At 60.1% G+C, this 49,375-nt stretch carries 45 protein-coding genes and 5 pseudogenes; 19 read left to right on the top strand and 31 right to left on the bottom strand.

Features of this window, described 5'->3' with window-relative positions:
• The 6 genes and pseudogenes from WM94_RS30625 to WM94_RS18180 form a co-directional block, all read left to right on the top strand.
• Positions 1 to 190: pseudogene (locus WM94_RS30625) on the top strand (hypothetical protein); the annotation flags it as partial.
• Between the two features lie 129 nt (positions 191 to 319).
• Positions 320 to 649 carry a hypothetical protein gene (locus WM94_RS18200; protein ID WP_009681987.1) on the top strand — a complete coding sequence of 110 codons (330 nt, stop codon included), beginning with the start codon at positions 320 to 322 and terminating at the stop codon, positions 647 to 649.
• Positions 650 to 743: 94 nt separating this feature from the next.
• Positions 744 to 1,712 carry a DUF932 domain-containing protein gene (locus tag WM94_RS18195; RefSeq protein ID WP_033959465.1) on the top strand — a complete coding sequence of 323 codons (969 nt, stop codon included), beginning with the start codon at positions 744 to 746 and terminating at the stop codon, positions 1,710 to 1,712.
• Positions 1,713 to 1,787: 75 nt separating this feature from the next.
• Positions 1,788 to 2,792, top strand: coding sequence for a YqaJ viral recombinase family protein (locus tag WM94_RS18190; RefSeq protein ID WP_034023887.1), 1,005 nt, complete (start codon positions 1,788 to 1,790; stop codon positions 2,790 to 2,792).
• Positions 2,793 to 2,879: 87 nt separating this feature from the next.
• Positions 2,880 to 3,773, top strand: a complete 894-nt coding sequence (locus tag WM94_RS18185) for a hypothetical protein (RefSeq protein WP_009683520.1) — start codon at positions 2,880 to 2,882, stop codon at positions 3,771 to 3,773.
• Between the two features lie 56 nt (positions 3,774 to 3,829).
• Positions 3,830 to 4,018, top strand: coding sequence for a hypothetical protein (locus tag WM94_RS18180; RefSeq protein WP_009683519.1), 189 nt, complete (start codon positions 3,830 to 3,832; stop codon positions 4,016 to 4,018).
• A 329-nt stretch (positions 4,019 to 4,347) separates the two neighbouring features.
• Here WM94_RS18180 and WM94_RS31165 read toward each other — a convergent pair.
• Both WM94_RS31165 and WM94_RS18170 read right to left on the bottom strand, forming a co-directional pair.
• A pseudogene (locus WM94_RS31165) lies at positions 4,348 to 4,532 on the bottom strand (transcriptional regulator); the annotation flags it as partial.
• Positions 4,533 to 4,683: 151 nt separating this feature from the next.
• Complete coding sequence (locus tag WM94_RS18170) at positions 4,684 to 5,373, bottom strand: isochorismatase family protein (RefSeq protein ID WP_009683518.1); 690 nt, start codon at positions 5,371 to 5,373, stop codon at positions 4,684 to 4,686.
• Between the two features lie 124 nt (positions 5,374 to 5,497).
• Between WM94_RS18170 and WM94_RS18165 the strand changes: the two genes are divergently transcribed.
• Positions 5,498 to 6,409 carry a LysR family transcriptional regulator gene (locus tag WM94_RS18165; protein ID WP_009683517.1) on the top strand — a complete coding sequence of 304 codons (912 nt, stop codon included), beginning with the start codon at positions 5,498 to 5,500 and terminating at the stop codon, positions 6,407 to 6,409.
• On the opposite strand, the gene WM94_RS18160 is transcribed toward WM94_RS18165, so the two are convergent.
• The 12 genes and pseudogenes from WM94_RS18160 to WM94_RS18105 form a co-directional block, all read right to left on the bottom strand.
• Positions 6,400 to 7,881, bottom strand: a complete 1,482-nt coding sequence (locus WM94_RS18160; RefSeq protein WP_023101486.1) for an NCS1 family transporter — start codon at positions 7,879 to 7,881, stop codon at positions 6,400 to 6,402. The genes WM94_RS18165 and WM94_RS18160 overlap by 10 nt on opposite strands.
• A 142-nt stretch (positions 7,882 to 8,023) precedes the next feature.
• Complete coding sequence (locus tag WM94_RS18155) at positions 8,024 to 9,784, bottom strand: hydantoinase B/oxoprolinase family protein (protein WP_009683515.1); 1,761 nt, start codon at positions 9,782 to 9,784, stop codon at positions 8,024 to 8,026.
• A 17-nt stretch (positions 9,785 to 9,801) separates the two neighbouring features.
• Positions 9,802 to 11,892 (bottom strand): hydantoinase/oxoprolinase family protein, encoded by a 2,091-nt coding sequence (locus tag WM94_RS18150; protein ID WP_023101487.1) that lies wholly within the window; start codon positions 11,890 to 11,892, stop codon positions 9,802 to 9,804.
• Positions 11,893 to 12,008: 116 nt separating this feature from the next.
• On the bottom strand, positions 12,009 to 13,334 hold the full coding sequence (locus WM94_RS18145; RefSeq protein ID WP_061551856.1) for an MFS transporter: 1,326 nt from the start codon (positions 13,332 to 13,334) through the stop codon (positions 12,009 to 12,011).
• A gap of 120 nt (positions 13,335 to 13,454) precedes the next feature.
• Complete coding sequence (locus tag WM94_RS18140; RefSeq protein ID WP_009683511.1) at positions 13,455 to 14,711, bottom strand: beta-ketoacyl synthase N-terminal-like domain-containing protein; 1,257 nt, start codon at positions 14,709 to 14,711, stop codon at positions 13,455 to 13,457.
• A 210-nt stretch (positions 14,712 to 14,921) separates the two neighbouring features.
• Positions 14,922 to 16,163, bottom strand: coding sequence for a cytosine deaminase (gene codA / locus WM94_RS18135; protein WP_023101488.1), 1,242 nt, complete (start codon positions 16,161 to 16,163; stop codon positions 14,922 to 14,924).
• 4 nt (positions 16,164 to 16,167) lie between these two features.
• The gene (locus tag WM94_RS18130) at positions 16,168 to 17,385 is read right to left on the bottom strand and encodes a PucR family transcriptional regulator (protein ID WP_023101489.1); all 1,218 of its coding nucleotides are present in this window, start codon (positions 17,383 to 17,385) and stop codon (positions 16,168 to 16,170) included.
• Positions 17,382 to 18,648: pseudogene (gene codB, locus WM94_RS18125) on the bottom strand (cytosine permease). Before codB ends, WM94_RS18130 begins: the two are co-directional and overlap by 4 nt.
• A gap of 141 nt (positions 18,649 to 18,789) precedes the next feature.
• A complete protein-coding gene (locus WM94_RS18120; RefSeq protein ID WP_079279884.1) occupies positions 18,790 to 19,629 on the bottom strand; it encodes a DUF2950 family protein in 840 nt (279 codons plus the stop codon).
• Positions 19,630 to 19,696: 67 nt separating this feature from the next.
• Entirely contained in the window at positions 19,697 to 20,704 is a 1,008-nt protein-coding gene (locus WM94_RS18115; protein ID WP_009683505.1) for an inovirus-type Gp2 protein, read from the bottom strand.
• Positions 20,705 to 21,041: 337 nt separating this feature from the next.
• On the bottom strand, positions 21,042 to 21,272 hold the full coding sequence (locus WM94_RS18110) for an AlpA family transcriptional regulator (protein ID WP_009683504.1): 231 nt from the start codon (positions 21,270 to 21,272) through the stop codon (positions 21,042 to 21,044).
• Between the two features lie 69 nt (positions 21,273 to 21,341).
• A complete protein-coding gene (locus tag WM94_RS18105; protein WP_177342411.1) occupies positions 21,342 to 21,638 on the bottom strand; it encodes a hypothetical protein in 297 nt (98 codons plus the stop codon).
• Between WM94_RS18105 and WM94_RS18100 the strand changes: the two genes are divergently transcribed.
• The 4 genes from WM94_RS18100 to WM94_RS18090 all read left to right on the top strand — a co-directional run bounded on the left by WM94_RS18100 (position 21,594) and on the right by WM94_RS18090 (position 23,956).
• Positions 21,594 to 22,196 (top strand): site-specific integrase, encoded by a 603-nt coding sequence (locus WM94_RS18100; protein WP_256207027.1) that lies wholly within the window; start codon positions 21,594 to 21,596, stop codon positions 22,194 to 22,196. The two genes, WM94_RS18105 and WM94_RS18100, sit on opposite strands and share 45 nt — an antisense overlap.
• Before the next feature lie 460 nt (positions 22,197 to 22,656).
• Positions 22,657 to 22,896, top strand: coding sequence for an AlpA family transcriptional regulator (locus tag WM94_RS29320; RefSeq protein WP_082810596.1), 240 nt, complete (start codon positions 22,657 to 22,659; stop codon positions 22,894 to 22,896).
• Positions 22,889 to 23,368: a helix-turn-helix domain-containing protein gene (locus tag WM94_RS18095; RefSeq protein WP_256207026.1), complete on the top strand. Its 480-nt coding sequence runs from the start codon at positions 22,889 to 22,891 to the stop codon at positions 23,366 to 23,368. The genes WM94_RS29320 and WM94_RS18095 overlap by 8 nt, the downstream gene beginning before the upstream one ends.
• A gap of 222 nt (positions 23,369 to 23,590) precedes the next feature.
• Positions 23,591 to 23,956, top strand: a complete 366-nt coding sequence (locus WM94_RS18090) for a hypothetical protein (RefSeq protein WP_017735521.1) — start codon at positions 23,591 to 23,593, stop codon at positions 23,954 to 23,956.
• Between the two features lie 369 nt (positions 23,957 to 24,325).
• On the opposite strand, the gene mobI is transcribed toward WM94_RS18090, so the two are convergent.
• From mobI to WM94_RS31160, 6 genes and pseudogenes are all read right to left on the bottom strand, one after another.
• On the bottom strand, positions 24,326 to 24,787 hold the full coding sequence (gene mobI, locus WM94_RS18085; RefSeq protein WP_014754508.1) for a conjugative transfer protein MobI(A/C): 462 nt from the start codon (positions 24,785 to 24,787) through the stop codon (positions 24,326 to 24,328).
• 410 nt (positions 24,788 to 25,197) lie between these two features.
• Positions 25,198 to 25,779 (bottom strand): hypothetical protein, encoded by a 582-nt coding sequence (locus WM94_RS18080; protein ID WP_061551853.1) that lies wholly within the window; start codon positions 25,777 to 25,779, stop codon positions 25,198 to 25,200.
• Between the two features lie 182 nt (positions 25,780 to 25,961).
• On the bottom strand, positions 25,962 to 26,231 hold the full coding sequence (locus WM94_RS18075; RefSeq protein ID WP_003253606.1) for a hypothetical protein: 270 nt from the start codon (positions 26,229 to 26,231) through the stop codon (positions 25,962 to 25,964).
• 249 nt (positions 26,232 to 26,480) lie between these two features.
• Complete coding sequence (locus tag WM94_RS18070; protein ID WP_061551852.1) at positions 26,481 to 28,172, bottom strand: bifunctional diguanylate cyclase/phosphodiesterase; 1,692 nt, start codon at positions 28,170 to 28,172, stop codon at positions 26,481 to 26,483.
• Positions 28,173 to 28,208: 36 nt separating this feature from the next.
• Positions 28,209 to 29,318 carry a methyl-accepting chemotaxis protein gene (locus WM94_RS18065; RefSeq protein ID WP_371264028.1) on the bottom strand — a complete coding sequence of 370 codons (1,110 nt, stop codon included), beginning with the start codon at positions 29,316 to 29,318 and terminating at the stop codon, positions 28,209 to 28,211.
• A 177-nt stretch (positions 29,319 to 29,495) separates the two neighbouring features.
• Positions 29,496 to 29,663, bottom strand: a pseudogene (locus WM94_RS31160) (PAS domain-containing protein); the annotation flags it as partial.
• A gap of 346 nt (positions 29,664 to 30,009) precedes the next feature.
• Here WM94_RS31160 and WM94_RS29315 point away from each other — a divergent pair.
• From WM94_RS29315 to WM94_RS18045, 3 genes are all read left to right on the top strand, one after another.
• Positions 30,010 to 30,863 (top strand): IS5 family transposase gene (locus tag WM94_RS29315; protein WP_156485984.1). Its coding sequence is split into 2 segments (ribosomal slippage): positions 30,010 to 30,363 and positions 30,366 to 30,863, totalling 852 coding nucleotides; the frame shifts between segments, so codons are not numbered across the junction.
• Positions 30,864 to 31,910: 1,047 nt separating this feature from the next.
• Positions 31,911 to 32,153, top strand: coding sequence for a hypothetical protein (locus WM94_RS30820; RefSeq protein ID WP_054573620.1), 243 nt, complete (start codon positions 31,911 to 31,913; stop codon positions 32,151 to 32,153).
• 23 nt (positions 32,154 to 32,176) lie between these two features.
• Entirely contained in the window at positions 32,177 to 32,440 is a 264-nt protein-coding gene (locus WM94_RS18045) for a DUF3077 domain-containing protein (RefSeq protein WP_054573619.1), read from the top strand.
• A gap of 450 nt (positions 32,441 to 32,890) precedes the next feature.
• Here the strand turns inward: WM94_RS18045 and WM94_RS18040 are convergent, their stop codons facing one another.
• The 3 genes from WM94_RS18040 to WM94_RS18030 form a co-directional block, all read right to left on the bottom strand.
• A complete protein-coding gene (locus WM94_RS18040) occupies positions 32,891 to 34,255 on the bottom strand; it encodes a hypothetical protein (RefSeq protein ID WP_061551849.1) in 1,365 nt (454 codons plus the stop codon).
• On the bottom strand, positions 34,252 to 34,719 hold the full coding sequence (locus tag WM94_RS18035; protein WP_054573617.1) for a hypothetical protein: 468 nt from the start codon (positions 34,717 to 34,719) through the stop codon (positions 34,252 to 34,254). Before WM94_RS18035 ends, WM94_RS18040 begins: the two co-directional genes overlap by 4 nt.
• A 127-nt stretch (positions 34,720 to 34,846) precedes the next feature.
• Positions 34,847 to 35,107 (bottom strand): hypothetical protein, encoded by a 261-nt coding sequence (locus tag WM94_RS18030; RefSeq protein ID WP_054573616.1) that lies wholly within the window; start codon positions 35,105 to 35,107, stop codon positions 34,847 to 34,849.
• A gap of 120 nt (positions 35,108 to 35,227) precedes the next feature.
• Here WM94_RS18030 and WM94_RS18025 point away from each other — a divergent pair, with 120 nt between their 5' ends.
• Complete coding sequence (locus WM94_RS18025; protein ID WP_054573615.1) at positions 35,228 to 36,103, top strand: WYL domain-containing protein; 876 nt, start codon at positions 35,228 to 35,230, stop codon at positions 36,101 to 36,103.
• 66 nt (positions 36,104 to 36,169) lie between these two features.
• Here WM94_RS18025 and WM94_RS18020 read toward each other — a convergent pair whose 3' ends face one another.
• Complete coding sequence (locus tag WM94_RS18020) at positions 36,170 to 37,708, bottom strand: MFS transporter (protein ID WP_061551848.1); 1,539 nt, start codon at positions 37,706 to 37,708, stop codon at positions 36,170 to 36,172.
• A 271-nt stretch (positions 37,709 to 37,979) separates the two neighbouring features.
• Between WM94_RS18020 and WM94_RS18015 the strand changes: the two genes are divergently transcribed.
• A complete protein-coding gene (locus WM94_RS18015; RefSeq protein ID WP_061551847.1) occupies positions 37,980 to 38,843 on the top strand; it encodes a LysR family transcriptional regulator in 864 nt (287 codons plus the stop codon).
• Positions 38,844 to 38,900: 57 nt separating this feature from the next.
• Here WM94_RS18015 and gabP read toward each other — a convergent pair whose 3' ends face one another.
• The 3 genes from gabP to WM94_RS18000 all read right to left on the bottom strand — a co-directional run bounded on the left by gabP (position 38,901) and on the right by WM94_RS18000 (position 43,428).
• Positions 38,901 to 40,292 (bottom strand): GABA permease, encoded by a 1,392-nt coding sequence (gene gabP / locus WM94_RS18010; protein WP_003258117.1) that lies wholly within the window; start codon positions 40,290 to 40,292, stop codon positions 38,901 to 38,903.
• 417 nt (positions 40,293 to 40,709) lie between these two features.
• Entirely contained in the window at positions 40,710 to 42,056 is a 1,347-nt protein-coding gene (gene gudD / locus WM94_RS18005; protein ID WP_061551846.1) for a glucarate dehydratase, read from the bottom strand.
• A gap of 19 nt (positions 42,057 to 42,075) precedes the next feature.
• The gene (locus tag WM94_RS18000; RefSeq protein ID WP_061551845.1) at positions 42,076 to 43,428 is read right to left on the bottom strand and encodes an MFS transporter; all 1,353 of its coding nucleotides are present in this window, start codon (positions 43,426 to 43,428) and stop codon (positions 42,076 to 42,078) included.
• Between the two features lie 261 nt (positions 43,429 to 43,689).
• Between WM94_RS18000 and WM94_RS17995 the strand changes: the two genes are divergently transcribed.
• On the top strand, positions 43,690 to 44,391 hold the full coding sequence (locus tag WM94_RS17995) for a FadR/GntR family transcriptional regulator (protein ID WP_061551844.1): 702 nt from the start codon (positions 43,690 to 43,692) through the stop codon (positions 44,389 to 44,391).
• A 64-nt stretch (positions 44,392 to 44,455) separates the two neighbouring features.
• On the opposite strand, the gene WM94_RS17990 is transcribed toward WM94_RS17995, so the two are convergent.
• The 4 genes from WM94_RS17990 to WM94_RS17975 all read right to left on the bottom strand — a co-directional run bounded on the left by WM94_RS17990 (position 44,456) and on the right by WM94_RS17975 (position 47,804).
• Positions 44,456 to 45,466 carry an NAD(P)-dependent alcohol dehydrogenase gene (locus WM94_RS17990; protein WP_061551843.1) on the bottom strand — a complete coding sequence of 337 codons (1,011 nt, stop codon included), beginning with the start codon at positions 45,464 to 45,466 and terminating at the stop codon, positions 44,456 to 44,458.
• 164 nt (positions 45,467 to 45,630) lie between these two features.
• Positions 45,631 to 46,221 (bottom strand): HAD family hydrolase, encoded by a 591-nt coding sequence (locus tag WM94_RS17985; protein ID WP_013974314.1) that lies wholly within the window; start codon positions 46,219 to 46,221, stop codon positions 45,631 to 45,633.
• Positions 46,218 to 47,087 (bottom strand): acyl-CoA thioesterase II, encoded by an 870-nt coding sequence (tesB, locus tag WM94_RS17980; RefSeq protein ID WP_015271912.1) that lies wholly within the window; start codon positions 47,085 to 47,087, stop codon positions 46,218 to 46,220. The genes WM94_RS17985 and tesB overlap by 4 nt, the downstream gene beginning before the upstream one ends.
• A 147-nt stretch (positions 47,088 to 47,234) precedes the next feature.
• Positions 47,235 to 47,804 (bottom strand): GNAT family N-acetyltransferase, encoded by a 570-nt coding sequence (locus WM94_RS17975; RefSeq protein ID WP_013974316.1) that lies wholly within the window; start codon positions 47,802 to 47,804, stop codon positions 47,235 to 47,237.
• A 179-nt stretch (positions 47,805 to 47,983) separates the two neighbouring features.
• On the opposite strand from WM94_RS17975, the gene WM94_RS17970 reads away from it, so the two are divergent.
• Entirely contained in the window at positions 47,984 to 48,670 is a 687-nt protein-coding gene (locus tag WM94_RS17970; protein ID WP_039613574.1) for a histidine phosphatase family protein, read from the top strand.
• Between the two features lie 183 nt (positions 48,671 to 48,853).
• A pseudogene (locus WM94_RS17965) lies at positions 48,854 to 49,258 on the top strand (histone deacetylase); the annotation flags it as partial.
• Positions 49,259 to 49,375 lie beyond the last annotated feature (117 nt).

Below are 49,375 nucleotides of genomic sequence, written 5' to 3'. Positions count from 1 at the left end.
CTTTCTCGGTCACTTGCTTGACCGCTTCGATCTTGAACTCTTCGGGGTAACGCTGACGACTCATGGCACCTCCTATTTGGGCCTCATTATGAGGCTTGGAGGTGTCTACGAAACCAGGGGCGATTCAAAGGGCTATCTCTGCACGATGGAGTTTGAGCGACGCTACGCGAGCAGTAGCTATCAGCACTAATCCCGGCCTGTCTCTGCCGATTGTGGCTCGTTACGTCATTGGTTTCGCTTCTGAAATGCGACCATTCGACTCGAAAAAATCTCAACCACACATTATCGCGATGACATAAGCACCAAGGAGGTTAGCCCCATGTCATTGCAGTGCCCTCGCTGTCACTCCCCAAAAATCGCTTCCTTCCATCACGCCATGAGAGTCGGCGCCGCCGTCGGCACCCTTGGCGGTATTGCACGTAGCGTCAGCGCAGCCCTGGGAGGTGGCCAAGCTGGCGCAGCTATCGGCGCGTTCGCCGGACCTGTCGGTATCACCCTAGGTTCCGTGTCTGGTGCCATTCTCGCCGGCCTGGCCGGCGGCGTAGGCGGGTGTGCGCTAGGCGCCCAGCTTGGCGAGTCGCTCGACCGCCACGTCCTGGCCCACAATCTCTGTCTGCTCTGCGGTCATCGCTTCAACCTGCCAGTCTGATCCGGCCCTTTCTCTCCTCTCATTTCAATCGTCCGGTCGGTGCTGCGCCTGGCGCGGCGCTTTATGCCGGCCTGCACCCAAAGGAATCGCTCACATGGCACATCTCGTCGAAACCATGGCCTACGCTGGCGCTACTCCGTGGCATGGCCTGGGCAATCAGCTCACTCAGAAACAACCCATCGAAGTCTGGCAGCGTGAAGCCGGGATGGACTGGCAGATCCTCGAAAGTCCCGTGCATTTCAAATCAGAGGTCACGGGCCATCTGGGCGCAATTCACTCCTTCCCCGAACAGAAGGTGCTGTTCCGTTCGGACACCAAAACCCCGCTGTCGGTGGTCTCGCAGCGCTACCACACCGTGCAGCCTCGGGAAGTGCTCGAGTTTTACCGGGACCTCACCGAGGTATCCGGCTACGAGCTGGAAACCGCTGGCGTGCTCAAGGGCGGTCGCAAGTTCTGGGCGCTGGCGCGTACCGGGCAAGGCGCTGCGATCAAGGGTAATGATCAGGTCAACGGCTATCTGCTGCTCGCGACATCCTGCGACGGCACCCTGGCCACCACTGCCACACCCACCACTGTGCGCGTGGTGTGCAACAACACCCTGACCATCGCCCTGGACGGCACCAGCCGCGCGATCAAGGTGCCGCACAACACCCGCTTCGATCCGCAAGCAGTGAAGAAACAGCTCGGTATTGCCGTATCCCAGTGGGACGACTTCATGTACCGCATGCGCGCGCTGGCCGAACGCAAGGTGCAGTGGCATGAGGCTTTGGGATTCTTTATGGGCGTGCTGTGCGAGACCAGCCCGACCGGCGCCCTACCGGAGGTACTGCCCAACGAGCGTGCGCTACGCAAAGCCCAGGAGCTGTACGAAGGCCGTGGTCGCGGTAGCCAGCTGGACTCTGCACGTGGCACAGCTTGGGGCCTACTCAACGCCGTGACCGAGTACGTCGACCACGAACGTCGTGCCCGCAGCAACGAGTACCGCATGGACTCGGCCTGGTTCGGCCAGGGGGCACAGATCAAGCAACGCGCTCTGGATGCCGCGCTACAGCTCGCCGCTTAGCCCTCACTTACTTCAACCCTCGCGCCCGGTCAGCCTTGTGCTGGTCGGGCGTTTTCATGTCTGCAGGTGAATACCATGAAAGCAACGTCATTGAACGGCAGCTCCCGCAAAGCCCGCCCGGCCCTGCGCCTGGTCAGCACCAAGGAGCTTCCGCGCGAGGACTGGCTGCAGATCCGTAAACAAGGCATCGGCAGTTCGGATGCCGCGGCTGCCGTGGGACTGAATCCCTACAAATCGCAGCTCGAACTGTGGCTGGAGAAGACCGGCCGCGACACTGCGCTGCCTAAGGGCGATACCCAGGATGAGGAAAGCCCGATGTATTGGGGCAACGTCCTGGAACCCATCGTGGCCTGGCACTACAGCAAGCGCACCAAGAACAAGGTCCGCCGCATTAACGCCGTGCTACAGCATCCGGATCCGGAGCTGCCCTGGATGCTGGCCAACATCGACCGTGAGGTAATCGGTGCCGACGATGTGCAGATCCTCGAATGCAAGACCGCCGGCATAAACGGGGCACGTCTCTGGAAGGAAGGCATCCCCGAGTATGTCGAGCTTCAGGTGATGCACCAGCTCGCCGTCACTGGCAAGCAGGCTGCGGATGTAGCCGTGCTGCTTGGTGGCCAGACGCTGGAGATCCACCGCATTGAGCGGGACGAGCAGATGATTGCTCGCCTGATCGAGCTGGAGTGCAAGTTCTGGCGCTACGTGGAGACCGACACACCACCGCCAGCCGACGGGACGGCATCCGCGGAGGCAGCGCTACGCTGCCTGTATCCGGAGGACAACGGTCAGGTAGTCAACTTCAGCAGCCATGCTGGGCTGACTGCCGCCTATATCGAACTGAAGGCCCTGCGGCAGTCGATGGCCGACAAGGAAAAGCGCGAGGCCGAGCTCAAGCAGATGCTGCAGCAGGCCATGGGCGACGCCAGTCGCGCGGAGTTCTCCAGCGGCTACGTCAGTTGGCGCAAGGCCAAGGACAACATCGGTTTCGATGTCGCGCAACTGCTCAAGGACAAGCCGTACCTGCAGGCCAAGTATCCGTTGCTGAAGCCCGGTGCGCGGCGCTTCCTGGTCGGCTGATTTCCTCCTCCATCACCCCTTCCCCCTTGGCCAGTCCATGCAGTTCGCGCTGCGTGGCTGGCCTTTTTCATTTCCAGGAGCACCACCATGTTGAAAGGTCTCGCACTCATCCCTCCCGCACTCGGTCGCATCTCCATTGGCAAGGTCGTCGAGAAAAACGGTAAGCGTCTTCCGGAGAAGGATGACCAGTTCACCATCACGTCCCAAGTGCAGGGCCGGGATGGCTGGCTGTTGCACCCGCTCAACGATGAACTGCGTCAGGGCAAGGACGACAAGCTGCGTAGCATCCCGGTACGTCTGCTGTTCAACGAACCGGAATTGAACTTTCGCGCCGACTACACCCTGTTCGACCGGCAGTCGGGACGGCCACTGTGCGTCGGTAATGGCGAAACTTGCAAGCGCGTCACTCAGGACGGTATGCAATCGCTGCCCTGCCCTTCGCCGGATGCCTGCCCGCTGGCCAAGGGTAATGCCTGCAGGCCCTATGGCCGGCTGAACGTGGTCATTGGCGAGGAGGATCCGCTGGGCACCTTCGTGTTCCGCACCACCGGCTTCAACAGCATCCGCACCCTGGCAGCCCGGCTACATTACTTCCAGGCCATTTCCGGCAATCGCTTGGCCTGCCTGCCGCTGGAGCTGCGCCTACGCGGCAAGTCGACGCGCCAGAGCCACGGCACCCCGATCTTCTACGTCGACCTCACGGTACGCAACGGCATGGGCATGGCTGAAGCTCTGCAGCAGGCGGGCGAGCTCGCGGCGCAACGGCAAACCGCCGGCTTCGATCAAGGGGCGCTGGATGAGGCAGCCCGCCGGGGCTTCGGCAATGGCGCCTTTGAGGACAGCGAAGAAGACAGTCACGCCGTGATCGAGGAGTTCTTCACCGCCCCAGAGCCAGCCAGCTCGACCGCCCCCGTTGATTCACAGGCGGCGCCCAAATTCCTCGCAGACAAACTGGAAGCCCTCGCCTCACAGCCCCACTGAATCCCACCTGCCTGCGCTGCCGTCATCGGCCAGGCAGGTTTTCTTGGAGACTCACTATGCTTCTACTTCGATTTCTACTCCACCTGCTCATCTTCATCGGCGCGCTCGCGGCCGCTGCTACGGTGGTGCTGAGCATCTTGCTCATGCTGCGCTTCCCGCCGCTGCTGCTCGCCGTGGTCCTGGCCTGCTGGATGCTGAATCGCCTGCTCAGATTGCTCTGCCCACGCCCGGGCAATCCCTGCTGAAAACCCCCAGCGACAACCGCCAACCAGTCATCACCAGCGGCTGTGCATTCGGCCGTTATTACCACGAGGAACCATGATCAGATGCTTAATCTGCGAGTCCAAGGCCATTCTGACGCGGGACGTTGCCAAGGGCATCGCCCTGCTGGTCAGCCTGGCCGACAGTGCATTGCAGGGGGCTCAGGAGGCGGACACAGATACCCCAACCCTGGGGTCGCCAAATATCACTTCGGAGGGTTCAGGTATTTGTGCCTGCGCTGTGGATCGCTGTTCGATGAGCCGGGTACAGAGGAGGCGTCCGAGCCCGCCATGTAGTCGCCATGATTCAGCGCTCAGTCCTGGCCGAGCCGGGCAACCAGGCGCTCCACCATGTCCATGACAAGCTCACGGTCTGCCGCTGTCAGCCGGGAAAGAAGGTCATGGAGCCTGCGGGCCTGGTCCTCCGGGCGGGAGCTCCCTCGGTCAGCAGGTCGGCTGTTTCGCAGTTGAAGATAGTTGCCAGCTCGACCAGACGCTCATGATGATTCTTGGGAGGACCGACCTTAACAATCGCTTAGCTTGCAATCAATGAGCCTGGCGTACAGGTGTGTTTCAGCCATGCGGCTGGACAAACGCAACGCGCCATGCTGAAGCCCGGCTTCAGCATGGCGCGGGTCACACCCGGGCGGTCAACGTTTGCCAATGCTAGCCAGGTAATCCAGGCAGCTGTCGACGGTTTCCACGTCGGCGAACTTGGCATCAATGTCAAACAGGTTCCAGGCCACCGCGCCCGGTACCCGGTCGCCGATGCACTCTTTCACGGCGATGGTGCGGAAGCCTTCGGCCAGGCCGTCGCACAGGGTGGTACGCACGCAAGCCGAGGCCGTCACGCCGGTCACCAGGATGGTGTCGACCCCTGCCGAGCGCAGGTACCCGGCCAGCGAGGTGCCGCTGAACGAACTGGCGCGCTTCTTCACCAGCACGAACTCGCCATCGACTGGCGCGATGCGCGAGTCGATCGCCCAGAGGTTCTCATCGGCCTGGTTGACCACGTCCACCGGGATCTTGTTGTGCCACTGGCCCATGTCGGTGTTGGGGTCATGGCGGTCGGTGTTCTGGTAGCAGGTGGTGACGTGGACGATCGGGAAGTGGTTGGCACGGAACACCTTCATCAGGCGCTGCACGCCGGGGATGATTTCGTCGTCGATCTTTTCGCAGGTGAACGGGTTGCCTGGGCGGGTCCAGGCGTTGGCCAGGTCGACGTTGATCAGCGCCGGGCGCTTGCCGAAGCCGATACGGCGCTGGAAGCCACGCTCCTTGTAGAGCTTGGTCGATTCTTCGAAGGCGCGTTCGAGCATGGTCATCAGGTCTTGCGACATAGTGAATCTCCCCAGTGGGTCGTTGTGAGCGGTTCGGCAAGGAAGGTTTGCCTTGACCTGGAACTCACGATAATCTCGGCCACTGATGACATCCAATTCATTGTTGGCGAGCATTGATACCAAAATGAGCATTAATATCCGCTTTGATCTCAAGCAGATAAAAGCCTTCGTCCGCGTCGCGCAACTGCTGCATTTCAAGCGCGCCGCCGATGCCCTGTTCATCACCCAGCCGGCTTTGAGCCGCCTGATCAAGGCGCTGGAAAGCGAGCTGGGGGCGGAGTTGTTCATGCGCACCACGCGCCATGTGGCGCTGACCGAGGCCGGTCGGCTGTTCTTGCAGGAATGCCAGCAGGTGTTCCGCCATATCGAACGCGGTATCGACCTGGCGCGTAGCGCCGCGGCGGGGGACATCGGCCACCTGACCGTGGCCTACAACGACTTCGCCATCAACGGCGCGCTGCCGGGCATTCTCGAGCGCTTCAAGGACCTGCACCCGGATGTGACCGTGGAGTTGCTGTACATGCCCTCTCACGAGCAGTACAAGGCGATCCGCGATTGCCTGATCGACGTGGGGTTCCTGCTGGGGCCAATGACCGAGCCGGACATCGCCTCATTGCCGGTGAACCAGGAACGCATGGTGGCAATTCTGCCGTCACGGCACCCGCTGGCCGGACAGGCCACTTTGCGCATCGAACAGTTGCGCGACGAGCGCTTCATCTTCGGTGCGCCCAGTGGCTGGAGCCTGTTCCGCGACCAGGCGTTTCAGCTGTGCCAGCGCGCCGGTTTCAGCCCGAACATTCACCAGGAGGCCACCACCAGCATCGGTATCCTCGGGCTGGTGGCGGCCAACATGGGGGTGTCGCTGTATTCGGAATGCGCCTACCGGATCCAGCGCGAAGGCGTGGTCATCGTGCCGCTGCAGGACGAGCATGCCCAGGTGCAGACCATCGCCGCGTGGAACGAGGAATACCAGAGCCCTACCGCCGCGCGTTTCAAAGCCCTACTAGGGCACCGAGCTGCGGAGCTTCACGCCTGATCTGATGGCGTAAGGCCGAAGCGATCGGTACTGGCATCGTAGCGCCAGTCGTGGCCGACACTGCTGGCCAGCCACTGCGCGCCATTGCCGGTGAGCTCTTGCTGGGGATAGCGCCGAACGATCCAGAACTTCATCAGCATGGCATGGATCACCAAACCGCTGACGAAACCGACTACAAATGCCCAGTCACCGGAACAGTACGCCAACACGCTGGCCGCAGCCCACGCTAACAAGCCGGCAGGGTTGAAACCGCGCCAATAGTGGAATTGCCCTTGCAGCTCATACAACTGCGGCACGTTCAACCGGCGTCGCCGAATCAGGTAATAGTCAGCCACCATGATCCCGCCAATTGCCGAGAGGAACGATCCATACGAAAACAGGAAGGCGAACAGGTTATCGAGGATGGCCCACGGCATCGAAAGTGTACCGATGACTCCCGCGATCATCACTGCAGTCGGGTATCTGACTCGTGGTGCTCCAGCATTGACGAAGGTCAGCGCCGCCGGGATCAGGTTGGCTGCAGTATTGGTCGACCACTGTGCCAGCACCACCAGGACCATCAGCACGACCAGGCTCAGCCCGGTGCTCTGGGCCTGGATGACATTGATTGGATTCCAGTCTCCGGCGGCGACGAAAGATGCCGCGCCAATGACCGCGATCCAGGTCTGAGTCAGCGGTAATGCGACCAATTGAGCAAGAAAGATATGCCGGTTACGAGACAGGAACCCCCGAGCATTGACTGGTGTCCGCACGTAACGGGTGATATTGGGAATGTCGATGGCCAAGGTCGACCAGAAAGCCACGTTAGCCAGGAACAGGGTAATGATGGTCAGCTGCTTGTCGCCGACGAACGTCCAGATATTGACCCCTTTGGTGACTGCCAGCACATCGAGGGTCAGGTACATCCAAACCGAGATGGCAATGATCGCCGGCGCTGCGATGGACGAGAGAAACTCTACCGCCTTGATACCCAGCGCGGTATTGATGATTTGCACCACTGCGAAGATCACATACCACAAGGCCCAGTTGTCGAACCCGGTCAAGTACTCGACGATACCGCTCAGGGCCAGGGCGCCGAGGTAGGTCTGGATACCGAACCAGATCGCCGCGACCAGGCCGCGAAACAATGACGGAATGTGTGTGCCATGCACGCCGAACGGCGCTCGCAAATACACCGCGAAAGACAAACCATGTTCGGTACCGATGTCCGCGGTCAGGGTCATCAGTAGCGCCAGGACGATGTTGGCCAGCAGAATGATCGCTACGACCTGTGGCAGCGGCAGGCCGGCAACACCCGTAGCACCCAGCTGGAAGGTGGCGATCATGAACGCGATACCGATCCAGATCCAGGTGAAACCCAGGGTACCGATCGAGCGATGTCGTCGTTGTACCGGAAGAATCGACGGTTCCAACAGGTTGTGACGGGAGACGGCCGGAGTCGGTGAGACAGAAGTCAATTCGGGGCTGTTCATCGAAGCACCTGTGCATGAATGGAAGGCGCAACCTACCTGCCATGGCGATGGCCGCAGGCTCTTGGGGAAAGGAACGAACGTGGGCAACGGCCTTTGCTGGCGAATAGCGACCCAGCAAAGGCTGCGGCGGGCAGACCTGTGGTCAGCCCTGCAGTTGCTGGCGCCGGGCGCGGGTGGCCTCGATGTCCAGGCGCACCTGCTCGTCGAGCACCACTCCGTACACCTCAAAGGCCTGTTCGAGGCTGCAGAAGTCATCCAGCACGTCTTCGCGCACCTGCTCGGCACTGCGTTCTAGCGGGTTGCCATAGCCACCGCCACAGGGCGAGTAGTAGGCCATCACATCCCCCGCCTTGGACGCGTACCCGGAGAACTTCGACGGCATCGACACCACCTGCCCGGGGCTGGCGACATTGTAGATCTCGGTCTTGCCTACCACCCCGTCGCAGCCACCGAACACCCCCCAGGGCACATCGAAATGCCGTTCGCTTTCGTGGGTGATGAAGCCCGCCGTGAGCACCCGCTGGGCCTTTACCACACCGATGCCACCGCGGTACTTGCCAGCGCCTGGCTGCACATCGTCACGCAGCTCGTAGCGGTCGCAGATCATCGGCAGGTGCATCCCCAGGTCTTCGATGGGGTTGTTGCGGGTGTTGGCCATCAGGTTGTCGATGGCATCGGGCCCGTCGGATTTCGGCCGCCCGCCGTATGCCCCTTCGTTGACTTCGAGGAATACCCAATAGTCGCCATCGGCCTTCACCCCGGAATAGGCAGCGAAGGAGATCGACGCCGAGCTGCCGGCGATCACCCGCTCCGGCAGCACCGGGGCCAGGGCCTTGATGATGAGATCGATCATCCGGTTGCACTGGGTGAAGCGCGCCTCGGCAGCGGCTGGGAACACTGGGTTGAAAATCGTGCCCAGCGGCGCCACGACGCTGATCGGGCGGAACGACCCCTCGTTGGACGGCACCGGGCTGGGCAGCGTGGCAGCGTCGAGCAGCAGCTTGCGGAAGGCGGCGTAGGCGGCCACCTTGCACGAACCTTCGAACGGCACGTTATAGGCGGTTTCGGTTTGCAACGCCGAACCGGTCAGGTCCACCTCCAGGGCATCACCGCTCACTTTTACCGTGACCACCACCGGCAGGCGCCGCTCGCGGTTGCGGCCGTCGTCGTCGAGGAAGCCTTCGGCGCGGTAGTCGCCATCGGGAATCTGCGCGATCTGCTGGCGCATGATGGTTTCGGCGTAGTCGATCAACTGGTTGATCGCGGTAAAGCTGAAGTCCTTGCCGTAGCGGGTCAGTAGTTCCTTGAAGCGCCGGGCGCCCAGCTGCGCCGAGGCCACCTGGGCTTCGATGTCGCGAATCAGCTGGTCGGATGCACGGCTGTTGTAACGGAACATCTGCACCAGCGCTTCGTTGCGCACACCGCGCTCATAGAGCTTGAGCCCGGCCATCAGCATGCCTTCGGCGTACACGTCGCCTACGTCGATGATCAACCCCGGCGTAGCTGCGCCGATGTCGATGTGGTGCGCGGTGTTGCCGGAAAAGCCCACCAGCTCGCCTTCATGGAAAATCGGCACGATCACCGCCAGGTCCGGGCTGTGGCTGGAGCCGTGATAGGGATGGTTGTGCACCACCACATCGCCCTCGTGCCAGGCGCCACCTTGCAGGGTGGCCTCGATGCCGCGCAGGTAGGCCGGGATCGAGCCGATGTGCATCGGCGTGGATTCGGACTCGCAGATGGTCTGGTAGCGGGTGTCGAACAGCCCGGCGCCCATGTCCTGGGACTCGCGGATGATCGATGAGAACGACATGCGGTACAGCACGTGGCCCATCTCTTCGGCGATGGTCTTCAAGGCGCCGCTGATGACTTGCAGGGTGATCGGATCGACCGGTTGCGTATTCATGGCTGTGTCCTCTGGCGTTACTGGCGGGAGATGATCAGGTTGCCGTGGGCGCTCACCCTGGCCACCCAACCCGGCGGCACCAGCGAGGTGGAGTCGTGCTGCATGAGCATGGCCGGGCCTTCGATGTACTGGCCGGCGTGCAGCTTGCTGCGGTCATAGCGTGGCGTGGGCAGGCACTGGCCATCGTCGAACCAGGTGTCGCGCTCGTAAAGGAAGGCCTGGCCGGTGTCGCTGTCGACCGCCGCCGGCAGCGGCTGCCAGGCCAGCTTCTCGGACTGGGAATGGCCGATGACACGCAGGCTGACGACTTCCACCGGGGCATCGGCGTAGCAATAGCCGTAGTCCTGCTCATGCACTTGGTGGAAATGCGCCATGACCTGGGCAATGGCCTGGTGGTCCACCCTGCCGCCAGGGATCAGGGCACGCAACTCGAAGCCCTGACCGTCGTAGCGGCATTCGGCGATGCGGGTCAGCTGCATGCAGGCATCGTCCACGCCATCGTTGCGCAGTTGTTGCCGAACATTGGCTTCCAGTTCCTGCAAGGCGCTTTCGAGCCGATTCAATTGCGTGTCGTCGATGGTATTCAGGGTGCACAGCAACGAGCGCAGGGCCTCGTACTGCAGGTCGGTGGTCAGCAGGCCTGCGGCGGCGGTGATGCCCGGCGCTGGCGGGATGAGCACCGACTTGGCATTGACCTCATCGGCCAGCGCCGGACCATGCACCGGCCCTGCCCCGCCGAACGGCATCAGCACGAAATCGCGGGGGTCGATACCACGGGCCACCGAGTTGGAACGAATGGCCAGGGCCATGTTGTTGTTGACCACCCGCAGGATGCCCAGGGCCGCCCGGTGCACGCTAAGGCCCAACGGCTTGGCGATCTTCGCCTCGATGGCCTGGAACGACAGCGCCGGGTCGATCTTCAGGTCGCCGCCCAGCATCTGGTCCGGGTCCAGACGGCCCAACACGATGTTGGCGTCGGTCACGGTGGGCTCCTCGCCACCGCGGCCGTAACAGGCCGGGCCGGGGTTGGAACCGGCCGAGCGTGGGCCGACCTGGAAGCCACCGGCCGGGTCGATGAAGGCCACCGATCCGCCACCGGCACCGATGGTGATCAGGTCGATCATCGGCACCAGCACCGGGTGCCCGGACACGTAGGAGTCGCGCGGGTTCATCACCTTGATCTGGCCATCGACCAAGGTCGAGATGTCCGCCGAGGTACCACCAATGTCGACGGTGATGATGTTGCGCTCACCGTCGAGCCCAGCGAAGTAATGCCCGCCCATCACGCCACCGGCGGGGCCGGACATGAGGATGTTCACCGGCCGCTCGCAGCAGCTTTCAACGGTGGCCACACCGCCGTTGGACTGCATGATGCGCAGGTCGGCCTGGATGCCGTTTTCACGCAGCTGGCTGGCCAGGTGGGTCAGGTAGTGGGCGGTGCGCGGTCCGACGTAGGCGTTCATGGCCGTGGTGGAAAAGCGCTCGTACTCGCGCATCACGTCCACCACATCGGTGGAGCAGCAGACGAACGCCTCGGGCATCACCTTCTGCACGATGGCCTTGGCGCGCAGCTCATGGGAGCGGTCGAGGAAGGCGTACATGAAGCCGATGATTACGGCCTGCACGCCACGGGCCTTGAGCAACTGCGCGGCCTCGCGGACTTCCTGCTCGTCCAGCGGCGTCTCGACCTGGCCATGGGGCGGTAGGATGCGCTCGTTGATGGCGATGCGGTTACGCCGACGCACCAGCGGTGTGCTCTGCCATGGCACATCGAACTGCAGCGAGAAGTTGTAGGGCCGTTTGTGCCGGCCAATGTGCAGAATGTCGCGGAAGCCCCTGGTGGTGAGCATGCCCACCTCGGCGCCATTGTGTTCGATGGAAATGTTGGTCGCCACCGTAGTGCCATGGACGATCAGGTCCACTTCTTCGGCGCCGATTCCGGCCTTGGCACACAGCTCGAGAATCCCGCGCATCACAGCGATGGACTGGTCTTCGAGGGTGGTGGGGACCTTGTGGGAAAAGATCCGCCGGCCGATGGAGTCGCGCTCCGTGGTTTCCAGGATCAGGTCTGTGTTGGTACCGCCGACATCTACGCCTATACGGGCCATTCTGCGTCACTCCTGGTGATCGCGAATGCACTCGGCAACTGCGCCGCCGAGCCGATTCGCACGTGGGTCTTATGGTTGTTGTTGAGGTGCGGGGGCCCCAAGCGGGGCCTGTTTTTTTATGCCAAGGGGTTGGCGGGTTGATCGGCGGCGTGGCTCAAGGGGCGCCCCGCCGTCTCCGGCAACGACAGCCCGCCCGCCAGGGCGAACAGGGCGATACCGGCCAGGTAATAGGCCGGCGACAGCGGGTCACCGCTGCGCTCGATCAGCCAGGTGGCGATCAGCGGCGCGGTACCGCCGAACAGCGTGTAGGCCATGTTGTAGGTGATGGCCGAGGCGGTGTAGCGACTGCGGGTGGGGAACACTTCCGACAACAGCACGGCCGTGACCACACCGCACAGCACCGCGCCGATGGCCAACAGGAACGCCCCCGCCAATGCTGGGTAGAACAACCCGGAGCGCGCCAGCAGAAACGCCGGGTAAATGGTCAGCACCAGCCAGGCGGCAGCCGTGACCATGGTCGGGCGCCGGCCAACGCGGTCGGAAAAGCGTCCGGCAAAGGGGCAGCAGGCTGCGGCGAACAGCAAGGTCAGCAAAGAGATCAACAGCGCTGTGGGCTGCGGCTGGCCGCCTTGCAGTTGCAGGTAGGTCACGAAGTAGGTGGTGCACATGTAGAACGACAGCGCGGTCAGCGAGATGAACGCCGCCAGGCAGCACATCGCCCCGCCCTGCTCGCGCAATGTCTGGCCCAGCGGTGCATGCACGGCACGCTCGGCGCTAGCCAGCGCCTTGAACGCCGGCGTCTCGTCCAGGCGCCAGCGCAGGTACAGGCCCACCAGCCCGAGGGGCGCGGCGATCAGAAAGGGCAGGCGCCAACCGAAGGCTGCCATCTGCTCGGCTGTCAGCCAGCGGTTCAGGGCATAGGTGACGATGGCGGCGGCCGCGAACGAGGCGAAGGTCGACACCAGCGCGGCACTGCCATAGCGGGCGCGCTGCCCGGCCGGGGCGTGCTCGATGAGGTAAATGCAGGCACCGGCGTATTCGCCACCGGCGGAAAAACCCTGCACACAGCGGATCAGCGTCAACAGCAACGGGGCGGCCAGGCCGATGCTGGCATAGGTCGGCAGCAGCCCGATCAGGGTGGTGGCTGCGGCCATCAGCAGGATCGTGATCGACAACACCCGGCGCCGCCCGAAATGGTCCCCCAGCATGCCGAACACCAGCCCGCCGAGCGGGCGGAAAGCAAAGGCAACGGCGAACACGGCAAAGGTCTTGAGCAGCGCCGTGGTGCTGTCACCCGAGGGGAAGAACAACTGGGCGATGGTGGTCGCCAGAAAACCATACAGGGCAAAGTCGAACCACTCGACGAAGTTGCCGATGGACGCGGCCCAGACCACGCGTTTCAATTGCTCCGGCGCGACCGGCTGCTGCGACGTACCCGACATATCCACCTCACTGTCTGTTGGAGAACAAGCGATTGGCAGTTCGAAACCTTCACGCAGCGAGTGGGCTGCAGGCGCAGCCCTCAAGCTCAGTCCGGGCGGGCCTCTGGTGGGCCGTCACCGTCAATGTGCGCCCTGCGCCTCCAGCCCCCGACGGCTGAACACCAGCGAGGCATTGGCCCCGCCGAAACCGAAGCTGTTGGACATCACGCAATTCACCTGCTGCCCTTCGCGCACGCTGCGTACCAAGGGCAGCCCCTCGACCTGCGGGTCGAGCTGTTCGATGTTGTGCGAAGCCGCCATGAAACCGTGGCGCATCATCAGCAACGCATAGATCGCCTCGTGCACCCCGGCCGCCCCCAGCGCGTGCCCGCTCAGCGACTTGGTCGAGCTGAACGGCGGCAGTTCACCGTCGAAGGCAGCCAGTGCCGCCTGCAGTTCCACCAGGTCGCCGGCCTGGGTGCTGGTGCCATGGGTATTGAGGTAATCCACCGGTTCGGCGCAACTGGCCAGGGCCATCTGCATGGCGCGCAGTGCGCCGTCGCCGCTGGGGGAAACCATGTCCTGGCCATCGGAGGCAGTGCCATAGCCGATCACTTCGGCGAGGATGGTCGCCCCGCGCGCCTGGGCATGCTCCAGCGCCTCCAGCACCAGCACCCCTGCCCCGCCGCTGATAACGAAGCCATCACGGGCCACGTCATAAGGGCGGCTGGCAGTGGCCGGCCGGTCGTTGTAGCCGGTGGAAAACGCGCCCATGGCGTCGAACATGCAGCTCTGGCTGAAGTGCTCGGCTTCGGCACCGCCAGCAAACACCACATCCTGTTTGCCGAACTGGATCTGCTCGAAGGCGTGGCCGATGCAATGGGCGCTGGTGGCGCAGGCCGAGGCGATGGAATAGTTGAGGCCCTTGATGCCGAAGAAACTGGCCAGGCACGCTGAGACCGTACTGGTCATGGTACGGGGTACACGGTACGGCCCCACCTTGCGTACGCCCTGGCTGTGCAGCAGCTGGTTGGCCTCGACGATGTCTTCGCTGGAGCCGCCACCCGAGCCCATCACGCAGCCGGTGCGGGTGTCGGCCACCTGCTCGGGCGTCAGCCGTGCATCGGCGATGGCATCGGCCATGGCCAGGTAGCCATAGGCTGCGGCATCGCCCATGAAGCGCCGGTGGCGCCGGTCGATGCGCTGAAAGTCGACCTCCAGCCGGCCGCTGACATGGCTGCGCAGCCCCGCTTGCGCATAGGCCAGGTTGAAGGCGATTCCCGAGCGCCCCTGGCGCAATGCCTGGAGGACCTGCGCAGGGCTGTTGCCCAGACATGAGACGATGCCCATGCCGGTCACGACCACGCGGCGTAGCCCGATTGTCTGCTTCGATAACATGCACTGACTCCACAGGTTCAGAACTGTCCGGGCAACCTGGCTGGGTTGCCATGGACTCGAGTCTAAGGGGCGGCTTTGATTCTGATAATTCGTATTTCGTTAGCCATTGATACCGAATTTGGCATCAGTAATTATCCTGCGCCCATGGCAAAGCACCCCGCCCGGCCAAAGCCGGCGGGGCATGATGAATGCCGTTGCTAGAGGGTGGCGTCAGGCAAAGCGTTCGACCTGCGCCGACGTGCGGCGCATCAACACCTTGCCGTTGCGCACCGAAACCAGTGCGTGGCCCTGGCTGCGGACCATCTCGTAATCATCCGGCGCCGACAGCAGCAGCAAGTTGGCCGGCCGCCCGACCTCGATGCCATAACGCTCCCCAAGGTTGAGGGTGCGGGCACTGTTGTCGGTGATCAGATCCAGGCTGCGTTGCAGGTCTTCGTAGCCGAGCATGTGGCAGATGTGCAGCCCGGCTTCGAGAATGCGCAGGATGTTGCCGTTGCCCAGCGGGTACCACGGGTCGACGATGGAGTCCTGGCCGAAGCACACGTTCATCCCGGCGCGGTCGATCTCGGCCACGCGGGTCAGCCCGCGGCGCTTGGGGTAAGTGTCGAAGCGCCCTTGCAGGTGAATGCTCTCGGTCGGGCACGAGATGAAGTTGATGCCCGACATTTTCAGCAGGCGGAACAGCTTGTAGCAGTAAGCGTTGTCATAAGAGCCCATGGCCGTGGTGTGGCTCGCCGTGACCCGAGCGCCCATGCCACGTACCCGGGCCTCTTCGGCCAGCACCTCGAGGAAGCGCGACTGTGGGTCGTCGGTTTCGTCACAGTGCACGTCCACCAGGCAACCGGTGCGCTCAGCCAGCTCCATCAGGAACTTCACCGACGACACACCCTGATCGCGAGTGTTCTCGAAATGCGGAATGCCACCGACCACATCGGCGCCCATGGCCACCGCTTCGGTCATCAGGGCCCGGCCATTGGCGAACGACTCGATGCCCTCCTGGGGGAAGGCGACGATTTGCAGGTCAACCAGGTGGCGTACTTCCTCGCGCACCTCGACCATGGCCTTGAGCGCGGTGAGCTTGGGGTCGGTCACATCCACATGGGTTCGCACGTGCTGAATGCCATGGTCCACCAGCATGTCGATGGTCTTCTTCGAGCGCTGCTTGATGTCGTCGTGGGTGGTGATTTCCTTGCGCTCGGCCCAGCGTTCGATGCCTTCGAACAAGGTGCCGCTCATGTTCCACTTCGGCTCGCCGGCGGTGAGGGTGGCGTCCAGGTGAATGTGCGGCTCGACGAAGGGCGCCACCACCAGGTTCTGTTGGGCGTCCAGGTCGTCGGGGTTGGCCAGCACCGCCACATCGGCCTGGGGCTCGATGGCGGCGATACGGTCGCCGTTCAGTTCGATACGAAACAGGCCCGACTTGCCACGCAGACGGGCGTTGATGATGTTCATGCTGTTACTCCTTGCATTGGGCTTCGCTCATGCGCCATACCAGCATGGCGACCGAAGCGTTCATACGAAATAGCGGGTCGTCGAGTGACTGCCCACTCAGTTGTTCGATACGTTGAATACGTTGGTTGATGGTGTTGCGGTGCAGGCCCAGACGCTGGGCGGCCTTCAGGCCATTGCCGTTTTCCTTGAGCAGGGCGTCGAGGGTATGCACCAGCACATGGGGGTGCTTGCGGCCGGGCGCGATCAGTGGGCCAAGGGTTTCGGCGACGAAGTCGTCGATCAGCGAGCGATCGACGATGCCTTGCAGCAGGCGCAGCACGCCCAACTCGCTGAAGTCGCAGAAACCGGTGGCCGGGCGCAGGTTCTGCGCCACTTCCAAGGCCTGGCGCGCTTCATTGAGCGCCTGGCGGTAGTGGGCGCAATCCTCGGCCAGGCGCGACAGGCCCATGAACAGGCCCAGTTCACCGACCACGCCCGCCAACTGCCGGTGCAGCGCGGCCAGGGTGGCGTGCAGGCCGTGGGCATCGGCCAGTAACAACACGAACAGGTCACCCGGCAATTGCGCGGTCACAGTCCCCGGCCTGCCACGACACCAGGCCTCAAGCTGATCTTCCAGCGCCTGGCGAATGCCCTGCCACACGCGCTCGCCCTGGGCCAGCCCATGGCGCTCGAACAATCCATCGACGCCAGACAGCCGCAGTGTCACCAGGCGCCGTGGCTCGTCCAGCGCCAGCTCAAGGTGCGCGGCCCGCTGCCGAGCGATGGCCAGGCTCGGGTAGTCGCCGGTCAGCAACTGGCCGAGGATGTCATTGCGCGAGCGCCGCACCTGGGTCATCTGCACCAGGGCCGTACCGATCAGGTGAGTGACGACCACCATTTTCAGCGCATACGGCTGCTCGATCAGCGGCAGCCCCAGTTGCTCGGCGCGCTCGATCACTACAGGCGGAATGCCGTGGATGAACGTGCCGCCGGTGAGGATCACCATGCCGGCAATGCCCACGGCGTCGCCATCTTCCACCAGGCTCAGCAGGTTGGCCTCGCCGCGTGGGTGGTTGATGCCGGTGACGAACACCAGCTCGCCGCCCATCACCCACTCGGCAATGCCTTCGTTCTCGGCCACATACGGCCAGCGCACCCGCCGCTGCAGGTTGCGCGCGCCGGCCCGGACGGTCATGTCCTGCAGGCCGGGCAGGTGCAGGATTTCGTCCAGCGCCAGGCTCACGGTTCGACACCCGCCTGGCCCAGCGCCCGGCGCCGGCCGCTCAGTTCAAGCATGACGATGTAGCACAGGGCCGAGGCGCCAATGCCCACCAGCGGCGCGACCCACGGCGAGGCGTAGGCCAGCACCGCACCCAGCGCATAGGACCCGAGGCCCAAGAAGTTGTAGCGCGGCAGCTGCACCGAGGCCAGCGCCGGGTACTTGCCGCGGTGGCGGTACCAGAAGTCGGCCATGATCACCCCACCCACTGGCGGAATGATCGAGCCCAGCAGCACCAGGAACGGGATCAGCATTTCATACATCCCGCCAATCGCCAGCACGATGCCCACCGCTGCCGCGACCAGCGTGGCGATGCGTCGACGCTCGCTGCGCAGCAAGTGGCAGGCCGCTGCCGAGACGTTGTAGATGGTCGGTCCCTGGATGGTCCAGAGGTTCAGGCAGAGCATCACCACCGCCGCGAACGACAGGCCTTGCAGCATCATCACTTCGACGATGTCGGCCTGCTGGTAGACCATCGCGCACCAGGCCCCGGCCACCACCATCAGGCCGTTGCCGAGCAGGAAGGCGACGATGCTGGCCACCACCGCCACCCGCCCGCTGCTCGACAACCGGGTCCAGTTGGTGGCCTGGGTGGCACCGCTGGCGAAGGTGCCGAAGACCATGGTCACCGCTGCCGAGAAGGTCATGGTTTCATGCGGCACCACCGCCGCCAGGCCGGCAAAGCCCCCGGGCATCGGCGGTGGCGATATACATCGAAACCAGCAGCAGCGCGAACATCAGCGGCACCGACACCCGCGACAGCAGGTCCAGGCCCTTGAAGCCGATGATCGCGGTAATGCTGAAACCCAGGCCGAACAGCACCATCAGCGGCACGGTGAAACCACCCGCCAGGCCCAGCAACTTGACCAGCACGATCGCCACGGTCGCGGTGCCCCAGGCGTACCAGCCAAGTTCGGCGAAGCCCAGGATGAAGTCGGAAAGCCGGCTGCCCGCCTCGCCGAAACAGAAGCGCCCCATCAGCACGCTGTTCAAGCCGCTGCGCGAGGCGATGAAGGCCAAGGCCGCCGCGTACAACGCCAGCAGCGTGTTGCCGATGGCGGCGACCCACAGCATGTCGACGAAGTTGAAGGCCATGCCCAGCTTGCCACCGGCGAACATGGTGCCGGTGAAGAAGGTAAAGCTGAACAACACCATGGCAATGGGCAGCAGCCCTTTGCGCGAGGATGGCGGGGCTTCGCAAAGCGGGAATTCGGTAGGTGAGCTCATGGCACGGTGCTCCGGGTTGTCGTTGCGACTAGGGGAGCAATATGCGGGCCGCTTTTGCCAAGCGCGAAAAACAGGAAATTTGCGGGCAATCGGCACAACTTTACCTGTTCACCTTGCACACTATTTTGCCGAATTGATGAATTAAACCTGTGCGTTAAGACCTGTTTTGATGCGGGCGCGCACCAACGCGGAACAGCACTGGATAGTTTCCACGCAGCCTGCCGTCGGCGGTGCGCGCCGGCCGTCATTCGCTGGCGCTGACATCCACCTCTTCCAGCTGTCATCCGGATCGAAGCGTTTCATGGCCTTGGCAATCTTGTCGCCCTGTGGCCCCAGATCCTTCTCGAACACCTGGTCGTCGTGGCTGATCATGAAGCTCATGACACCGCTATCGTTGTATTTCGCCGGCCAGGCGACCAGGGCGAAGCCGCGGCTCATCTGGTTGCCGATCAGGTAGCTGTAGGCGCCGCCCGGGGCCGACGAGCCTTGGCCATCAAGGATGCGGAAGTGGTAGCCGTACCAGGCATCGCCCACCACATCCTTGCCGAACAGCGGCCCCAGCGGGCTGATCTCGCCGCCCTCTTCGTCCTCCCAGAACAGGCCGTCATGCTTGCCGGGCGTGCTGAAGATCTGCTGGGCATATTCCAGCGCGCCGTTGCTGTTGCGGTCCTTCGAGGCGTAGTCCATCTGCGCGTCGTGATAGGCTAGGACCGACTGCAATGCAGCCAGCTCGTTACGGCCGATGCGCCGGGCGTGGATTTCGGCGCTGCCGGCCTTGCGGTCGAAGCGCCAGCCGTTGGTAGCCTTGGTCAGCCGAACCAGTTCTGCATCAGATGCACGCTCAGCTAGCTTCCCGACCGTAGCATCCAGTAGCGGCCGAATGCGGCCGACAGTACTTGCCTCAGCGCGAATCGTCTCCAATGACCGTTTCAAAGCGAGTGCAGCCACTGTCCCAGCATCTGTGTCGGACACCTTGCGCATGTCGCGACCATTTAGGCCAGGGTTCAGGTTGGTTTCGCTGAACGGGTGATCGGCCGGCAGGCTGGGCTCATCGACATGTTTGTTCGGCACCTCGCAGGGGAATGGATCGATTAGGAATCCCGGAAACCTTCCTTGCCTGCCCCTTGCGCAAGCAACGAGCTCCTACCGGTTTGAGCCGCAGATGTTGATCATTCTTGACCAGGTAACGCATGGCGCAAAGCACGTTAGCCCGCCCATTCAGGTCCCGCCTGTGGATCAGGCCAAGCCCCAGCCTGTCTTGGTATTTATCTTTTTCGAGGTTGCAGTTGTGGAAGTAGCCCTGACCACGGGTAATACGCTCCCATAGCTCACCGATCCGCTGAGCCCTGTAGATATCGGCACTCACTTCAGCACCGTTAAAGAAGAACGCTGCATGGATGTGATAGCCCCGGTCCTCGCCTTGCTCGACGCTGCAAATGTAGCCAATTTCATGGTCGAAAATTAGGTTGCGTTCACGCTCAGCTATCAGCCGATTCAGATCGTCGAATACGCGCTCCACACGCAACCTCGCCTGGACCTCTGCACGGTAATACAGATCAACCCTGATCACGCAGATCCGGGCGTAGCGATCAAACATGGCATCAACGTAGCGATCGACTTCGACCTCTTGCTGAATCGCCTGGTAGCGCTGATCGTGCTCCCTACGCTTGAATCTCTTTTGGGCAAGGAGTGTACGGATGCACTTGGTCAGCTCGTTCAGCGTCTCACTGGTGCTCAGATAGCGCGTTTCACCCTCGTTCAAGCAGGTGATGCCAAAGGGGCTGCGCTCAATCCCAATGGCCTGGCAGGCTTCCTGAAGAAGGCTCAAGTGCCAGCTGTACTGATACGCCACATCTCCGTCGAGCAGCGCGACCATCTGCACGATCCCATCGAAGTATTTTGAAAGCATGGTTTCTCTGACCTGTTCATCTCCATGCTTTGAATATGAGATTCGGCAGGCCTGGCTATCTGTACGCTGGATGGCGTTGATGAGGCGCTCAATTCGAATTGCGATATCGGACTGGGATTGGAGGGTGTTGGCGTTTTGTTTGGTCATGGCTCTGTACCTGGTGAGTGGTTTCGCATACCAGGTACGGGATGTGTATTTATTAACCGATGACCTAACCCGGAGGCAGGGTGATAGTGCCGGTGTGGTTACTAAAAACTCAGCCTATCGAGTATTGACACGGTGATAGCCTAGAACTATATAACTAGATCCCGCTCCAAGACTCAGCGATCACCCCAGGTTGGCCTGGCAATGGGGAGCAACATTACCGAGCCTGCCGAGAGATTCACCCAATCGCATCCTGGGAGAGTTAGCTGAGAGCGCTGGACTTTCCAAGCGGCATAAACGCCATGACCAGCCTTAGCCGGTCATGGCGTAGGTGATAGTTCTAGCTAGCCATACTCAGGTGGCCGGTGGGGCGCACCGCAGCCCCCTCTGCCAGGTCCCGCTCCTCGATCCTTGCCAGGATCCAGTCATGCACCTCGCTATCGACCCAGCCGACACAGCGGTCGCCCAACGAGACCGGCTTCGGGAAGGTACCTTCCGAGATGTGTTTGTAGATGGTCGATCGGGCAAGACCAGTCGAATCGATGACTTCTTTCAGGCGAATGATCCTCATGAACGGGGCTCCTCATATTCGTTCAGAGGATCTGCAGGAGCAGTAAGAAATAACCTGAAGCCCCGTCACCTACTCGGTTAGCAAGCCAAACTCATAGCGGTTCCACACATCCAGGTCAGCCTCGCTGTCGAACTCACGAAGAAACCCGCCCCGGACATCCTTGTACACAATGCAGCAGTTCTGATTCTCGGGAGCCGGATAGACGATCAGAGAAACGACCTCCAAGGCATCATCGCGCCCTTCTGGCTTTGGCACAGGTATCAGCCTAATCACCTGGGGTTGGTACCCCGACCATGCCTTGCCATTGAACTTCTGCTTCAAATGCTCGGCCCACTCAAACGCCACCTCAAAAAAGTGATCGAGCACTCCAGGCCAGTAGTAGCCAGCCTCGTCCTGCCCCGGCTTTGTTGTGCGTTAAAACTGGCTCCGTTGCTGTTCTGCCGACCCGGAGACCTGCGCCACATGGAGTGGTCGGAGGTCAATCTGGATGCTGGCGAATGGCTGATTCCCGGCCACAAGATGAAAGGGCTCACTGCCACCAAACAGGATCGCCCGGATCACTTGGTTCCCCTAAGCCAGCAAGCAATCGCGGTTCTACGCGAGCTGAAACCACTCACCGGCAGACATCGGTACGCCTTCCCCTCGGCACGAGGAGGCGACCGACCGATGTCCAACAATGCCGTACTCAGCGCGTTACGCCGCATGGACATCAGCGGCGACGAAATGACTGGGCACGGCTTTCGTGCGACCGCGAGAACCATAGGTGCTGAGGTGTTGGGGTTTCGCCCCGATCTCTTGGAGCATCAGCTTGCACACACGGTAAAAAATCCACTGGGGCGCGCATACGACCGAACATCATTTCTGCCTGAGCGCCGCGATATGATGCAGCGCTGGTCAGATTACCTAGATGCAATCAAGGCTTGAGCTCACTGCTTGGGCTTGCAATACAGACTCCCGGTTGGTAAAAATCATGCATCTCTAGGGCGTTCATAGGACGCAATGGGATCGTCACGCTGCCCCGGTTACGGCGTTAAGAATCCGAAGTCCATCTGTTGTTAGCAAATGGACTTTCTGGCTACCTCATCGGGGTATCGCCAGCATCTCGCAAGGCCTTTTTCGCCTGCTCGTCAGCATCAAGGCTGCTTAAAAAACGTACGGGCCTCTATCCCGTACCAGCTGGGTCTTTCCTCTCCCCCACGCCAAAGACACAGCTTCAGCTGTCATGAGCACAGCTGCCGCCGGCAATGAACCTCGGAGGCCCGTAACACGAGGCCCGACAAACGCCTCTGCTTTGCAGTAGGAAAGTCCGAGCGCCACTCCCAACACATATGCGTATTGCAGCACTTGAGGGCTGCTGCAACGCCACCGCCTGAGCACCAATCAAATGTCAGCACAAACTATTGCCCCCAGCCCGGAGGAGCCGCGCTTCCTTCGTCTGCCCGAGGTTGAGCTCGTTGTCGGGAAAAAAAGATCCACGATCTATCGCGACATAGCCGCAGGAAAATTCCCTGCTCCATATGATCTAGGCAGCAGCAGATCGGTTGGCTGGCTCAGCACGGAGATATCTGCCTGGATCCTGAGTCGACCGCGCGTACAGCTCCGCGGGGGACATAACAATGACTAATGTATCAGCCCCACTGCGCGCGCAGACCCAGTGGTTCCATGTTTTCAGGGCAATGATTGATCAAGGCGATGTTGCCCGAATTGGGCCCTACGCGTTTACGGTTTATGCAGTCATTAAGGCACACGCCAATTACTACTCCGGCATGGCGCATCCGGGCATCGAGCGGATCTCTGAGCAGTCTGGCGTCAGCCTGGCACAGGTCAAACGGGCATTGGGGGTTCTCGAAACGGCCGGCCTCATCACGAAAACAAAATCCGGCCGATCCAATCACTACACCCTACGCGAAAAGGTTCAGGTCACTGAGGCGGGCCTACCTCATACCGTCGCAACTTGGGATTACGTGCCAAGCCGCGCCCAGCACACCGTTTCCGAGCTTAGAAAAGCCATGACCGCCGGAGATCTTGTGAGTACCCGAATCCACCTGCAAGGCATCACTACTGCGATACGCAATATTTGCCACCCAAGTCCATGAGATCAGCGATGACCTTGGCTGGGTAGTCAGTTGCCGCGTCAATGCGAAAATGACCGGAGCGCCGAAGCGCTTAGATCAACGGCATGCTCGCTTCTCGATGTGGCGAATTAGCTTGCCCGGTACGCCATAACCCGTGCGCCGACTCGCAGGCACCATCTGATCTTGGGTTTTCCTAAAACTACCGGAGAGTGTCTAGCGACCTCATCTATCCGGAGCACCACCATGGAATTTCGCCACCTCGGTAACGGGCAGTACTTCCCACCCATTGCACCAAACGGTCGGGTTTACGCCGTACCTCTTGGGCAGGAAACCCAGGTAGAAATTTTCTGCCTGACACCAGTAGGCATCATGGGCGCGGGCGTCCAATCGCACTGGTCAGAAATCGTTGGTTTTTACTACGACGACGAATCATGGGAGATCATCCCGCGCAATTACTCGGGACGAGGAATGCGCTTCCGCAGAGGCCTCTCCTGCATCATGGTGATCGCCGGCAGCGAGGCTCTCACGACCCACATCCAGGGCTACCCCATCCCCATCTGCGTAATGAACCGCATTGCATTCGAACAGCAGCGATGCAGTGAAGGGTAGCGCATCACCGCCGCCATCCGCTGCGCGACACAGGTACCAGCTAGACCGGCACCTACCAATGTTTATTTTATGAAAGTGAAGCCTCTCACTGCTAATACAGATCGCAGTTGGCCAGCAGCCTTAGACGTACGCATCACTGCTAATAGCAAATATAGCCTGTGAACCCCGCATGCACTGGCCTGCTGGCTGGCAGCGAGTAGATTTAGCGCACTACACTGCTTATAGCCCGTAACCTACTCAAGCGCTGCAACATGTCGCACAGGAATTCACTGCTGATACAAGAAAGCCCCGTCAGACCATGCTGCACGGGGCTTTCGGACGCTAAAATCGGTTCAGATCCGTTCGGCACTGCTTATAGGCACTCAGCCTCTACTCTCCCGAATAGAGACCGCCATGATCAAGCGCTTGGTATCTAGACAGTTTCTTTTCATAAGCGACCAACGTCCGACGCAGCTGACGATTCTCGCTGGCAATGCTACGAATCTCAGCAAGACGCTCCTCAACCTGCAAAACCAGGCGGCGGTAAGGGTATTTAACAAACTCGAACGAGGAAGCCGGGTATTTGTGTTTGCCATTGCCCTTGGCAATAGTAAGGGGCGCGAATTTGTTTTTTTGCCCATGCAGTGGCACCAGTTTGCACCAGTAGATCGAGTACGCATTCGGGCTCGTTTGCTTGATTGACACGGCAGCTACAACAGATCTGGCCCCAGTCTTTTTGTACAGCTTCATGGACGCATCCACATAGCTTGTTACCAGGCGTCTCGCGTCCACCAACAACTGCTCATATTGCTGATCCAGCAAGGCGACTATCGCTTGCGGTTCTTTGCTCATGGCCAAGGCTCCAACTGCTTCTAGAGCCCAAATGGTGGCATCTCATCCGGTATCAAAAATTCGCTTTCAGGCGATTTTACCGTCAGAAATTTACGGAAGCGGAGTTGGCAATGCACCGCTGCCGCTCTGCCGCGCGTTAGATGGGCGGCAGATGACGACATTGCAGACGTACAGCAACATTACGTGCAAAGGATGCACAACAGACGACGACGGATGCCCTGGCTCGAGATTGAACAGAATCAACGAATGCCAAAGTGACGATAAGCAGGCAATGGCCAAGAGCTGATCCTTCTGATCGACGGCTTCCGCCCCAAGCCGGATCTTTACCGCTCGCGCTTCGAACATTGCGGTGTTGGTTCGCAAACATTCCCAACCACAAGCAGAATGGCAGTTGCGCAAAACAAAAACGGTTATGACCCGCCTTTCCCGACTGGCGAATGCAAAGTCGTAGGCAGCGCACGGGTAGCACGGAGTTCTTCCGCGATAATGGTCGCCTGCTGCAGAGCGGCACTGTCAAGAAACGAAGCGTTCAGATCGAACGTGATGGCATCGTCGTCGGAGCTTTCCTTTATCGCATAGGGCCCGAAGAGGATGTCGTTGCTTCCCTCAACATGGGGCTGGAAACGTGACAGGGGATTACGACTGTCGTTCCCATTGTGTATCGCTATCGCGGAACCATTGTCGCTATACATGGTACGCAGAACGGAGGGATCGCGCTTGCCGCTAATCCATTGCCGGGGCGTGACAGGATCGCCGTCCATTACTAGGGACACGCGCAAGAGGTGAATTACCTCGTCCGCGTCCTCGAGCCTACTGAACGCAGCATCATAGTCCGGCTGCCTACCCAACACGCAGTCGATGTCCACCTGTATGTCGAAGAAGGCCACTTTGCCGGCATTCGCTCGCACGTCATAAAGGAGATCCAGAAGTTTTGGGCTACCTTGGTCAGCCGCGGTAGGGCAGAACGTGTACCAGCCGGAAATGACGGGCATCTCAACACCTATCACTGCTGGCGTAATAGCTGGCTCTGCCTGGCTCGGAATTGCTTTCTGGGAACTGTTTGCTGCCGGGGATGCCACAGAGCCTGACACTTCTGATCCAGGAGGAGGTGCGCTGTCAACTGCAGGCCCCTCATGCAACAAAGCCCATAATCTAATTCGCCCAGTCTAGGGGGCTATAGATCGCCAGTCATCAGTAGCTCTCTCAGTATGCTGAGATTTTTCCTGATTTCAGCTTCTACCTTTCCAGAATAATCAAGTGCCTCAAGCGTATTCTTTGTTTGGTTCATTGCCTCTGCTATTATATCAATGGCAGTTTTTCTTGATGCTGCCATATTTTCTAGAGTCTGTTCCCCTGCATCTAGCATTGTTACGATATCTTGTTTGCTTAACTTATCATAATTCACGTTACGGAGTTGCTCTAGTATTAACTCTTGATCCGACATATATGATCCCCTTTATTATTATCGATTTGTTGTTTATGATAATATTAATTATTTCATTGTTCCAGAAAAAACAGCTGGGATAGTGTATCATAAAAAATATATTTCGAGCAAATGGGGAAAGTCGGTCGAGGCATGCGCATAACCAATCCATGGCATTGGACGCACAGTATATCGTTACCGGTGGATAAATGAATTAACCGCTCAATCCACTAGGTTGCGACGACGCAATCAGTTCGTGGACGGTGCGGTTTATCTATTACCCCCTCTAGATAAATGAGCAGGGACAAACTTCGCCACCCAAGATGGCACTTTTTCTACCGGCATGGGTTTCGCAATACCATAGCCTTGCGCTACATCACAACCTAGGTTCATCAGCAACACTTCGTGCTCAACCGTTTCCACCCCTTCAGCAATAACCTCGCGGTTAAACGATTTCGCTAGGCCGATGATCGCCTTAGTCAGCCCCAAGCTGTCTTTATCGATGAGTATGTCGCGTATAAAAGATTTGTCTATCTTGATTGACTGCGTGGGCAGTTGTTTAAGGTAGCTCAGCGATGAATACCCGGTTCCAAAGTCGTCCAACGAAAATGTCACACCCAGATCCTGGCAAGCAATGAGGCACTGAGTGACATGTGATAAGTGTTCTATCACCACTGATTCGGTAATCTCAATATCCAACATCTGCGGCAAAACATTAGGGTGGCTGTCCAGCAAAAACTTTAGGGACTTTACAAAGTTTTCTTTTTTGAAATGTATTGCTGCAATGTTTACACTCACAGACCACGAATGACCCAAGTCCGCCCATTGTTCTATTTGACTGAGCGCCTGATCTATGACCCACTCGCCGATCTCCACGATCAGATCGCTCTGCTCAATCAACGGTATAAAATACTGCGGTAATATAAGTCCATCTTGCGGATGCTGCCAACGCAATAGTGCTTCAAAACCAATCACTGCCCCACTGCTCAAACTTATTTTTGGTTGATAATGCAAGCATAACTCACCATCATGTAACGCTTGGCGAACCCGTATTACGGTATCAAAAGCTGATTTATCCATCTTATCTTTTGATACATCAAACAAATGGAAACAGTAACGGCCACTTTGTTTGGCCTTATACATAGCCTGATCGGCATGACGTAGCAGTGTATCGGCATTCTCATTATCGTTTGGATAGAGCGTCACACCGATACTGGCGGAAATATTAATGCCTATGCCATCGATGATGTAGACGGCGGAAAGGGCAGCTAAAAGCCTCTGCAGGGCGCTTTCCAACACCTTGGGATCCAGCACACCCAAAATCAGCACGAACTCATCGCCTCCCAAACGGGCTACGGTATCTTCGATACGCATACTATGTTTCAGGCGATCAGCCACCGCCACTAACAGACGATCACCTATCTCGTGGCCATAGCGGTCGTTAATCTGCTTAAACCCATCGAGATCAAGCACGCCCACGGCAACCGTGCTGGGCTGGCTCTTTGCTTTGACAATAGCCTGATCAAGCGCTTTGGACAGCAAAAAACGATTTGGAAGACCCGTCAGCTCGTCGTGCTCAGCCTGCCATTGCAAGGTTTCCAGAAACTTCCGCTTTTCGGTCACATCGAAACGAATGGAAACGTATTTCTGCACCCGCTGGCTGGCATCATCGTACATGGGTACAATGGTGCTCTCTACCCAATACAGGCTGCCATCCTTTTTACGGTTGCAAATTTCACCTTTCCATACCTGCCCACGTGAAACTTTTTTCCACATATCAATAAAGAACTCAGGGGGATGCTGCCCTGAGTTTAGTATGCGGTGGTTTTGCCCAATCAACTCCTGTGCGCTATAGCCAGAAATATCACAGAACTGTTCATTGACATAGGTGATTATTCCGGATTTATCGGTTTCCGAGAAAATAGCTGCCGCATCCACCGCTGCACGGTATCTTGCACTCATATATAAACCTAATTCACCAAAATAGTCATAAGGTCACTACCTGTTGAACCGTTCAACCAACGAGCTTAAACCACGGGATGTACTTTCAAGTTCGCGGCCACGAATCACGGCGGAGTTAGCATTCTTCGCTGTTCTCTCAACCGTTCCCGCTACGTTATTAATCTGCCGAGCAATATCTTCAGCGACACTAGCCTGCTCTTCTGAAGCGGCTGCCATTTGCTGGCTCATACCACTGATCCGTTCAACAGCATCGCGAATGCCTTGGAGAGCACACTGCGCCTCTATAACTTGCTGTACACCGTGGTCGGCCTCGCGAATACCGAGTTTGGCAATGCTCACAGCCTCATCTGCGCCTTTTTTAAGGGTTTCAATGACGCTTTGAATTTGTTGAGTCGATACGCGGGTTTTAGCGGCCAAGGCCCGGACTTCATCAGCTACTACCGCAAAACCACGACCCTGCTCACCAGCCCTAGCCGCTTCAATTGCAGCGTTGAGAGCGAGTAGGTTGGTTTGATCAGCAATGGCTTGAATCACCCCCGCAGCAGCCATAATTTGCTGGGTTTCATTGGCAAGGTAATCCACAGCAGTGCTGATATTCGTGACGGTACTGGCCAGCAACTGAATGGCCTCACGGGAAGTACCGGCGACTTTATCACCTTGTTCAGCCAGTTCATTTGCTGCTTGCGCTTCCATGGCGGTTTTTTGAACATGCCCTGCCACTTCGTTGATTGAGGCCGCCATCTCCGTCATGGCGGCTGCCGTCATGTCCGTTTCCGCTCGCTGCTCCAGCAAGGCATTTTCAGTTTGGTTCGAGAGTAAGGAGGAATGCGCAGCGGCTTCAGCCACTTGGCTGGCCAGATCGCTTAGCCGAGTCAGTGCGGTTTTAAGGCGTGCATCCTCACTAATCAATATCATTTCCAACTGCGCTGAAGGGCCATACGTATCGCTGTAAGTGATGGCGCTAATCGGATCTGAAAAAGCGTCAGGGGCGCATTTCATGATATGACTCAACTGATGTTCCAGCCGCGTATAGGACCACCATCCTGTAACGAGAAAGAGCACGGCAGTTACCGCTTGTGCTGCCAGGCTTGGCAGCACGCTAGCCGCACCTATTGCCAACGCAGCCGCAGTTGCAGGTAAGACCATCCTCCTCATGAATGCCGCATAATGACGATTTTGGGGAATGGAATTTTTACCTGCACGCAACCGGTCATACAGCTTTTGTCCGCGATCAATTTGCTCCCGAGTCGGCTTGACTCTAACGGACTCGTAGCCTGTTAAGCGGCCATCTTCGAAAATAGGTGTCACATACGCACTGACCCAATAGAAGTCACCATTCTTGCAGCGATTCTTGATGATACCCATCCAGCTTTTGCCAGCCTTCAGATAGCCCCACATCAGCCCGAAAACAGCTGGAGGCATGTCGAGATGACGAACCAAATTGTGCGGACTGCCCAACAACTCTTCACGAGAATAGCCACTTATTCTCATAAACTCATCATTCACATAGGAAATATTCCCATTCGTATCCGTAGCAGAGATCAATCGCTGCTGGACTGGAAATATTTGTTCAACGGTTGTGACAGGCAGGTTCGAGCGCAAGATGAGTCTCCATGAGCAATAATGGCATTATGCCATAAGGCGTGAGTAACGGGTCATGCGAAATAAAGGGAAATCACAGAGCACTGAGATGTTTGTACGCTAAGCCATGGTTCTCAGCTGCAACCATTATCTGACACTGGTGACTTCGGTTGAAGTCCCCCTGCCAGTGCGAATTAGGTTTTGTACGAAAAGTCGTTGTGGCTAAAATTGCCGCCATGACCGGTTGGAGGCCCGTATGGCAAGGCGTTACGAACTTTCTGATGCGTCATGGGAGCTGATCAAGGATTTGGTTTCTCCAGAACAGAAAATGGGCCGTCCTCGCAACGAGGATCGTCAGGTTCTCCACGGAATTCTGTGGATCCTGTGCTCGGGCGCTCCCTGGCGCGACCTGCCTGAACGCTTTGGGCCTTGGTCAACGGTGTATCAGCGTTTTCGTGACTGGCGCGACGACGGCACATTCGAGCGAGTACTGGAGCGTCTGCATATTCGGCTGAACCGGGAAGGACTGATCGACTTGGACACCTGGATGATCGACTCCACCGCAGTACGAGCAACCCGAGCCTCTTCAGGCGCCGGGAAAAAGGGGGGCCTGAAGAACCGTTAGACCATGCCTTCGGGCGCAGTCGAGGCGGTCTGACCACCAAGATTCACATGGTGTGCGATGCCAATGGCGTGCCATTGCATTTCAGGCTTTCACCAGGACAAGCCAGTGATGTCTCCCACGCTCAGCCGCTGCTGGATGCTGTAAGAATTGCTGGCAAGCCAGGACGACCGCGTAAACGTAGCCGGTGGTTGCTGGCTGACAAGGGATACGATGCCGAGCACCTGCGCCAGTACTGCGACCGTTACCGAATGCAGCCGGTAATCCCATTGCGCGCTATGCCGCGCAAACCTCGACCTGGCTTGCCCCGACTGTTTGACCGGCCCAAATACCGGCAACGGAACATCATTGAGCGGATGTTTGGCTGGCTGAAAGAAAATCGCAGGATCGGCACTCGCTATGACAAGCTGGCCAAGAGCTTTGCAGCCATGGTCACCTTGGCCTGCAGCCTACGTTGCATGCGGCAATACTTTTCGTACAAAGCTTAGTCAGAAATCTACAAACCAGTTGTAAAATCGATACCCCGCGATAACTGACACTGCGCATGTGGTTAGGCTCAATAGAGGCCATTGTCCTTCAACGCCCAGCCACCACTGCACTTTGAACAGAAACGCTCCCATCAACACACAGGCCAGAACACCTAGAGCCAGGCCAATTAACGCAAATAGCCGAGTCCCTAACCCCGGATTTCCGCCATGCCAATTCTCACTCAGGCAAAAGGGACAGTGATTCGACGAAGGCGAATAGCCCCAGAAGCCACGGCTATATGTCGCTCTCGGAACCATCGCTTTGCCACAGTTTTGACAGGTAACCATCGAGTGTTTCATACCGCACCTCAGCTCAGACGTCCTAGATGAGCCCATGGTGCGCGACCGCGGAAAAAACCCAATTGCGTGGCCCGAGCTACCCAGCGCCCCGGCCTGGGCTAGGATCAAACCCTGGTCGCCAGATAACCGATACCATGCTGTGCACGACCGACACCATCTAATGCCCGCCGGTGACTGGCTAGCTCCGCCTTGTCGCAGAACGATAATTCAGGACGCCAGTTCAACTCCTCAAATAGCCGTTCATCGAAAATATGTGCGCGGGGGCACTTATGGGGGCACTTACGCAGAATACAAACAAAAATGCATTTTAAAACAGTAACTTAGATACAAATATTTAATCCCCCCGGCTCCACCAAATTCCAAAGAAGAAGACGCCCTCGGGCGTCTTTTTTTGTGCCTGGTTTTTTGAGTTGAGCGAGCCCGGAAAATCAGATTTAACCCCTTCCGCGTAGGACGTTTCCCAAAGATACTCCCAGCGCCTGTTTTCCGTTGCGGTCGTTTTTTCAGAGTTTTAGTCTCGTCGGGTCGTTGTACATCAACGACCAGCTTTGACAGGCTGATGACGACCAAGCACACGGTTTTGCCTATGGCGGCTGTGTGTGGGGCACCTCGTGTGCGCCGGTTTGGTCTTCACCGGTCTGTCAACCCACACACGGCTGCCACCACTTGTTTGACAGCAAGCGCTGGTCGCTCCACTGAGGACCAAAAATGCTGAAAATAGTCCCCGATCCACCCCACCTTCCCCTTTCCTTGGAAGACACCATCATGTTGGCCTCGGACTACGCACTCTGTGCCGAAGCCGTAGCCCGGCAGGCAATGCTGATGCAGCCGCGATCGCCTGCGTCATTGTTGATCATGGCGTCAACGCAAGAGCTTGAAGCTCTGCGCAAACTTCTAGAGTCAGCGCTGGCACACATACACAAGCCAGCGGGCCCGCAAGCCGTGCACTGAATCACTACCAGGGAGATCGATCAATGGACATCGAAGACACCAAATGCACAGTCGGTAAAACCATCTTCTACCAAGGTGAAAACCAGACTCACCCACTGTTCCGCATCGAATCCGGCATTCCCTGCCAGAACGCCCGCGAGCAAGCTTCGGAACTGATGGGCTATGCGCGGGACCTGACCATCGACGGTTTGATGGAAGACAAGCCAAAACTGATCTGGGCCGCGCATTACCTTTGCGCTTTGGGCAAGGCGCTGCTGGATGATGCGGAGCTGGGCATGATGCGCTAGCCATCTCACTTCAGCCAGCGCAGCTGCAGAGCACCCAGTTCACAGACGGGTTCGCTCATTACCCTGCGGTTTTACTCGCGAATAATCCAACGCGGTACATGGCACCGGCTGCGCCGGTGTTCGCGGATGAAACCGCACAAATTATCCGCCGAACAGTGCGTTATGTGGATTCGGTGACTGATCCGGATAGGTCAGCCGCCGATTGCTTTGCTATGGTTCCCAACTAGCGGGAAAGAGGTCTTAGTCTGCACTGGTGTGCAGCTTTGCTCCCGAATGAGAGAGTGTCCAAATGACATCGGCATTAGTACCTGTCGGCACAGCTTGCTGTGACTACATCGTATAAAAGAGCGAACACTTCGCCGCCATTGACCCCGCGCACCTGTTTTTCTTTGGTAAGAACTGTGGTTACTTTTGTTTGATAGAAGCGCCGTCCTTGGGATACCCGTCGCCCTAGAGCTTGGCGGCACGCTCAGCCAAACCATTCAGCTTTTGCGTGTAATCCAGCAACTCATCAATCTCCGCAAGCTCGACTTCACTCCAGAACTTCATATGCCGACCATACAAGGTCCATTTGATAGCGTGAGCGCCATTCCAGAAAAGCCCCATCCACGCCGCATAGTTCAGGTTTAAAAGATTTTGCGTGGCGTACATCCGCCCGGCATTCACCGCGCTGCTGGCACCGTAGGCAAGCGCTAACATGATGCGAAAGCGCGGGTTCATTCTTCCGGGCAGCGTGTCCAATAATGCATCTGCAATAGTGGCCCCGTTGACCGCAACCTGTTTGACTACGTAGAACACCCTCATGATGACTTCCATGATCGCAGCCGGGATGCTCGTCACAAGGAACTGTCTGAAATCGTAGCCTTTCACGTACATCCACTCGATCTGCTTGCCGAAGGATTCGCCGTTGATGTTCACGTTCTCGAACATCCGCAGCAGCCCCATGAAGGGGGCCGGTAAGCCCATCCCTCGGTTCCCCTTGGCTGAAGGGGCATTTACATCGGAAAGCAGATGGCCAAACATTCTTCCCAGCAGCTGGAACAGGCCTCCCTCAATCGGCCCCTTCGTGCTCGGGATCTGGCGTACCTCGCCGTTGACCACCACGGTGCAAGTTCCATGAATCATGTCATACACCCCGTAGAAAAAACCGAGAACGGGGTCATGAGCCAACGAACGAAGTCGATGGTTGATCGGGTTGAGGACCTTATCCGGGGCACCAATAAGATCAGTCCAGACAGAGCTGTCCGGAGCGCCGATCTTGTATTTCTCACCTAACTTTTTGGAAAGCTCTGGAGGTAGCCAAGCGTTCAAAGTGTCTTGTACCCATTTGTTGAAGGTACCGTCTACCGGCGTATCCCATTTCGTTCCAGGTTTAGGCGGAGGCCGCACAAAAAGCAGATCGAGCACTCCCGCTAATAACCCGCTGCAACCCGCTATCGCATAGTCCCACTCATCGAGGTTGTACTTCGCATTGAATGCGCCTAAGCGAGCGGTGAGTCTTGCGTCGATAGCATCAAAATCGCTTTCGTCCAGAACGTCCTTGAGCCTGGCATCCGGATGGTTCTGACGCGCTTGCGCATAGATATCATCCAGTGTGACCGGCTCACTGGAAGCTATAACAGTGAGGGGTATTTCGGTCACGACAGTGTTCAAACTATCAGTCGTGGTATCCAACGTACCGGCAAGTGCCAACAATTGTGCCTGGAGGAGCTGTATATCGGTGGCAATCTCTGCATGTGACGTTTCAATCGCCTGCGAGCGCTGATTCAACAAGGCAAGAGCGCTCAATTCATCCTGATAAAGCTCATTACTCACGACGGTTTCTTCCGAGTAAGCATTTCGATGGTTTGCTTGATCATGGCAATTTCAGCCTTGAATGTCTCGGCGTTACTCAGCAAGCGCTCCTGAATGTTATAGAGCTTCGCGATAGCCTCGCCCAAAGACGCCGCAAGCTTCGCGTTTTTACGTTTTTTCATCAGCGCATAACCACCCACACCCAGCAGGGCAATGGGGGCTGCCAACACACCGATACCCGCTACCATCCCACCGCCCACCAAGGCACCTGCAGTAGCAAGGCCGGAGCTGATGCCTGCCGCAGAAAGGCCTGTATATCCAAGCAAATACAAGGCACCCAGTGAACCTGCAGCACCCGCTGACGAGCCCAGTGCCGCTGCAAGCCCTTCCGTAATCCCTGGATAGTCATTCTCAAGCTGATCCAGAATGTTTTTAACCTGGCGAGAAGCTTCAGTCTTGACTCGATTGATCTCAACGTTGTCCATATGCATCCTTGGCTGAAATGTTGCGGGAGACTAAGAAATACCCTATGGCAAGGCAAAATGCCATCACCCCCTACCATAGAATTGAAAATATGATCCTTTGACTCATCCAAGCCTGTTGATAAGGTCCCTACCCTTTTTCTGCAGCGACTAGGCTCTGCAACAACACCAACTTGCGCTGCAACTGCGCGATGTGCGCCTGGTCGGCACGCCGCGCCGAACGCAGCTCACGGTTTTCCATCTCCCTAATCCGTGCCCATCGTGCATTGTGACGGCATGCCAGGGCCAGCTGCCAGAGCTCACGCAACTTCATGTACTGCATCAGGAGCACCGCCAGGATTACCCCAATCAACACCAACGCCCCTGTCGAAACCGCTTCAGACATAGTCATGTCCACTTTCCTTTGCTGACTTCAATTCGTTTCAAAGACAGCGACACGATATGTAATGTTAAACGACAGGTCTAGAATGTAGACTTATACAGGTAAAGTAATCGCGCACATGGAGAGGGTATGAAACGCAAGCAATCCATCGAGCAGGTACGCTGGGACCTGGCACTTCGTTATCGCTTGATCGAGACCGTTGCCTGGTGGGAAGGCCGGCTGACCACGGGCCACCTGATACAGAGCTTTGGCATCAGCCGCCAGCAGGCGTCGAAGGACATCAATACCTACATCACCGAACATGCGCCCAAGAACTTGACATATGACAAGCAGCTAAAGGGCTATGTACCGAGCAAGCAGTTCAAGCCGCTGTTCATCGACGACAGCGCCAGCGCCTACCTGCACCTGCTTTATCAGAACAATGAGCGGGCCCCGCACATCGACGGGCTGGCACTGGCCTACGCGCATACCCGGGTGCTGGAAGTGCCGGACCGACCCATCCGACCAGAAGTCCTGCGTCCCTTGCTCAAGGCCTGCCGTGAAGGCCTGCGCCTGGAAACCGAATACGTGTCCTTCAATACCCCCAACGTGGAAGTGCGCCTCATCGCCCCGCACACGCTGGTCTACACCGGCATGCGCTGGCACGTGAGGGCTTACTGCGAAAAGAACGGCCAGTATCGCGACTTCGTCCTCAGCCGCCTGCGTGGGCAACCAGACTTGCTCGACCAATCGCCGAACACACGCGAGCAGGACGAAGACTGGAATGTCGAGGTGCCGATCATCTTCGAACCTGACGGGCGATTGAACGCGGCGCAGAAGGCAATCATCGAAACCGACTTCGGCATGACGCAGGGGCAACTGGTGGTGCCCAGCCGCAGGGCACTGGTGAAGTACGTGTTGCAGCGTTACCTGATCGACCACCGCAACCTGGCAGTACTCCCCGAGGCGCAGCAACTGGTGGTGAGCAACCTCAAGGAACTGAAGCCATGGCTGTTGAATGACTGATTGTCGAATGCCGCGTCGAGGGGCTTGATGCCCCAGTCGCTGTGTCGTGATGCCCCACCGCCCGCTTCATGACTGCCTCTCAGCCAGCAACACTTCCGGCATGGCCGGCAGCGGCCGGCTCAGCAACACGCCGACCAGCACCGCAAACAGCAGCGCCGCCACACCGGCGACCTGCAACACGGCATCGAAGCCCCCGATGAACGCCTGGCGGGCCAAGGGTGCCACCGTTTCCCGCAACCCGGGCTCAAGCAACGCCAACGCCGCCTGCAAATCACCCGCGGCAACCCGGGTAGCCATCGCCGCAACCTGGCCCGATTGCCCAGGCGCCACGGCAGCCATGGCCTCATACAGCAACTGCCCACTACGTGCAGCCAGCACACCACCCAACCCACCGATGGCCAGCACGATCGCCCCGAACCGCGTGGCTGTACTCAACCCCGAAGCCATGCCGGTACGCTCACGCGGCACGCAAGCCATGATGTTCTTCTGCGTATCGCCATTCAGCAGCCCGGCGCCAGCACCCAGCACCAGGCTGGCCAGGGCGAATGCACCGTAACCGCCCTGCTGCGTGGCCCAGGCACACAGCAGGTTACCCGCCCCGACCAATACCAGGCCTAGCGCGAACACCTGCGCCGGGCTCAAGTGTGCAGCCAGACGCATGCCCAGGCGTGGCGTCAGCAGCATGGCCACGGCAAACGGCAGCATGCCCGCCCCTGCGGCCAGGGCCGACAGCTGCAGGCCGTTCTGCAAGTAAAGCGGTAGCAGGGTCATCATCACCTGGGCGCAGGCAGCATAGGCAAACATCCCCAGCAAGGCGCCAACGAAGCGCCCGCTGCGCATCAGCCGCAGGTCGATCATCGGCCGTTCCTGGCTGCGCTCGACCATGACGAACAGGCCGAACAGGAAGGCGCTGATCACCAGCCGTCCCAGGGTTTGCGCACTGCCCCAGCCCACCTGGTTGGCATCGATCATTGCCCAGATCAGGTAACCCAGGCTGCCGGCGAAAGTCAGGCTGCCCCATGGGTCGAGCCGGGCCGCAGCGCTGTCACGGGACTCTTCGACACTGCGCAGCACCATCACTGCGAGCACTGCCACCAACGGCAGGTTGATGTAGAAGATCCAGCGCCAGCCAAGGGTGCTGGCGATCAACCCGCCCAGCAGCGGCGCAAAGGTGATGGTGGCGCCCATGCAGGCGCCCCAGAAGGCCCAGGCACGCATGCGTTCCTGGGGTTGGTGGAAGCGATTGCCGATCGCGGCCAGGGCCGAGGTCAGCAGCAATGCTGCGCCAACGCCCTTGGCTGCCCTGGCCAGGTCGAGGACCAGCAGGTTGGGCGCCGCGCCACAGGCCAGCGAGGCGAGGCCGAACAGGGCCAGGCCGAGCAGCAGCATGCGGCGACGGCCAAAGCGGTCGGCCAGGCTGCCAGCGGGCAGCAGGCAGGCGGCAAAGGCCAGCAGGTAGGCGCTGACCACCCATTCGATGTCGGCAAACGAGCCGGACAGGTCGCGGGCGATGCTGGGCAGGCTGACCGCGACGATGTTGGTGTCGAGGATGATCAGGGCACAGACCAGGGAGGCGGTGAGCAGGGTGAAACGCGCAGAGGGCATGGTGAGGCTCCGGATGCAGGGCTGGTTGGTCAAATCGCCGGGGCTGCCCTGCAGCCCATCGCAGGCAAGCCAGCTCCTACAGGGACCGCACCGCCTTCGAGGATTGCGCAATACCTGTACCTGCGATGGACTGCAAAGCGGTCCCCTGCAATTCCCAGGCAGCCTTTGCCGCCAAGCCACCAGCCTTGTAGTGTTGGCCTCACCATAACGCCACCAGCCCCCAGGCTTGTTAGCCACGGCGGCTCGCGTCATTACCCTGCAGGTAACACCCATGGAAATCCGCCATTTCCGCTACTTCCTCTGCGTCGCCCGCCACGGTCATTTCACCCGTGCCGCCGAACAGCTGGGCATCGCCCCGCCCACGCTCAGCCGGCAGATCCAGGACATGGAGCGCGAACTGGGCGTGCGCCTGTTCGAGCGCAACCAGCGCGAGGTCAACCTCACCGCAGCGGGCCAGGCGCTTTTGATCGAGGCCGAACATGCCGTGCGCCAGTTCGATGCTGCACAACTGGGCGCGCAACGGGCCGCCCGAGGCGAAAGCGGGCGCATCGAACTGGGCTATGTGGCTTCGGCCGCGTACTCGGGCATGCTCCAGCAGCAAGTCGGCCGCTACAGCGAAACCTGCCCCGGCGTACGTCTGAACATTCGCGAACTGCCCATGGCCGAACTGCCCGGTATGGTCCGCGACGGCCTGCTTGACCTTGCCTATGTGCGCTCGCCGATGGAGCTGCCCGAGGAACTCGAAGCCATCGCCTTGCACCAGGAAGGTTTCGTCCTCGCCCTGCCCGCCAGCTCACGGATAAATGAAGTGCCGCAGATCCCGGCCTCGCGCCTGGCCAATGAAACCTTCATCCTGCCCGAACAGATCTCCGGCACGCTGGAAGTGGCAGCACAAGGTGGTTTCGTCCCGAGGCTCGGCCCTCAGCCGGGCAGCCTGGTGGCGGTGATCACCCTGGTGTCACTCGGCCAAGGCATCGCAGTGGTGCCGGAATCGGTGGTGCAGCGCATCAGCCTGCCGCAGGTGAACTACCGCCGTATTGTCGACTGCCAGGCCAGCTCGTGGCTTAGCCTGATCCACCGGCGCTTCGAGAAAGCGCCAGCGGCAATCAGATACATCAAGATGATGAAAGGCTGAAAAAACAAAGGGCACCCATCCACTGGTGCCCTTTGCCCTACCGCCAGGTGAACTCAATCACCCCATCGAACGCACCCCCACAGGTTGCGCATTGCCCCGCGTGGTCACGATCCCCAGGAAGGAAATCACGATCGCCAGGCCCAATGTCGAGCTCACTTCCGCCCGGTGTTCAGGCGTGAACATCATGACCGCCAGTGCCCCGCCAATGAACAGGATCACCGCCCAGGTCAGGTACGGGAACAGCCACATGCGGAACTTCAGCTCGGTGTTTTCCCGCTCCAGGCGACGACGCATGCGCAGCTGCGAAATCGCGATGACCATGTACACCAGCAAGGCAATAGCACCGGAGCTGGCCAGCAGGAACTCGAACACACCCTTCGGCGCGAAGTAATTGAGGATGGCAATGGCCGCGCCGATCAGCGTGCTGCCGAATACCGCAGCGCGTGGCACACCGACCTTGGAGGTCTTGTTGAGCATGGCCGGTGCGTCACCGCGCTTGGCCAGCGAGTACATCATCCGCGAGGCAATGTAGATTGAAGAGTTCATGCAGCTGGTCACTGCCACCAGCACCACCAGGTCGACCATGAAGGCCGCGTTGGGGATGTTCATGATCTCCAGCGCACGCTGGTAGGAGCCCACCACCGCCAGCTGCGGGTCGTTCCACGGCACCACCGAAATGATCACGAAGATCGACAGGATGTAGAAGGTACTGATGCGCCAGATCACCGAGCGAGTGGCCTTGGCGATGTTGCGCGACGGGTCGCTCGATTCGGACGCGGCGATGGTCACCGCTTCGGTGCCGATGAAGCTGAACATCACGGTGATGAACGCACCAACCACGGCCGACCAGCCCTTCGGCGCGAAGCCGCCGTGCTCGGCCATCAAGCTGCTCAGGCCACTGACCTCGCGGTTGGGCAGCCAGCCCATCAGTGCGGCGAAACCCAGGCCGATGAAACCGAGAATGGCCGTGACTTTGAGAATGGCGAACCAGAACTCGAACTCACCGTACTTGGCCACGCTGAACAGGTTGGTACCAGCCAGCAGCAGCACCGAAGCCAGGGCGAATATCCAGCTGTCCACCTGCGGGAACCAGGCGTTCAGCACATGCCCGGCGGCCAGCGCTTCGATCGGGATTACCAGTACCCAGAACCACCAGTACAGCCAACCGATGGTGTAGCCGGCCCAGCGGCCGATGGCCTGCTCGGCGTAGGTGGAAAACGATCCGGTGTCCGGGTGTGCCACGGCCATTTCGCCGAGCATGCGCATGACCAGTACCACCAAGGTCCCGGCCACGAAATAGGAAATTATGGTAGCTGGCCCGGCTGCCGCGATGGCGTGGCCAGAGCCGACGAAAAGTCCGGCGCCGATGATGCCGGCGATGGACAGCATCGTTACGTGACGTGGCTTGAAACCTTGTGCAAGGTTGCCATCAGATCCCACGGTGTTCATTGATGTTGTTCTCTTTTTACTGACACAAGGATGGACGGGCAGGTGTAGGCGAAAATATCTCCTTTGAAATCAATAAGTCGACACGTTACTCGCGCTCTGTTGTTGATATTTGGCACGCGTCACAGAGCAACGTGTCAGTGCAGGTCGGGCTTCATTTAAGCCCCGCAGGGCTGTGGGAAATTACACCAGAACGCCCCGGAACTGTTCGATCACGACAGGCATCCCCATTAACGTCAGAAGTCGCGAATGGCATACCCGATCCCGTCACCAGGCCGTCTGGAGCTTTTGTTTTTCATTTGGGTGTGTTGTGGCTGTACTGGCCCTTTCGCGGGCTCGCCCGCTCCCACAGGTACTCCACCCCCTCAAACCTGTGGCGTACCTGTGGGAGCGGGCAAGCCCGCGAAGAGGCCAGCAGCCTCAACGCACCAGGCAAGGCCGCTTGTTATCGAAGCTCCACCCCGGAATCAGGAACTGCATTGCCACGCTGTCATCCCGCGCGCCCAACCCCATGTTGCGGTAGCACTCATGCGCCTTGGCCAGCTGGTCTTCATCCAGCTCCACCCCAAGCCCCGGCCGCGCCGGCACGTGCACATGCCCGTCGACGATGCGCAGTGGTTCGCGGGTCAGGCGCTGGCCGTCCTGCCAGATCCAGTGGGTGTCGATCGCAGTGATTTCCCCCGGTGCCGCAGCCGCCACCTGGCTGAACATTGCCAGCGAGATATCGAAGTGGTTGTTGGAATGCGAACCCCAGGTCAGCCCCCAGTCGTTGCACATCTGCGCCACCCGTACCGAACCCTGCAAGGTCCAGAAGTGCGGGTCGGCCAGCGGAATGTCCACCGACTGCAACTGGATCGCATGGCCCATCTGCCGCCAGTCGGTAGCGATCATGTTGGTGGCGGTGGGCAGGCCGGTGGCGCGGCGGAACTCGGCCATCACCTCACGGCCCGAGTAGCCGTTCTCGGCACCGCATGGGTCTTCGGCGTAGGCCAGCACATCGTGCTTGTCGCGGCACAGGGCAATGGCCTCCTTCAATGACCAGGCACCATTCGGGTCGAGGGTGATGCGGGCTTCGGGGAAACGTTCGGCCAGCGCCGTTACCGCTTCCATCTCCTCCTCGCCGCGCAACACCCCGCCCTTGAGCTTGAAGTCGCTGAAGCCATAGCGCGCCTTGGCGGCCTCGGCCAGGCGCACCACCGCGTCCGGGGTCAGGGCCTTTTCGTGGCGCAGGCGGAACCAGTCGTCCTCGGCATCGGCTTCGTTGCGGTAAGCAAGGTTGGTCTGCTGGCGGTCGCCGATGTAGAACAGGTAACCGAGCATCTTCACCGCCTCGCGCTGCTGCCCCTCGCCCAGCAGTGCCGCCATCGGCACGTTCAGGTGCTGGCCGAGCAGGTCGAGCAGCGCCGACTCGATGGCCGTCACCGCATGCACGGTGATGCGCAGGTCGAAGGTCTGCAGGCCGCGACCAGCCGAGTCACGGTTGGCGAAGGTCTGGCGCATGGCATTGAGCACGCGCTGGTAATGGCCGATCGGCTGGCCGACCACCAGACTGCGGGCGTCCTCCAGTGTCTGGCGAATCTTCTCGCCGCCGGGCACCTCGCCCAACCCGGTATTGCCGGCGCTGTCACGCAGCACCACTACGTTGCGGGTGAAGAACGGGCCATGGGCACCACTGAGGTTGAGCAGCATGCTGTCGTGCCCGGCGACGGGGATCACGCGCAGATCAGTGACCACGGGGGTGCTGGTGTGAAGGGTCTGCATGTTCATGGTTGTTGTCTCGCAGTCATCAATGGCTCTGACCCAGGGCCGAAGGGGCCTTGAGGTCATCGGAAGGGACGCCCTTTGGGCGAGTGCGTACGAAGAAGATGGCCATGGCCGCCAGCACCGAGGTCACCGACAGGCCGTACAGGCCGCCCTGGATCGAACCGGTCTGCTGCTCCAGCAGGCCGAAGGTGGTGGGGGCGACGAAGCCGCCGAGGTTGCCGACCGAGTTGATCAACGCGATCACCGCTGCGGCGATGCGGGCATCCAGGTAGCCCTGCGGGATCGGCCAGAACAGTGACGACGCCGACTTGAAACCGATGGCCGCGAAGCACACCGCGACAAAGGCGAACACCGGCCCACCCGTGGTGGACATGAACATGCCGATGGCAGCGATCACCAGCGCACCTGCGACCCAGGCCTGCTGGAACTTCCAGCGCGCCGAGCCGGCGGCGAAGGCATACATGGCCAGGATCGAGATCAGCCACGGGATCGAGTTGAAGAAGCCGACCTGCAGGTCGCTGAGGTCACCCATGCGCTTGATGATGCTCGGCAGCCAGAAGGTCGCGGCGTAGATGGTCAGCTGGATGCAGAAGTAGATCAGGCAGAACAGCAGGATCTGGCGGTCCTTGAGCAGGCTCCAGGCCGATGGCCTGACCGCGCCGACCGCTTCGCGCTCAAGTTGCTCGCGATCGATGGCGGCCACCAGTGCTTCCTGCTCGGCCTGGCTCAGCCACTTGGCGTCCTGCGGCCTGGAGTCGAGCCAGAAGAACACGAAGAAGCACAGCGTCACCGAGGCCATGCCTTCGATGAACAGCATCCACTGCCAGCCATGCATGCCCAGGCCCTGGATCTGCATCAGCGCGCCGGCCAGCGGCCCGGAAATCAGCGACGCCAATGCCGAGCCGCTGAGGAAGATGGCAATCGCCTTGCCACGCTCGGCGGCCGGCAGCCAGCGGGTGAAGTAGTAGATCACCCCGGGGAAGAAGCCCGCTTCGGCAACCCCCAGCAGAAAGCGCAGCACGTAGAACTGGGTTTCGTTCTGCACGAAGGCCATGGCCGTGGCCACCACCCCCCAGGTGAACATGATGCGGGTCAGCCACAGCCTTGCGCCGACCTTCTGCAGCAGCATGTTCGAGGGCACTTCGAACAACGCGTAGCCAATGAAGAACAGGCCGGCGCCAAAGCCATAGGCCGCGGCGCTGATGCCCAGGTCGCTTTCCAGATGGGGGCGGACGAAGCCGATGTTGACGCGGTCCAGGTAGTTGACGATGAACATGATGACGAACAGCGGCAGGACGTGGCGCTTGACCTTGGCCACGGCGCTGGCCAGGGCGTCGCCTTCATTCCGGGCAGACGGAGCGAGGGTATCGTTCACTTGCGGATCTCCCACTAATTGTTTTTGTGCGGGTCGAGGTTGTCTGACATGGCAGTGGGGAGGAGCATATGCGCAGCGAAGTTGTACGACAAGATCAACAACATCGGTAAAATCACAAAATACAAGGTAGCGCAAAGCCTATATGCGTCGATCTTGCAAAAATAGACAAACTACTCGCTGACTTGACCACAGGAAAAATCGGCAAAAAATATTTATATCGATTAACTTGTCGTACAAGCACAACAACAATCGGATCACAACATGGCCACCGAACAAGCCCACAAACGCGGCCACAGCCGTGCCCATGACCTGGTCTCCAGCTTGACTCAACAGATCTTGCTGGGCACCTTCAAGCCAGGCGACAAGTTGCCCTCGGAGAACAGCCTGGTGCGCGAGCATGGGGTCAGCCGCACCGTGGTCCGCGAGGCCCTGTCGAAATTGCAGGCCTCGGGGCTGGTTGAGCCACGCCACGGTATCGGTACGTTCGTGATGGAGCGCCAGGCCCAGGCCGGCCTGCGCATCGCTGCGGAAAGCGCGGCGAATGTGCGCGACCTGCTGGAGCTGCGCATCGGCCTCGAAGGCCAGGCCGCCGCCTTGGCAGCGCTACGCCGTGACGAGGGGCACCTGAGGCGCATGCGCCAGGCGCTGGATGACTACCAGGACCTGGCCGCCGCCGGCGACAGCTGTATCGAGGCCGACCGGCGCTTTCACCTGTTGATTGCCGAGGCCACTGGCAACCTGTACTTCACTGAAATGCTGTTGCAGCTGGGCAACGGCCTGATACCGCGCAACCGCATGGCCCTGGCCGAACGCAGCGGGGCGAAGCTGGCGCGGCAGGCGTACCTGGCCAACCTCGAGCATGAGGCGATCCTCAATGCCATCCGTCGGCAGGACCCGGACGCGGCGCGGGCAGCGGTGTGCCTGCACCTGTCCAATAGCCGCGACCGGTTGTTGCCGGACTAGGGGCCGATGCGGTCGAGGTGGGAGCTGGCTTGCCAGCGATGGGCTGCAAAGCAGCCCCCAGCCATTACCAGGTCAGGCAGATCTTGCCGAAATGCCGGTTGCTCTCCTGATAACGGAACGCCTCGACGATCTGCTCCAGCTCGAAATGCTTGTCCACCACCGGCCGCAGGCCGTTGGCATCGATCGCCCGCACCATCGCCTGCTGTTGGGCGCGGCTGCCCACCAGCACGCCTTGCAGGCGTATCTGCCGCACCAGCGCCTGCACCAGCGGCAATTGCCCGGCCACGCCGGTGAGGATGCCGATCAACGACACATGCCCACCAATGCGCGCGGCGATCATCGATTGCTCCAATGTCGCCGGGCCACCCACTTCGATCACATGATCGACGCCGCGGTTGCCGGTCAGCTCGCGCACTTTCTCACCCCACGCCGGAGTGCTCTTGTAGTTGATCAGGTGGTCGGCACCCAGGGCCTTCAGGCGCTCCAGCTTGGCGTCGCTGGACGAGGTAGCGATCACCGTCGCGCCGGCCAGCTTGGCAAACTGCAGGGCGAAGATCGATACACCGCCGGTGCCCTGCACCAGCACCGTATCGCCGGGCTTGAGGTGGTCGTCGCACATCAGCGCGCGCCAGGCCGTGAGACCGGCCGTGGTCAGAGTGGAAGCTTCGGCATGGCTGAAGCCCTTGGGCGCCAGGGTGAAGGCGGTGGCGCGAGCGGTGACCTGTTCACGGGCGTAACCATCGATACCGTCGCCGGGCACCCTGGCGAAGCCTTCCACATTGGCCTGGCCGTCGAGCCAGTCGGGGAAGAAGGTACTGACCACATTGTCGCCGACCTGGAACTCGGTGACGCCGCTCCCCACCGCGACCACTTCGCCAGCGCCATCGGCCATAGGGATGCGCCGCTCGCTCGGGCCCCACATGCCGCTGACAACGGCGAAATCGTGGTAGTTGAGAGAGCTGGCGTGCAGGCGCACGGTGATTTCATCGGCCTGGGGTGCGAGAGCCTCGCTGGTACCGACCTCGACCTTGTCGTAACCGCCGCCGGGTTTTACGTAGATGGCCTTGCTGGTCATGGGTAGGTCTCCGTTCAGGGAATAGATTGGGGTTCAGCATAGACAGGTCCGGCCTCTTCGCGGGTGAACCCGCTCCCACAGGTTGAGTGCTGGACTTGAGCTCGGCGCAGTCCCTGTGGGAGCGGGTTTACCCGCGAAGAGGCCCGCACAGGCGACACAAAAACTCAGCCCAGCATCACCTTCAATGCCCGGCAATCGGCCGCATGCCAATCCACCAGCTCCGGCCACGGATTGTCCGGCAGGTTCACCAGCACCGTGCGCGCTCCCGCAGCCCGCCCACAGTCCAAATCAAACCGGTAATCCCCCACCATCACCAACTCACCCGGTGTCACACCCCAGGCATTGGCAATCTTCAGCAGCCCATCCGGGCTTGGCTTGGGCGCTGCTTCGTCACGCCCCAGAATGTGCTCCACCGGGAAGCAGTCCGCCAGGCCGATGGCCTCCAGCGTCACATGCGCCAACTCACGGGCATTGCGGGTCAGAATGCCCAGCCGGCAACCACGCTGGGCCAGCTCGCGCACCAGTTCCACCGCCCCGGTGGCCGCCGTGGAGGCAATCGCCAGGTCACGCTCGTGCTCCAGCAGCCAGGCATGCTTGGCCGCCGCCTCGTCCGCCGGCAAGGCTGCCAGGTGGGTGAGGATGTCGTGCTCGGCCGGGATATCCAGCGCTACGCGGATGGCGGCAAAATCGTGCACGGCCACGGTCAGGGTGCCGTCCATGTCGAACACCCAGTTGCGCACCTCGCCCAGGCTCATGCCCAGTCCTTGCGATGGCGAATCAGGCCTTCCTGGCACGACGACGCCACCAGTTGCCCGGCCTGGTTGAAAATGCTGCCGCGGCAGAAGCCACGGGCATTGCCCGCCCAGGGGCTGTCGGTGGCGTACAGCAGCCACTCGTCGGCACGCAGGTTGCCATGGAACCACAGCGAATGGTCGAGGCTGGCGATCTGCATGTCACGCTGCCACACCGATTTGCCATGGGGCAGCAACGAAGTGGTCAGCAGGCCGAAGTCCGAGGCGTAGGCCAGCAGGTATTTGTGCAGGGCGGGGATATCGGGCAGGTTGCCGTCGGCGCGGAACCAGGCGTACTTCACCGGGTCGCCAGCCTGGGGGTTGAATGGGTCGCGCTCGGTGACCGGGCGAATCTCGATCGGCTTGGCGCACAGCACCTTGTCGCGAATGCGCTCGGGCAACTGGTCAGCCATGGCCCGGGCCAGCTCGACTTCAGTGGGCAGGTTCTCCGGGCCGACCACATCGGGCATCTGCGCCTGGTGCTCGAAGCCTTCCTCGTCGTACTGGAACGAGGCGCTGCAGGTGAAGATTGGCTGGCCCTTCTGAATAGCCGTCACCCGCCGGGTGCTGAAGCTGCCACCATCGCGCACGCGGTCCACCGAATACACCACCGGCAGGCTGGCATCGCCAGGGCGCAGGAAGTAGCCGTGCAACGAATGCACATGGCGTGCATCCTCGACCGTCTGGCTGGCCGCCGACAACGATTGGCCCAGTACCTGCCCGCCGTACAGCTGGCGAAAGCCCAGGTCCTGGCTGCGTCCACGGAACAGGTTCTCCTCTATGGACTCGAGGCTCAACAGGTCGACCAGGTCGTCCAACACATGACTCATCGGGGGTTCTCCGTAGGAGCGAGTCTTGCTCGCGATGCGCCGCCCAGGCGGCGCTCGATCTCATAGGCGCTGAACATCTTGCGGCAAGCGCCCTCCATTAGGGAAATGATACAGGGTTTGTCATTCGCGCCGGGCATGGCCATGCATTCAGGCGCGCAGGGTACGCTCCCAGTGAGCGCGGTCGATGCGGTACAGCACATGCGGGCGCAGCGGATGGCCCACGGGCAGGCGGGGGTGTTCGAAACTGCCATTCAGGTCCTGCTGCATACCGATGGCCTGCATGACCTTCTGCGAGGGCAGGTTGCTCTCGCTAGTGAACGACACCACTTCCTCCAGGCGCAATTGGGCGAAAGCACAGCGCAGGCATGTCCACGCCGCCTCGCTGGCGAAACCCAGGCCCCAGTGGCGGCGTGCCAGGCGCCAGCCGATCTCCACCGCCGGCGCAAAATCGGCATCGAAGCCCACGTGCAACAACCCGGTCATGCCGATGAAGGCACCACTGTCCTTGCGCTCCAGAGCCCACAGACCAAAGCCGTACTCATTGAAATGCCCACGCACGCGGCCGATCAGCGCGGCTGCCTCCAGGCGTGTCAGCGGCGCCGGGAAGTAGCGCATCACCTGCGGGTCGGCACACAGGGCGGCGAACTCGCGCAGGTCGTCGTCGTGCCATTGGCGCAGTACCAGCCGCGCGCTTTCCAGTTGCAGGATAGGGGTCATCGGGCGTGCTCCGGTTTTACCGTCTTGCAGTTTACAGCGTAGGCGCGGGTGCAGGTTTCACCCAACCGGCGCGCCCGAATGCAATTTTCACACGCCCTTCACCGCCGCCCGACAGGCCAGTTGGCAGGATGCCAGCCAACACCGCCGCGCCAGCCGCGACCATGCCAACGGAGCAACGCATGCTATCGAGCAACACCCTTGGACACCCTGCCATCCACGCCCGGCGCAAGCGACGCCTGACCCGCAAAGCCCTCGGCGCCGCCCTTGGCCTGTGCATGGTCGTGGCGGCGTTGAGCACCTGGCTGGCGACGAGGACGCATATCGTGGACCTTGGCAACGAACGGCAATTGAGTGACAGCGGCCTGCTGCAGGACTGGGCCGACGGTGCGGTGATCGTGATGATCCGCCACGCCGAGCGCTGCGACAGCGCCCCCGGCCCGTGCCTGGACGCCCCCACCGGCATAACCGTGGCCGGCAGCCAGGCTGCCGGGCGTGTTGGCCAAGGGATGCACCAGCTGGGCCTTAACAACGCCGATATGCTCAGCAGCCCGAAACTGCGCACACGGCAAACCGCGCATTTCATCCTTGGCCAGGCGGTGGCCAGTGAGGACTGGCTGGAAAGCTGTGACAGCCAGTTCGCCAGCGAAGCGCTGGCACACAAACGACCGGGGCATAACCTGGTGCTGGTGACCCACAACGGCTGCATCGACCATTTTGCCCGCCAGCAGAAAGTTGCGGGGGGCGAGCGTGAGAGCGGCTATGCCAGTGCGCTGTTCGTTTCGGTGGATGGCAATGGCAAGACGCGCATCCTCGGCCGCCTGAACGAGCCGGACTGGCAGCGGGTGCTGGCCAGTACCACGAAATAACACGCCAATCGTCCAGGTTGTCGCTACTCCGTGTAGGAGCAGCCTTGCGCTGCGAAGAGGCCATAGCCGCCACAGAACATTGTCCTGCATGCCGGCCCTTTCGCAGCACAAGGCTGCTCCTACACGTGATCGGCCAGCAAGCTCATGGCAAGATCAGCACTGGCCCCGATTGCGACCCCACCCATGCCGTTGCCGCTGATCTACCACGAAGACTACAGCCCGGAGTTCCCTGCCGAACACCGCTTCCCCATGGACAAGTTCCGCCTGCTGCACGACCACTTGATCGACAGCGGGCTGACCACCGACCAAGCCCTGCTGCGCCCGGACATCTGCCCCAACGACATCCTCGCCCTGGCCCACGACCGCAGCTACATCGAGCGCTACATGAACGGTGACCTGTCACGCGAGGACCAGCGCCGCCTCGGCCTGCCCTGGAGCGAGGCCCTGGCCCGGCGTACCGTGCGCGCCGTAGGCGGCTCGCTGCTGAGCGCCGAGATGGCGCTGCAGCACGGCATCGCCTGCCACCTTGCCGGCGGCACCCACCACGCCCATTACGACCACCCTGCCGGCTTCTGCCGTTATGCTGACCAATTATGTAAACAAATCTTGTTAGACAACGAAAAATAAGGCCCTTGGAGAGTCAAGGTTTCTAAAAAGTGGAAATTAATACCCGAGATTCGACGAGGTGTTTACAAAACTCAGAAA

This window comes from Pseudomonas sp. ABFPK, from assembly GCF_001586765.1.
GTDB lineage: Bacteria > Pseudomonadota > Gammaproteobacteria > Pseudomonadales > Pseudomonadaceae > Aquipseudomonas > Aquipseudomonas asiatica.
The sequence above is the reverse complement of the archived record's forward strand: the minus strand, read 5'-3'. Positions and strand labels throughout refer to the sequence as shown.

Bases quoted from the DNA above. Each gene is read 5' to 3' on its own strand.
- tesB (WP_015271912.1), bottom strand. From the start codon at position 47,087: ATGAGTCATGTGTTGGACGACCTGGTCGACCTGTTGAGCCTCGAGTCC.
- WM94_RS17975 (WP_013974316.1), bottom strand. From the start codon at position 47,804: ATGACCCCTATCCTGCAACTGGAAAGCGCGCGGCTGGTACTGCGCCAA.
- WM94_RS18110 (WP_009683504.1), bottom strand. From the start codon at position 21,272: ATGAGGATCATTCGCCTGAAAGAAGTCATCGATTCGACTGGTCTTGCC.
- WM94_RS18080 (WP_061551853.1), bottom strand. From the start codon at position 25,779: ATGCCCGTCATTTCCGGCTGGTACACGTTCTGCCCTACCGCGGCTGAC.
- WM94_RS18115 (WP_009683505.1), bottom strand. From the start codon at position 20,704: ATGACCAAACAAAACGCCAACACCCTCCAATCCCAGTCCGATATCGCA.
- WM94_RS18100 (WP_256207027.1), top strand. From the start codon at position 21,594: ATGCTCGGCCCACTCAAACGCCACCTCAAAAAAGTGATCGAGCACTCC.
- WM94_RS18090 (WP_017735521.1), top strand. From the start codon at position 23,591: ATGGAATTTCGCCACCTCGGTAACGGGCAGTACTTCCCACCCATTGCA.
- WM94_RS18035 (WP_054573617.1), bottom strand. From the start codon at position 34,719: ATGGACAACGTTGAGATCAATCGAGTCAAGACTGAAGCTTCTCGCCAG.
- WM94_RS18160 (WP_023101486.1), bottom strand. From the start codon at position 7,881: ATGAACAGCCCCGAATTGACTTCTGTCTCACCGACTCCGGCCGTCTCC.
- WM94_RS18140 (WP_009683511.1), bottom strand. From the start codon at position 14,711: ATGTTATCGAAGCAGACAATCGGGCTACGCCGCGTGGTCGTGACCGGC.
- gabP (WP_003258117.1), bottom strand. From the start codon at position 40,292: ATGAACACCGTGGGATCTGATGGCAACCTTGCACAAGGTTTCAAGCCA.
- WM94_RS18195 (WP_033959465.1), top strand. From the start codon at position 744: ATGGCACATCTCGTCGAAACCATGGCCTACGCTGGCGCTACTCCGTGG.
- WM94_RS18200 (WP_009681987.1), top strand. From the start codon at position 320: ATGTCATTGCAGTGCCCTCGCTGTCACTCCCCAAAAATCGCTTCCTTC.
- WM94_RS18030 (WP_054573616.1), bottom strand. From the start codon at position 35,107: ATGACTATGTCTGAAGCGGTTTCGACAGGGGCGTTGGTGTTGATTGGG.
- WM94_RS18075 (WP_003253606.1), bottom strand. From the start codon at position 26,231: ATGTCGGATCAAGAGTTAATACTAGAGCAACTCCGTAACGTGAATTAT.
- WM94_RS18070 (WP_061551852.1), bottom strand. From the start codon at position 28,172: ATGAGTGCAAGATACCGTGCAGCGGTGGATGCGGCAGCTATTTTCTCG.
- WM94_RS18155 (WP_009683515.1), bottom strand. From the start codon at position 9,784: ATGAATACGCAACCGGTCGATCCGATCACCCTGCAAGTCATCAGCGGC.
- WM94_RS18190 (WP_034023887.1), top strand. From the start codon at position 1,788: ATGAAAGCAACGTCATTGAACGGCAGCTCCCGCAAAGCCCGCCCGGCC.
- WM94_RS17985 (WP_013974314.1), bottom strand. From the start codon at position 46,221: ATGAGCCTGGGCGAGGTGCGCAACTGGGTGTTCGACATGGACGGCACC.
- WM94_RS18095 (WP_256207026.1), top strand. From the start codon at position 22,889: ATGACTAATGTATCAGCCCCACTGCGCGCGCAGACCCAGTGGTTCCAT.
- WM94_RS17970 (WP_039613574.1), top strand. From the start codon at position 47,984: ATGCTATCGAGCAACACCCTTGGACACCCTGCCATCCACGCCCGGCGC.
- WM94_RS18065 (WP_371264028.1), bottom strand. From the start codon at position 29,318: ATGGTCTTACCTGCAACTGCGGCTGCGTTGGCAATAGGTGCGGCTAGC.
- gudD (WP_061551846.1), bottom strand. From the start codon at position 42,056: ATGAACATGCAGACCCTTCACACCAGCACCCCCGTGGTCACTGATCTG.
- WM94_RS18025 (WP_054573615.1), top strand. From the start codon at position 35,228: ATGAAACGCAAGCAATCCATCGAGCAGGTACGCTGGGACCTGGCACTT.
- codA (WP_023101488.1), bottom strand. From the start codon at position 16,163: ATGAACATCATCAACGCCCGTCTGCGTGGCAAGTCGGGCCTGTTTCGT.
- WM94_RS18145 (WP_061551856.1), bottom strand. From the start codon at position 13,334: ATGTCGGGTACGTCGCAGCAGCCGGTCGCGCCGGAGCAATTGAAACGC.
- WM94_RS18165 (WP_009683517.1), top strand. From the start codon at position 5,498: ATGAGCATTAATATCCGCTTTGATCTCAAGCAGATAAAAGCCTTCGTC.
- WM94_RS18015 (WP_061551847.1), top strand. From the start codon at position 37,980: ATGGAAATCCGCCATTTCCGCTACTTCCTCTGCGTCGCCCGCCACGGT.
- WM94_RS18170 (WP_009683518.1), bottom strand. From the start codon at position 5,373: ATGTCGCAAGACCTGATGACCATGCTCGAACGCGCCTTCGAAGAATCG.
- WM94_RS17995 (WP_061551844.1), top strand. From the start codon at position 43,690: ATGGCCACCGAACAAGCCCACAAACGCGGCCACAGCCGTGCCCATGAC.
- WM94_RS18045 (WP_054573619.1), top strand. From the start codon at position 32,177: ATGGACATCGAAGACACCAAATGCACAGTCGGTAAAACCATCTTCTAC.
- WM94_RS29320 (WP_082810596.1), top strand. From the start codon at position 22,657: ATGTCAGCACAAACTATTGCCCCCAGCCCGGAGGAGCCGCGCTTCCTT.
- WM94_RS30820 (WP_054573620.1), top strand. From the start codon at position 31,911: ATGCTGAAAATAGTCCCCGATCCACCCCACCTTCCCCTTTCCTTGGAA.
- WM94_RS18180 (WP_009683519.1), top strand. From the start codon at position 3,830: ATGCTTCTACTTCGATTTCTACTCCACCTGCTCATCTTCATCGGCGCG.
- WM94_RS18120 (WP_079279884.1), bottom strand. From the start codon at position 19,629: ATGCGCAAGGTGTCCGACACAGATGCTGGGACAGTGGCTGCACTCGCT.
- WM94_RS17990 (WP_061551843.1), bottom strand. From the start codon at position 45,466: ATGACCAGCAAGGCCATCTACGTAAAACCCGGCGGCGGTTACGACAAG.
- mobI (WP_014754508.1), bottom strand. From the start codon at position 24,787: ATGAGCAAAGAACCGCAAGCGATAGTCGCCTTGCTGGATCAGCAATAT.
- WM94_RS18185 (WP_009683520.1), top strand. From the start codon at position 2,880: ATGTTGAAAGGTCTCGCACTCATCCCTCCCGCACTCGGTCGCATCTCC.
- WM94_RS18150 (WP_023101487.1), bottom strand. From the start codon at position 11,892: ATGGCCCGTATAGGCGTAGATGTCGGCGGTACCAACACAGACCTGATC.
- WM94_RS18020 (WP_061551848.1), bottom strand. From the start codon at position 37,708: ATGCCCTCTGCGCGTTTCACCCTGCTCACCGCCTCCCTGGTCTGTGCC.